This window comes from Streptomyces sp. YKOK-I1 (assembly GCF_054660435.1).
Window position 1 is genome coordinate 1,489,886 of sequence record NZ_BAAGDR010000001.1, and the last position, 56,168, is coordinate 1,546,053.

General features: G+C 73.0%; 49 protein-coding genes (2 of these 49 running past the window's edge). 27 read left to right on the top strand and 22 right to left on the bottom strand.

Annotated features, from left to right (window positions below; translation table 11 throughout):
* Nucleotides 1-317: the 3' portion of a ferritin-like domain-containing protein gene (locus tag ACYQ8Q_RS06100; protein WP_460062610.1), read on the top strand. 802 nt of this gene lie to the left of the window's left edge; only the last 317 of its 1,119 coding nucleotides appear in the window; its start codon lies off the left edge, out of view; the stop codon is at nt 315-317.
* Between the two features lie 241 nt (nt 318-558).
* Here the strand turns inward: ACYQ8Q_RS06100 and gap are convergent, their stop codons facing one another.
* The 5 genes from gap to pflB all read right to left on the bottom strand — a co-directional run bounded on the left by gap (nt 559) and on the right by pflB (nt 7,814).
* Entirely contained in the window at nt 559-1,572 is a 1,014-nt protein-coding gene (gene gap / locus ACYQ8Q_RS06105) for a type I glyceraldehyde-3-phosphate dehydrogenase (RefSeq protein WP_460062611.1), read from the bottom strand.
* Nucleotides 1,573-1,598: 26 nt separating this feature from the next.
* The gene (locus ACYQ8Q_RS06110; protein WP_460062613.1) at nt 1,599-3,983 is read right to left on the bottom strand and encodes a phosphoketolase family protein; all 2,385 of its coding nucleotides are present in this window, start codon (nt 3,981-3,983) and stop codon (nt 1,599-1,601) included.
* A 47-nt stretch (nt 3,984-4,030) separates the two neighbouring features.
* Entirely contained in the window at nt 4,031-4,654 is a 624-nt protein-coding gene (locus ACYQ8Q_RS06115) for a hypothetical protein (RefSeq protein WP_460062615.1), read from the bottom strand.
* Between the two features lie 149 nt (nt 4,655-4,803).
* On the bottom strand, nt 4,804-5,556 hold the full coding sequence (pflA, locus tag ACYQ8Q_RS06120; RefSeq protein ID WP_460062617.1) for a pyruvate formate-lyase-activating protein: 753 nt from the start codon (nt 5,554-5,556) through the stop codon (nt 4,804-4,806).
* Nucleotides 5,553-7,814: a formate C-acetyltransferase gene (pflB, locus tag ACYQ8Q_RS06125; protein WP_460062618.1), complete on the bottom strand. Its 2,262-nt coding sequence runs from the start codon at nt 7,812-7,814 to the stop codon at nt 5,553-5,555. The genes pflA and pflB overlap by 4 nt, the downstream gene beginning before the upstream one ends.
* Before the next feature lie 319 nt (nt 7,815-8,133).
* Here pflB and ACYQ8Q_RS06130 point away from each other — a divergent pair, with 319 nt between their 5' ends.
* From ACYQ8Q_RS06130 to ACYQ8Q_RS06145, 4 genes are all read left to right on the top strand, one after another.
* On the top strand, nt 8,134-8,796 hold the full coding sequence (locus ACYQ8Q_RS06130; RefSeq protein WP_460062619.1) for a CBS domain-containing protein: 663 nt from the start codon (nt 8,134-8,136) through the stop codon (nt 8,794-8,796).
* A 113-nt stretch (nt 8,797-8,909) separates the two neighbouring features.
* A complete protein-coding gene (locus tag ACYQ8Q_RS06135) occupies nt 8,910-9,620 on the top strand; it encodes a VanZ family protein (protein ID WP_460062620.1) in 711 nt (236 codons plus the stop codon).
* A gap of 37 nt (nt 9,621-9,657) precedes the next feature.
* Nucleotides 9,658-10,353 (top strand): response regulator transcription factor, encoded by a 696-nt coding sequence (locus tag ACYQ8Q_RS06140; protein ID WP_460062621.1) that lies wholly within the window; start codon nt 9,658-9,660, stop codon nt 10,351-10,353.
* Nucleotides 10,346-11,476 (top strand): sensor histidine kinase, encoded by a 1,131-nt coding sequence (locus ACYQ8Q_RS06145; protein WP_460062623.1) that lies wholly within the window; start codon nt 10,346-10,348, stop codon nt 11,474-11,476. The genes ACYQ8Q_RS06140 and ACYQ8Q_RS06145 overlap by 8 nt, the downstream gene beginning before the upstream one ends.
* Nucleotides 11,477-11,498: 22 nt before the next feature.
* Here ACYQ8Q_RS06145 and ACYQ8Q_RS06150 read toward each other — a convergent pair whose 3' ends face one another.
* The 3 genes from ACYQ8Q_RS06150 to ACYQ8Q_RS06160 are packed head-to-tail and all read right to left on the bottom strand — an operon-like array spanning nt 11,499 to nt 14,769.
* Nucleotides 11,499-12,323, bottom strand: a complete 825-nt coding sequence (locus ACYQ8Q_RS06150) for an ABC transporter permease (RefSeq protein ID WP_460062624.1) — start codon at nt 12,321-12,323, stop codon at nt 11,499-11,501.
* Nucleotides 12,320-13,834, bottom strand: coding sequence for a DUF1349 domain-containing protein (locus ACYQ8Q_RS06155; protein ID WP_460062626.1), 1,515 nt, complete (start codon nt 13,832-13,834; stop codon nt 12,320-12,322). Before ACYQ8Q_RS06155 ends, ACYQ8Q_RS06150 begins: the two co-directional genes overlap by 4 nt.
* Nucleotides 13,831-14,769, bottom strand: coding sequence for an ABC transporter ATP-binding protein (locus ACYQ8Q_RS06160; protein ID WP_460062627.1), 939 nt, complete (start codon nt 14,767-14,769; stop codon nt 13,831-13,833). The genes ACYQ8Q_RS06155 and ACYQ8Q_RS06160 overlap by 4 nt, the downstream gene beginning before the upstream one ends.
* Nucleotides 14,770-14,927: 158 nt before the next feature.
* Here ACYQ8Q_RS06160 and ACYQ8Q_RS06165 point away from each other — a divergent pair, with 158 nt between their 5' ends.
* Together ACYQ8Q_RS06165 and ACYQ8Q_RS06170 are read left to right on the top strand one after the other, a co-directional pair.
* Nucleotides 14,928-16,130: a sensor histidine kinase gene (locus tag ACYQ8Q_RS06165; RefSeq protein ID WP_460062629.1), complete on the top strand. Its 1,203-nt coding sequence runs from the start codon at nt 14,928-14,930 to the stop codon at nt 16,128-16,130.
* The gene (locus tag ACYQ8Q_RS06170) at nt 16,127-16,795 is read left to right on the top strand and encodes a response regulator transcription factor (protein ID WP_460062631.1); all 669 of its coding nucleotides are present in this window, start codon (nt 16,127-16,129) and stop codon (nt 16,793-16,795) included. The genes ACYQ8Q_RS06165 and ACYQ8Q_RS06170 overlap by 4 nt, the downstream gene beginning before the upstream one ends.
* Nucleotides 16,796-16,877: 82 nt before the next feature.
* On the opposite strand, the gene ACYQ8Q_RS06175 is transcribed toward ACYQ8Q_RS06170, so the two are convergent.
* Nucleotides 16,878-17,186, bottom strand: coding sequence for a hypothetical protein (locus ACYQ8Q_RS06175; protein WP_460062632.1), 309 nt, complete (start codon nt 17,184-17,186; stop codon nt 16,878-16,880).
* 163 nt (nt 17,187-17,349) lie between these two features.
* Between ACYQ8Q_RS06175 and ACYQ8Q_RS06180 the strand changes: the two genes are divergently transcribed.
* Nucleotides 17,350-18,540 carry a 4-hydroxybenzoate 3-monooxygenase gene (locus tag ACYQ8Q_RS06180; RefSeq protein WP_460062633.1) on the top strand — a complete coding sequence of 397 codons (1,191 nt, stop codon included), beginning with the start codon at nt 17,350-17,352 and terminating at the stop codon, nt 18,538-18,540.
* A gap of 134 nt (nt 18,541-18,674) precedes the next feature.
* On the opposite strand, the gene ACYQ8Q_RS06185 is transcribed toward ACYQ8Q_RS06180, so the two are convergent.
* Complete coding sequence (locus tag ACYQ8Q_RS06185) at nt 18,675-19,370, bottom strand: TetR/AcrR family transcriptional regulator (RefSeq protein ID WP_460062634.1); 696 nt, start codon at nt 19,368-19,370, stop codon at nt 18,675-18,677.
* A gap of 176 nt (nt 19,371-19,546) precedes the next feature.
* Here ACYQ8Q_RS06185 and ACYQ8Q_RS06190 point away from each other — a divergent pair, with 176 nt between their 5' ends.
* Together ACYQ8Q_RS06190 and ACYQ8Q_RS06195 are read left to right on the top strand one after the other, a co-directional pair.
* Nucleotides 19,547-21,025, top strand: a complete 1,479-nt coding sequence (locus ACYQ8Q_RS06190; RefSeq protein WP_460062635.1) for an APC family permease — start codon at nt 19,547-19,549, stop codon at nt 21,023-21,025.
* A gap of 50 nt (nt 21,026-21,075) precedes the next feature.
* On the top strand, nt 21,076-22,743 hold the full coding sequence (locus ACYQ8Q_RS06195) for an amidohydrolase (protein ID WP_460062636.1): 1,668 nt from the start codon (nt 21,076-21,078) through the stop codon (nt 22,741-22,743).
* A 6-nt stretch (nt 22,744-22,749) separates the two neighbouring features.
* Here the strand turns inward: ACYQ8Q_RS06195 and ACYQ8Q_RS06200 are convergent, their stop codons facing one another.
* The 4 genes from ACYQ8Q_RS06200 to ACYQ8Q_RS06215 are packed head-to-tail and all read right to left on the bottom strand — an operon-like array spanning nt 22,750 to nt 28,227.
* Entirely contained in the window at nt 22,750-25,131 is a 2,382-nt protein-coding gene (locus tag ACYQ8Q_RS06200; protein ID WP_460062637.1) for a bifunctional salicylyl-CoA 5-hydroxylase/oxidoreductase, read from the bottom strand.
* Between the two features lie 11 nt (nt 25,132-25,142).
* The gene (locus ACYQ8Q_RS06205; protein WP_460062639.1) at nt 25,143-26,801 is read right to left on the bottom strand and encodes an AMP-binding protein; all 1,659 of its coding nucleotides are present in this window, start codon (nt 26,799-26,801) and stop codon (nt 25,143-25,145) included.
* A 38-nt stretch (nt 26,802-26,839) separates the two neighbouring features.
* Nucleotides 26,840-27,748 (bottom strand): acyl-CoA thioesterase, encoded by a 909-nt coding sequence (locus ACYQ8Q_RS06210; protein WP_460062640.1) that lies wholly within the window; start codon nt 27,746-27,748, stop codon nt 26,840-26,842.
* Nucleotides 27,745-28,227: a cupin domain-containing protein gene (locus ACYQ8Q_RS06215; protein WP_055635202.1), complete on the bottom strand. Its 483-nt coding sequence runs from the start codon at nt 28,225-28,227 to the stop codon at nt 27,745-27,747. The genes ACYQ8Q_RS06210 and ACYQ8Q_RS06215 overlap by 4 nt, the downstream gene beginning before the upstream one ends.
* Nucleotides 28,228-28,387: 160 nt before the next feature.
* On the opposite strand from ACYQ8Q_RS06215, the gene ACYQ8Q_RS06220 reads away from it, so the two are divergent.
* The 8 genes from ACYQ8Q_RS06220 (at nt 28,388) to ACYQ8Q_RS06255 (ending at nt 35,236) form a co-directional block, all read left to right on the top strand.
* On the top strand, nt 28,388-28,807 hold the full coding sequence (locus tag ACYQ8Q_RS06220) for a RidA family protein (protein WP_460062641.1): 420 nt from the start codon (nt 28,388-28,390) through the stop codon (nt 28,805-28,807).
* 9 nt (nt 28,808-28,816) lie between these two features.
* Nucleotides 28,817-29,698, top strand: a complete 882-nt coding sequence (locus ACYQ8Q_RS06225) for a fumarylacetoacetate hydrolase family protein (RefSeq protein WP_460062642.1) — start codon at nt 28,817-28,819, stop codon at nt 29,696-29,698.
* Between the two features lie 10 nt (nt 29,699-29,708).
* Complete coding sequence (locus tag ACYQ8Q_RS06230; RefSeq protein ID WP_460062644.1) at nt 29,709-30,419, top strand: PaaX family transcriptional regulator; 711 nt, start codon at nt 29,709-29,711, stop codon at nt 30,417-30,419.
* A gap of 139 nt (nt 30,420-30,558) precedes the next feature.
* Nucleotides 30,559-31,587 carry a tyrosine-type recombinase/integrase gene (locus ACYQ8Q_RS06235; RefSeq protein WP_460073193.1) on the top strand — a complete coding sequence of 343 codons (1,029 nt, stop codon included), beginning with the start codon at nt 30,559-30,561 and terminating at the stop codon, nt 31,585-31,587.
* Complete coding sequence (locus tag ACYQ8Q_RS06240; protein ID WP_460062645.1) at nt 31,584-31,907, top strand: helix-turn-helix domain-containing protein; 324 nt, start codon at nt 31,584-31,586, stop codon at nt 31,905-31,907. Before ACYQ8Q_RS06235 ends, ACYQ8Q_RS06240 begins: the two co-directional genes overlap by 4 nt.
* A gap of 1,236 nt (nt 31,908-33,143) precedes the next feature.
* Nucleotides 33,144-34,106 (top strand): hypothetical protein, encoded by a 963-nt coding sequence (locus ACYQ8Q_RS06245; protein WP_460062646.1) that lies wholly within the window; start codon nt 33,144-33,146, stop codon nt 34,104-34,106.
* Between the two features lie 70 nt (nt 34,107-34,176).
* A complete protein-coding gene (locus tag ACYQ8Q_RS06250) occupies nt 34,177-34,923 on the top strand; it encodes a hypothetical protein (RefSeq protein ID WP_460062648.1) in 747 nt (248 codons plus the stop codon).
* A gap of 31 nt (nt 34,924-34,954) precedes the next feature.
* Nucleotides 34,955-35,236 (top strand): PaaX family transcriptional regulator C-terminal domain-containing protein, encoded by a 282-nt coding sequence (locus ACYQ8Q_RS06255; protein ID WP_460062650.1) that lies wholly within the window; start codon nt 34,955-34,957, stop codon nt 35,234-35,236.
* On the opposite strand, the gene ACYQ8Q_RS06260 is transcribed toward ACYQ8Q_RS06255, so the two are convergent.
* The 5 genes from ACYQ8Q_RS06260 to ACYQ8Q_RS06280 form a co-directional block, all read right to left on the bottom strand.
* On the bottom strand, nt 35,226-35,915 hold the full coding sequence (locus ACYQ8Q_RS06260) for a M24 family metallopeptidase (protein WP_460062651.1): 690 nt from the start codon (nt 35,913-35,915) through the stop codon (nt 35,226-35,228). The two genes, ACYQ8Q_RS06255 and ACYQ8Q_RS06260, sit on opposite strands and share 11 nt — an antisense overlap.
* Nucleotides 35,916-36,026: 111 nt before the next feature.
* Nucleotides 36,027-36,707, bottom strand: coding sequence for a response regulator transcription factor (locus tag ACYQ8Q_RS06265; RefSeq protein WP_460062652.1), 681 nt, complete (start codon nt 36,705-36,707; stop codon nt 36,027-36,029).
* Nucleotides 36,704-37,942 (bottom strand): sensor histidine kinase, encoded by a 1,239-nt coding sequence (locus tag ACYQ8Q_RS06270; RefSeq protein WP_460062653.1) that lies wholly within the window; start codon nt 37,940-37,942, stop codon nt 36,704-36,706. Before ACYQ8Q_RS06270 ends, ACYQ8Q_RS06265 begins: the two co-directional genes overlap by 4 nt.
* A 114-nt stretch (nt 37,943-38,056) precedes the next feature.
* Nucleotides 38,057-40,315: an MMPL family transporter gene (locus ACYQ8Q_RS06275; RefSeq protein ID WP_460062654.1), complete on the bottom strand. Its 2,259-nt coding sequence runs from the start codon at nt 40,313-40,315 to the stop codon at nt 38,057-38,059.
* Between the two features lie 178 nt (nt 40,316-40,493).
* A complete protein-coding gene (locus tag ACYQ8Q_RS06280) occupies nt 40,494-43,370 on the bottom strand; it encodes a helix-turn-helix transcriptional regulator (RefSeq protein WP_460062656.1) in 2,877 nt (958 codons plus the stop codon).
* A 155-nt stretch (nt 43,371-43,525) separates the two neighbouring features.
* Here ACYQ8Q_RS06280 and ACYQ8Q_RS06285 point away from each other — a divergent pair, with 155 nt between their 5' ends.
* From ACYQ8Q_RS06285 to ACYQ8Q_RS06295, 3 genes are all read left to right on the top strand, one after another.
* Nucleotides 43,526-44,434 carry an endonuclease/exonuclease/phosphatase family protein gene (locus tag ACYQ8Q_RS06285; RefSeq protein ID WP_460062657.1) on the top strand — a complete coding sequence of 303 codons (909 nt, stop codon included), beginning with the start codon at nt 43,526-43,528 and terminating at the stop codon, nt 44,432-44,434.
* 212 nt (nt 44,435-44,646) lie between these two features.
* The gene (locus ACYQ8Q_RS06290) at nt 44,647-45,693 is read left to right on the top strand and encodes a histidinol-phosphate transaminase (RefSeq protein ID WP_460062659.1); all 1,047 of its coding nucleotides are present in this window, start codon (nt 44,647-44,649) and stop codon (nt 45,691-45,693) included.
* Nucleotides 45,681-47,384 carry an aldehyde dehydrogenase family protein gene (locus ACYQ8Q_RS06295; protein ID WP_460073194.1) on the top strand — a complete coding sequence of 568 codons (1,704 nt, stop codon included), beginning with the start codon at nt 45,681-45,683 and terminating at the stop codon, nt 47,382-47,384. The genes ACYQ8Q_RS06290 and ACYQ8Q_RS06295 overlap by 13 nt, the downstream gene beginning before the upstream one ends.
* 12 nt (nt 47,385-47,396) lie before the next feature.
* On the opposite strand, the gene ACYQ8Q_RS06300 is transcribed toward ACYQ8Q_RS06295, so the two are convergent.
* On the bottom strand, nt 47,397-47,897 hold the full coding sequence (locus tag ACYQ8Q_RS06300; protein ID WP_460062661.1) for an Lrp/AsnC family transcriptional regulator: 501 nt from the start codon (nt 47,895-47,897) through the stop codon (nt 47,397-47,399).
* 135 nt (nt 47,898-48,032) lie between these two features.
* Here ACYQ8Q_RS06300 and pdhA point away from each other — a divergent pair, with 135 nt between their 5' ends.
* From pdhA to ACYQ8Q_RS06330, 6 genes are read left to right on the top strand one after another with little or no spacing between them, the layout of a single operon-like run.
* A complete protein-coding gene (gene pdhA / locus ACYQ8Q_RS06305; RefSeq protein WP_460062663.1) occupies nt 48,033-49,154 on the top strand; it encodes a pyruvate dehydrogenase (acetyl-transferring) E1 component subunit alpha in 1,122 nt (373 codons plus the stop codon).
* Nucleotides 49,155-49,159: 5 nt separating this feature from the next.
* The gene (locus ACYQ8Q_RS06310; RefSeq protein ID WP_460062664.1) at nt 49,160-50,179 is read left to right on the top strand and encodes an alpha-ketoacid dehydrogenase subunit beta; all 1,020 of its coding nucleotides are present in this window, start codon (nt 49,160-49,162) and stop codon (nt 50,177-50,179) included.
* Complete coding sequence (locus ACYQ8Q_RS06315; protein WP_460062666.1) at nt 50,176-51,705, top strand: dihydrolipoamide acetyltransferase family protein; 1,530 nt, start codon at nt 50,176-50,178, stop codon at nt 51,703-51,705. Before ACYQ8Q_RS06310 ends, ACYQ8Q_RS06315 begins: the two co-directional genes overlap by 4 nt.
* 56 nt (nt 51,706-51,761) lie before the next feature.
* A complete protein-coding gene (locus ACYQ8Q_RS06320) occupies nt 51,762-52,943 on the top strand; it encodes a thiolase family protein (RefSeq protein WP_460062667.1) in 1,182 nt (393 codons plus the stop codon).
* Nucleotides 52,940-53,701 (top strand): enoyl-CoA hydratase/isomerase family protein, encoded by a 762-nt coding sequence (locus tag ACYQ8Q_RS06325; protein WP_460062668.1) that lies wholly within the window; start codon nt 52,940-52,942, stop codon nt 53,699-53,701. The genes ACYQ8Q_RS06320 and ACYQ8Q_RS06325 overlap by 4 nt, the downstream gene beginning before the upstream one ends.
* Nucleotides 53,698-54,561 carry a 3-hydroxyacyl-CoA dehydrogenase family protein gene (locus tag ACYQ8Q_RS06330; protein WP_460062669.1) on the top strand — a complete coding sequence of 288 codons (864 nt, stop codon included), beginning with the start codon at nt 53,698-53,700 and terminating at the stop codon, nt 54,559-54,561. Before ACYQ8Q_RS06325 ends, ACYQ8Q_RS06330 begins: the two co-directional genes overlap by 4 nt.
* Nucleotides 54,562-54,582: 21 nt before the next feature.
* On the opposite strand, the gene ACYQ8Q_RS06335 is transcribed toward ACYQ8Q_RS06330, so the two are convergent.
* Nucleotides 54,583-55,464, bottom strand: coding sequence for a hypothetical protein (locus ACYQ8Q_RS06335; RefSeq protein WP_460062670.1), 882 nt, complete (start codon nt 55,462-55,464; stop codon nt 54,583-54,585).
* A 22-nt stretch (nt 55,465-55,486) separates the two neighbouring features.
* On the bottom strand, nt 55,487-56,168 hold the 3' portion of the coding sequence (locus tag ACYQ8Q_RS06340; protein ID WP_460062671.1) for a protein kinase domain-containing protein. The gene runs 1,829 nt beyond the window's last position; only the last 682 of its 2,511 coding nucleotides appear in the window; the start codon falls outside the window, past its right edge; the stop codon is at nt 55,487-55,489.

Here is a 56,168-nt window from a genome sequence, read left to right on the forward strand (position 1 = left end):
AGCTTGGCCTGCCACTCGACGCGTGTATGGACTTCGTAGAGAACTCCGAGATGTACCAGCTGTACCAGTCGTTGCTGTTCAGCCGAGTCGTGCCGTGCGTGAAGGACATCGGCCTCTGGGGCGAAAAGGTTCAAACCGCCTATGCCGGGATGGGCATCCTCGACAACGCCAAGGGCGACCTCGAAGCTCTCATGAAGCAAGACGAGGACATCGCGGAGGCGCTGGACCGGCAGCGCTACGAAAGCGAACTGGCCGACCGCAAACAAGAGGTGGACGAAGCAATCACCCTTGGCAGGGATGAGCCCGAGTCCGAATGAGCGACGGTGCCCCACCCGGGGCGGACGAGGTGTGGGGTGCGCTGACTCCGGAGCGCCGGGTGGCGGTGTTCGAACCAGGACAGCTGGCTGACGCCGCCGTCTGGCACGAGTTGGCTGCGTGGGGGCAGTCACCCGCTGGGAGGTTCCAGCTGGGCTTCGAGGTCGGCGACACGTCGGTCCTGGAACCGCGGGTCCGGCCGGCGGCGGCCGGACCCGCTTCCGTCGGGGGACGCGAGGGGCGTCAGTCGTGCGTCACCAGGGCCGTCAGGTCCAGGAGTCGGTTGGTGTAGCCCCATTCGTTGTCGTACCAGCCGAAGACCTTGGCCAGGGTGCCGTTGGCCTGGGTCAGGGCCGGGTCGAAGACACAGGAGGAGGGGTCGCCGATGACGTCGCGGGAGACGATCGGGGCCCGGGAGACGCGCAGGATGCCGTTCAGGGGTCCGTTCGCCGCCGCTTCGAACGCGGCGTTGATCTCCTCCGCACTCGCCTCCCGGCCGAGGACGACGGCGAGGTCGGTCAGCGAGCCGTCCTCCACGGGCACCCGGACCGCGATCCCGTCGAGCGCCCCGGCCAGCTCCGGCACCACCAGGCCGACCGCGCGGGCGGCTCCGGTGCTGGTGGGGATGATGCTGAGGGCGGCCGAGCGGGCCCGGCGCAGGTCCTTGTGGGGGCCGTCGAGGAGCGACTGGTCGTTGGTGTAGCCGTGGATGGTCGTCATGACGCCGCGCTCGATGCCGAACGCGTCGTCGAGCACCTTGACCATCGGGGCGACGCAGTTGGTGGTGCAGGAGGCGGCGGAGACGATGCGGTCGCGGTGCCGGTCGTAGCTCCGGTCGTTGACGCCCATCACGATGGTGGCGTCCACCCCCTTGCCGGGCGCGGAGAGCAGTACGGTGCGGGCGCCGCCCTTGAGGTGCAGGGCGGCGGAGTCGCGGTCGCGGAAGCGGCCGGTGGACTCGACGACGACGTCGACGCCGTACGCGGACCAGCGCAGGGCCGCCGGGTCGCGCTCGGCGGTGACGGCGATCCGCCGCCCGTCCACGGTGATCGAGTCGTCGTCGTGCTCGACGTCCCGTCCCATGCGGCCGAACGTCGAGTCGTACTCCAGCAGGTGGGCCAGGGTGGCGGGTGAGGTGAGGTCGTTGACGGCGACGACCTCGAGGTCCTGGGTGCCTTGCTCGACGCGGTCGAGCGCGGCTCGCAGATACGTGCGGCCGATGCGGCCGAAGCCGTTGATTCCGACGCGGACGGTCATGGCGGGGGTTCCCTTCCGAAGGGGGTTCAGATGGTCCAGGTCCAGTCGGCGACCTCGGGCAGGTCGGTGCCGTGTTCGCGGATCCAGTCGTGGTGACGGGCTCGGGCGTCGGCCATCTCCTGCCGTACGGCCGCCGCGCGCACCGCGAGCCCGGGGACCCGGTCGATGACGTCCATGACCAGCCGGTAGCGGTCGAGGTCGTTGCGGACGACCATGTCGAACGGTGTGGTCGTCGTCCCCGACTCCTTGTAGCCCCGGACATGGAGAGCGCGGTGCCCGGTGCGGCGGTAGGCGAGGCGGTGGATCAGCCACGGGTAGCCGTGGTAGGCGAAGATCACCGGTTTGTCGGTGGTGAACAGTCCGTCGTACTCGAAGTCGCTCATGCCGTGCGGGTGTTCCTCGCGCGGCATGAGCCGGGTCATGTCGACGACGTTCACGACGCGCACGGCGAGCTGCGGGAGGTGGCGGCGCAGCAGCTGGGCGGCGGCCAGGACCTCCTGGGTGGGCACGTCGCCGGCGCAGGCGAGGACGACGTCCGGCTCCCGACCGGCGTTCTCGGTGCCGGCCCAGTCCCAGATCCCGGCGCCGCGTGCGCAGTGGGCGCGGGCCTGGTCCAGGGTGAGCCAGTCGAAGCAGGGCTGTTTCCCGGCCACGACGACGTTGACGTGGTCACGGCTGCGCAGGACGTGGTCCGCGACCGACAGCAGGGTGTTGGCGTCCGGCGGGAGGTAGACGCGTACGACTTCGGGGCTCTTGTTGAGGACGTGGTCGACGAAACCGGGGTCCTGGTGGGAGAAGCCGTTGTGGTCCTGGCGCCACACGTGCGAGGTGAGCAGGTAGGTGAGGGAGGCGACGGGCGCGCGCCACGGCAGTTCCCGGGAGGTCTTCAACCACTTGATGTGCTGGTTGACCATGGAGTCGACGATGTGCACGAACGCCTCGTAGCAGGAGAACAGGCCGTGACGGCCCGTCAGGAGGTAGCCCTCCAGCCAGCCCTGGCAGGTGTGTTCGGAGAGGATCTCCAGCACCCGGCCGTGGTGCTCCAGGTGTTCGTCCACCGGGAGGTGCAGGGCCTGCCAGGCCTTGCCGCTGACGTCGAGGACGGCCTGGAGCCGGTTGGAGGCGGTCTCGTCGGGACCCACGAGCCGGAAGTCCCGGCGTCCGCCGGTGTCGTGCATCAGCCGGGCGAGGAGGCCGCCGAGGACGCGGGTGGGTTCGTGCAGGGTGGTGCCCGGCTTGTCGACCGGCACCGCGAACTCCTCCAGTGGTGCGACGGGCAGGTCGCGGACGAGCAGGCCGCCGTTGGCGTACGGGGTGGCGCCGAGCCTGCGCCGGCCGTCGGGAATCGGAGCGAGGACGTCGTCGGCGGGCCGGCCGTCGGGGCCGAAGAGTTCCCGCGGCCGGTACGAACGCAGCCAGGCCTCCAGCTGACGCAGGTGCGCGGGGTTCTCGCGGACGCCGGCCAGCGGCACCTGATGAGCGCGCCAGGTGCCCTCGACCGGCTCGCCGTCCACCTCGGCGGGGCCGGTCCAGCCCTTCGGGGTACGCAGCACGATCACCGGCCAGTGCACGCGTCCGGTGACGCCGTCCTCGCGGGCGGTCCGCTGCATGACGGCGATGCGGTCGAGCGCGTCGTCCATCGCCGCGGCCATGGCCCGGTGGACCTGGAGAGGGTCGTCGCCGGTCACATGGATCGGGTCGTGACCGTAACCGCGCAGCAGAGCGTCGAGTTCGGGCTCGGGGAGCCGGGCGAGCACGGCCGGGTTGGCGATCTTGTAGCCGTTGAGGTGGAGGATCGGCAGGACGGCGCCGTCGTGGACGGGGTCGAGGAACTTGTTGGAGTGCCAGGACGCGGCCAGCGGCCCGGTCTCGGCCTCGCCGTCACCGATGACGCAGGCGACGAGCAGGTCCGGGTGGTCGAAGGCGGCGCCGTAGGCGTGCGCGAGCGAGTAGCCGAGTTCGCCGCCCTCGTGGATCGAGCCCGGGGTCTCGGGGGCCACATGGCTGGGGACCCCGCCGGGGAAGGAGAACTGCCGGAACAGCCGCGCCATGCCCGCGCCGTCCCGCGGCACGTCGGGGTACTTCTCGCTGTAGCTGCCCTCCAGCCAGGAGTTGGCGAGCACGGACGGGCCGCCGTGCCCCGGACCCCACACGCACAGCGCGTCGATCCCGCGGGCCTTGATGACCCGGTTGAGGTGGGTGTACACGAGGTTGAGGCCGGGCGAGGTGCCCCAGTGGCCGAGCAGCCGGGGCTTGATGTGCTCGGGTTTCAGAGGCTCGGTGAGCAGCGGGTTGGCCATCAGGTAGATCTGCCCGGCCGCGAGGTAGTTGGCGGCGCGCCAGTGGGCGTCGAGCGTGCGCAGTTCGTCGTCGGAGAGGGCGGGGGCGTGCGGCTGTTCGGCCAGGGACATGGGAGGCGCTCCGGGAGTCGTCTGCGGGGAGGTCGGTGGACCGTTGCTCAGCGCAGCCAGCTGTGGTCGCGGACGAAGGGCAGCTTGGCCCAGAGCCGGCCCGCGCCCAGGGTGTCGCCCGCGGCGGTGGCGGCCAGGACGATCAGGGCGAGGGCGTAGACCAGGTGGTAGTCGGCGAACGGGTTGGTCGACATGCTCGCCGAGCCGTCGGAGAGGTGCTTGGCGGGCGGCCATTCGGCGATCCACATCAGCGCCATCATCGCGGCGCCGGCGACGGCGGCGAGCCGCAGCGCGACCCCGGCGACGAGGGCGAGGCCGATGCCGAGCAGACCGAGCATGAACAGCCAGTTCGCCCAGGGGTCGCCGGCCCAGGAGTGGAAGGTGGACTCCATCGGTCCGGCGGCGACGGAGCCGAGGAAGCCCTTCGTCGGCGAGCCGCCGTCGATCCAGCCCTTGCCGGAGGGGGTGGCGTAGCCGAGGCCGAAGGTCTTGTCGAGGAAGGCCCACAGGAAGACGAACCCAGTGAGCAGGCGCAGGGCGGCGAGTGCGTAGGCCGGGGCGGTGGCCGCCGCCACGGCGGACCCGGCCCCGGACGCGGACGCGGTCCGGTGCCTGCGGAACGAGGGCAGGTGGAGGCCGGGGCTGCGGTGGGGGTGCTCGTGCACGGCCATGGTGGTGGTTCCCTTCGGGACGGTCGGGTCGGCGTTCCCTGACGCCTCCCACTCTCGTGCCGTTCGCCGTCCGGCACCCGATGCCGAAGGTCTGCCTCCATGGGGCCGAACGTCCTTGTGTGCAAGGCCCGTTGGGAGCGAGGTGCGGCTCACACGGCGCGCAGACCGTGCTGCCTGAACCGGTCACGGACCCGCTCGACGAGGTCCCGGTCCGGTGTCGGGGTGTCCGCCAGCGGGAAGGGGATGCCGAGGGCGTCGTACTTGTGGGCGCCGAGCTTGTGGAAGGGCAGGACGTCGACCCGCTGCACGGTGTTCAGTCCCGCGAGGAAGGCGCCCAGGCCGTCCACGGCCGCGTCGTCGTCGGTCCAGCCGGGCACGAGGACGTAGCGGACCCACATGGGCAGGCCGAGCCGGTCCAGGCGGGTGGCGAAGTTCAGGGTGGGGGCGAGGGCGCCGCCGGTCAGTTTCCGGTAGGCGCGGATGTCGAAGGACTTGACGTCCAGCAGGACCAGGTCCGTGTCGGCGAGGAGCGCGTCGTCGGCGCGGGCGCCGAGGAAGCCGGAGGTGTCGAGGGCGGTGTGCAGTCCGGCCGCCTTGCAGCGGCGCAGGATCTCGCCGGTGAAGGCGGACTGGAGCAGGGGTTCGCCGCCGGTGACGGTCACCCCTCCCCCGGCCGCGCCGATGAAGGGCCGGTACTTCTCGATCTCCGCCATCACCTCGTCGACCGTGGTCTCCCGGCCGTCGCGCATGTGCCAGGTGTCGGGGTTGGCGCAGTACAGACAGCGCAGCGGACAGCCGGAGACGAAGAGCACGAACCGGGTCCCGGGACCGTCCACGCCGGTGGACAGGTCCCAGGAGTGGATCCGGCCGGTCGTCGGCACCGTCCCCGTCACCGTGCTCACAGCGATCCGTGGAAGGTGCGGCTGATGACGTCGAGCTGCTGCTCACGGGTCAGCCGGACGAAGTTGACGGCGTATCCGGAGACCCGGATCGTGAGCTCCGGGTACTTCTCCGGGTGCTCCATGGCGTCCTCCAGCACGGCCCGGTCCAGGACGTTGACGTTCATGTGGAAGCCGCCGACCGCCATGTAGGCGTCGAGGATGCCGACCAGGTGGCCGGCCCGCTCGGCCGGGTCGTGCCCCAACCCCTCGGGGGTGATCGTCGTGGTGAGCGAGATGCCGTCCCGTGCCTGCTCGTACGGCAGCTTGGCGACCGACAGCGCGGAGGCGGCCACCCCGTGCCGGTCCCGGCCGTTCATCGGGTTGGCACCGGGGGCGAAGGGAGCGCCCGCGCGCCGGCCGTCCGGGGTGTTGCCGGTGTGCTTGCCGTAGACGACGTTCGAGGTGATCGTCAGCACCGACTGGGTGTGCTCGGCGTCACGGTACGTCGGATGGCGGCGCACCTTGGCCATGAAGGACTCCACGAGCCCGACGGCGAGGGTGTCGGCCCGGTCGTCGTTGTTGCCGTAGGCCGGGAAGTCACCCTCGGTGCGGAAGTCGACGGCGAGCCCGGTCGCGTCCCGGAACACCTTCACCCGTGCGTGCTTCACGGCCGACAGGCTGTCCGCCGCGACCGACAGCCCCGCGATGCCGCAGGCCATGAAACGGTGCACGGGGTGGTCGTGCAGCGCCATCTCCAGGCGCTCGTAGGCGTACTTGTCGTGCATGTAGTGGATGACGTTGAGGGTGTCGACGTACGTCCCGGCCAGCCAGTCCAGTACGCGGTCGTACGCCGCCGACAGTTCGTCGTAGTCCAGGTACTCGCCCGTCAGCGGGGGCATCGCGGGGGTGACCTGCTCGCCGGTCATCTCGTCCCGGCCGCCGTTGACGGCGTACAGCAGCGCCTTCGCCAGGTTGACCCGGGCGCCGAAGAACTGCATCTCCTTGCCGACCGTCATGGCGGAGACACAGCACGCGATCGCGGTGTCGTCGCCGCCCCGGGGCCGCAGCAGTTCGTCGGACTCGTACTGGACGGCGCTGGTGTCGATGGAGACCTGCGCGCAGAACTCCTTGAAGCCGGCGGGCAGTCGGGGCGACCAGAGCACGGTGAGGTTGGGTTCGGGGGCGGGGCCGAGGTTGTTCAGGGTCTGCAGGAAGCGGAAGGAGGTGCGGGTGACCAGCGGGCGGCCGTCCGTGCCGATGCCGCCGATCGACTCGGTGACCCAGGTGGGGTCGCCGGAGAACAGGGCGTCGTACTCCGGGGTGCGCAGGAAGCGCACGATCCGCAGCTTGATCACGAAGTCGTCGATCAGCTCCTGGGCGCGCCGCTCGTCGATGGTCCCCTCGTCCAGGTCGCGCTGGAGGTAGACGTCGAGGAACGTCGAGGTGCGGCCCAGCGACATCGCGGCGCCGTTCTGTTCCTTCACGGCGGCGAGGTAGCCGAGGTAGAGCCACTGCACGGCCTCGTGCGCGCCGGTCGCGGGGCGGGAGACGTCACAGCCGTAGGACGCCGCCATACGGGTCAGTTCGCCCAACGCCTTGATCTGTTCGGCGAGTTCCTCGCGGTCGCGGATCACCTCCGCGGTCGACGGCCCGGCGTCCAGCCGGGCGCGCTCGGCCCGCTTGGCCTCGATCAGCCGGTCGGTGCCGTACAGGGCCACCCGCCGGTAGTCACCGATGATCCGGCCGCGGCCGTAGGCGTCCGGCAGCCCGGTGATGATGCCGACCTTGCGGGCGGTGCGCATCTCGGGCGTGTAGGCGTCGAAGACACCGTCGTTGTGGGTCTTGCGGTAGGTGCCGAAGACCTTCGTCACGAACGGGTCGGGTGCGTAGCCGTACGCCCTGAGGCTGTTCTCCACCATGCGCAGGCCGCCGTTGGGCATGATCGCGCGCTTGAGCGGGGCGTCCGTCTGGAGGCCGACGATGAGTTCGCGGTCCCGGTCGATCCAGCCGGGCGCGTGCGAGGTGATGGTCGAGGGGGTCGTCGCGTCGACGTCGAGGACGCCCCGCGCCCGCTCCTCGGGGAACAGCGCGGCGACCTTCTCCCAGACGGCGCGCGTGCGGTCCGTCGGGCCGGTCAGGAACGACGCGTCGCCCTCGTACGGCGTGTAGTTGGCCTGGATGAAGTCCCGCACGTCGATCAGCTCGCGCCAGCGTGCCCCGGCGAAGCCACGCCAGGCGGCCGGAGTGACCCGTTCGGCGGCTGTCACGGTCGCGGTCATCGCGGTTCCTCTCCTCGGTCCGTGTTCTGGGGTCTCGCGCTTCGATGCTCGTCGGCCGTGATCGCCACGGGGAGTGCCGGACAGCGCCCTCGGCCGGGCCGTTGGACCCCTTCCGGCCGGGCCGGACGGCCCGCGGCTCCCCCCTCCCGGCCGTCCGGGCCGGCCGGAAGGGGTCCAACGGCCCGGCCGGCCCCGGCTCGGGACCGGACGGCCCATGGCCGTCGCGGGGCCGCGGGCACAGGCTGGACCCGGCCGTTTCCCGCACCGTCCTACGACCCCCTCGGCCGGCCACCGGACGACGAACCCCGAAGGAGTGTCCATGCACGGCACCCCGCACATCGTCAGCGATGTCATGACCCACACGGTCGCCGCGGTCGGCCGCGAGGCGGCGTTCAAGGACATCGTGCGGATGATGCAGGACTGGAAGGTCAGCGCCCTGCCCGTGATCGAGGGCGAGGGCCGCGTCGTCGGCGTCGTCTCGGAGGCGGATCTGCTGCCCAAGGAGGAGTTCCGCGACAGCGACCCGGACCGGCACACGCAGCTGCGGCGCCTGAAGGACCTGGCCAAGGCGGGCGCCGTGACGGCGGGCGAGCTCATGACCTCCCCCGCGCTCACCGTCCACGCGGACGCCACCCTGGCCCAGGCCGCCCGGACCATGGCCCGGGAGAAGGTCAAGCGGCTCCCGGTGGTCGATGCCGTGGGCCTGCTCCAGGGGGTCGTCAGCCGCGCCGACCTGCTCAAGGTCTTCCTCCGCCCCGACGAGGAGATCGCCGAGGAGGTACGGCGCGAGGTCGTGTCCTACCTGTTCCCGCTGCCCGGCTCCCGCGTGCGGGTGACCGTGCGGGACGGCGTGGTCAGGCTCGGCGGCCGGGTCCGGGACACCTCACTGGTACCGGTGGCGGCGCGGCTGATCCGCGCCGTCGAGGGCGTCGTGGACGTGGACTTCGACCTCTCCCGCGACACGGAGCCGGACGGGACCTAGTCGGAGGACCGGCTCGTGGAACAGGGCCCCCGTCCCAGGTCATCGACGCCATATCGCGGGCGTATCGAGAAGCGCATACGCCGCCGCAACCGATGCCCGTGTCCCATGAGGGCATGAACCCCGACGCGTCCCCAACGGCACCGGCCCGCCGCATCCGCGGGATCGTGCTCCCCGGCCTCGCGGTCCTCGGCCTGGCGGGCGCCGTGTTCGCCGTGCGGCGGCCGCTCATGATGTCCGCTCCGAGGTGTGCGGCCGGGCGGTGGCACGGGTGCTTCGACACGTTCAACGGTGTGGTGCTCATGACGTTGGTGACGCTGCCGTTGGCCGCGCTGGTGGTGTGGGCGCTGGCGCGCGGCCGGCGGGCCGCCGGTGTCACGGCGGCGGGGGCCTGGCGCAGGTCCCTGGCGGAGGTGGGCATGGTGCACGGGACGGTGCCGTTCCTGTGGCTGACCATGATGCCGGGCGGCGGGCCCGGCGTCGCTCCGCGTCGGGTGAGCCTGGTGCCGCTGCGGGACCTGGTCGCCATGGGGCCGCTCGGCATCGCCGGCAACCTGCTGGTCTTCGCGACGCTGGGGTTCTTCGCCCCGGTGCGGTGGGCGGCACTGGCGTCCGTACCGCGGATCCTGGCGCTCGGCGCGGGCTGCTCGGTCCTGGTCGAGACCGCGCAGTACGTCCTGTGGCTGGACCGGGTGTCCTCCGTGGACGACGTCCTGGTCAATGCCACCGGGGCCGTGCTGGCCGGGCTGGCGTCGCGCCGCTGGTGGCGTACCGGGGCGGAGGTGCCGTGTGCGGTGGGCGCACGTCGGCGCGATGCGTCGGCATGATACGTCGGCGATACGGTGTGCTGCCTACGCTTCGGACATGCGTGTACTGATCGTGGAGGACGAGCCCTACCTCGCCGAAGCCGTCCGTGACGGTCTGCGGCTGGAGGCGATAGCCGCCGACATCGCCGCCGACGGCGACACCGCCCTGGAACTGCTCGGCGTCAACTCCTACGACCTCGCCGTCCTCGACCGCGACATCCCCGGGCCCTCCGGCGACGAGGTCGCCCGGCACATCGTCGCCTCCGGCAGCGGCATCCCGATCCTCCTGCTCACCGCCGCCGACCGGATCGACGACAAGGCCTCCGGGTTCGCGCTGGGCGCCGACGACTACCTCACCAAACCGTTCGAGCTGCGGGAGCTGGTCCTGCGACTGAGGGCGCTCGACCGCAGACGCGCGTACGCCCGGCCCCCGGTCCATGAGATCGCGGGCCTCAGGCTCGACCCGTTCCGCCGGGAGGTGTTCCGCGACGGGCGCCATGTCGCGCTCACCCGCAAGCAGTTCGCCGTACTGGAGGTCCTCGTCGCCGCCGGGGGAGGTGTCGTCAGCGCCGAGGAGCTGCTGGAGCGGGCCTGGGACAACAACGCCGACCCCTTCACCAACGCCGTCCGGATCACCGTCTCCGCCCTGCGCAAGCGGCTCGGGGAACCCTGGCTCATCACCACGGTGCCCGGTGTCGGCTACCGGATCGGCACCGGCGGCGACACCCCGTACCCCGGCGGCCCTCGTGCCTAGACGCACGGGGCTCAGCGCCCGGCTGAGACTCACCCTCAGTTACGCCGGTTTCCTCCTCCTCGCCGGTGTCCTCCTGCTGGCCGTGGTGTGGGTGTTCGTGCTGCGCTGGCTGCCGGAGGACGACGCGCCCACCCTCCGCAAGACGTTCCACGGCGTGATCATCGTCGGGCCCAACCGCTCCGAGCTCCTGCGCGGCTTCGCCCCGGCCGCGGCCCTGGCACTGGCCTTCCTCCTCGTGTTCGGCCTCCTGGGAGGCTGGATCCTCGCCGGACGGATGCTCGCGCCCCTCACCCGGATCGCCGCCGCGGCCCGGACGGCCGCGAGCGGATCGCTGTCGCACCGGATCCGTCTGACGGGACCCGAGGACGAGTTCCGCGAACTCGCCGACGCCTTCGACGCCATGCTCGAACAGCTGGAATCCCGGGTCGCCGAACAGCAGAGGTTCGCCGCGAACGCCTCCCACGAACTGCGCACCCCGCTGGCGATCTCCCGGACCCTCCTCGAAGCCGCCCGCAGCGACCCCGCGCGGGAGCGGGACGAACTCCTCGAACGCCTCCACACCGTCAACACGCGGGCGATCGACCTCACCGAAGCCCTCCTGCTGCTCAGCCGCGCCGACCGCGGCACCTTCACCCGTGAGCGCGTCGACCTCTCCCTCCTCGCCGAGGAAGCCGCCGAAACCCTGCTTCCCCTCGCGGAGAAGCACCGGATCACCCTCGACGTCACCGGCGGGACGACCTGGACCGTCGGCTCGGCGGCGCTCCTGCTGCGGATGGTGACGAACCTCGTCCAGAACGCCGTCGTCCACAACCTCCCCACCGGCGGCACCGTGACGGTCCGCACCGAACAGCGGCACGGCACGAGCGTGCTGCGGGTCGAGAACACGGGTCCTGCGCTCCCGGCGGAGCTGGTACCGACCCTGACCGAACCCTTCCGCCGCGGCACCGAGCGCATCCGCACCGCCGAGCACGCGGGCGTCGGCCTAGGGCTGGCCCTCGTGCACAGCATCGTCCGCGCCCACGACGGCGCCCTCGGCCTCACCCCCCGCCCCACCGGCGGCCTCCTCGTCACGGTTCGCCTCCCCGCCCCGCCGCGGACTCCGCTGCCGAGCGGGGCCCCGTAGGCCGCCGACCGCGAGCGGGGCCTCAGGCGTCGCGGCGGCGCAGCACCGTCGCGCCGAGGAGGAGCGCGCCCGCTGCCCACAGGGCGAGTACGCCGAGGCCCGCCCAGGGCCCGATGGGGAGCCGGCCCAGGTCCGTCGTGGCCTGGACGGCCAGCCCCGCGGGCATCGGGCCGATCCGCGCGAGGTGCCGGCGCAGGTCCGGGTCGGTGACCAGGTGGCCGAGGAGGGGGAAGAGATACAGCAGTGCGAGGACGACGCCCGTCGCGACCGCAGCGTCCCGGACCGCCGTGGCGACGCCGAGGGCGAGCAGGGCGACCAGGACCAGATAGAGCGCGGAGCCCGCGACGGCCCGCAGGGTGGGGCCGTCGGTGAGGGAGAGGGTGGCGTGGCCGTGGGCGGGCGTGAAGCCGTTGCCCGGCAGCAGGAGGCGTCCGGTGAGGGCGGAGGCGAGGACGGCGGGCGTCGACGCGGCACCCACCGCCCCGCTCACGACCACGGCCTTGGCGGCCAGGACGGTGGTGCGGCGCGGTACCGCCGCGAGGGTGGTGTGGATCAGGCCGGTGCCGTACTCCTGTCCGACCGCCAGCACGGCCACGATCACGGCGAGCGTCTGGCCGAGCGTCACCCCCGTCAGGCTGAGGGCGACCTGGTCCTGGCCGCAGTCGGCCGCCGGACAGCGGGCCGTCGCGGCCACCGCCGCGCTCACGGACACGGTCACGGCGACGAGGCTCAGCAGCGCCCACGCGTGGCCCGGGTCGGTGCGCAGTTTGGTCCACTCGGACCGGACCGCCCGGCGCAGCGTGGTGGTGTCCCACCGGACCGCCCGGCGCGGCGCGGTGGCGTTCATACGTCCCTCCGGCGCAGGAGCAGGGCGGCGGACGCGAGCGCGAGTGCGGTCCAGCCCGCGAGGACCGCGTACCCGGTCCACGGGCCGAGGGGGAAGTAGCCGAAGGGCGGGGTGTAGACGCTGAGGACGTGGGAGTGGTGCGGCACCGTCTGCTGGACGGCGAAACCCGCCGCCGGGGTGACGCGGAGCAGCCAGCGTGCGGGCGAGGGGGGCAGCGCGCCGCTGATCGCGAGGAGGTAGGGCAGCACCGTCGTGACGACGACGGCGGTGATCGCCGGGGCGCTGCGCCGCAGCAGTGTGCCGAGCGCCAGCGCGAGCACGGCGGCGGTGGCCAGCAGGAGCCCGGTGCCGAGGATCGCGCGCAGTTCCACGGTGTGCGGCACGGTGAACACCACGAAGTGGGTGGCGTGGGCGCGTCGCCGGCCGAGCGGGACGCTGATCGCGGCGGCCAGGAGGCCGACGACGAGGGCGACGGCGGCCACCACGGCGGTCTTGGCGGCCAGCAGCCGGCCGCGCCGTGGTGTCGCGGCGAGTGTGGTGCCGATCAGCCCCCGGCGGTACTCGCCGGTGACGAACTGGACGGCCACGACCGTCAGGACGATCAGCGCGGCGAACGTACCGACGAGGAAGTTCTCGACGGTGTAGGCCGGGCCGAGCGAGGGCCCGCCGACCACCGGGGCGATGTCGCCGGCCCCCGTGACGGTGAAGCCGCCGCCGGTCCGGGTGAAGCCGCCCGAGATGCCCTCCGGGTAGCTGCCGGAGGTGCCCGCGTCGCCGCCCAGCTGCGCGCCCCGCCAGCCCTGCCGCGGGTCGCCGCCGCTCCAGGCACCGCCGAGTGTCACCCGGCCGAACACCGCGGTGGCGACGGCGGGGCGCGAACCCCCCAGGGAGCCGCTCGGCTCCACGGCCGCCGGGCAGGCGGTGAACAGGCCCACCTGCACGGTGCCGCCCGCTCGGGCCAGGTGCGCGCGGCCGACCTCGTGCCAGTGGACGCCGTCCGTCGAGTCGTAGCCGGTGACCGTCGCCCCGGTGCGGACCAGCCGCAGCCAGCGCGGCGCGGCCGCGGAGGGGCGGCCCGGCAGACCGGCCCGGTCGTGGGTGAAGTCGTACTGCATCCGGACGCCGTGCGCGCCGGTGACCATCATCGCGGCGTACGACGAGCCCGGTGCGAGGCTCTGCTTGACGAGGATCCCCGCCTTGGCCCACGGGGTGAGCCCGGGCACGGTCCGTCCCGGGCTGCGGGCCAGTTCGCCCGTCAGTGCGGTCACCGGCACGGTGATGCTGCCGTCGCCGGTCAGGGCCCGGCGCAGGAGGTAGGCGTTGTCGTTGACGGCCTCGCCCGTGGAGTCGGTCGGCAGGGTGGGGACGTCCTGGGCGTGCCCGTTCGAGGCGGTCGTGCCGGCCAGCAGGAGCAGGACGAAGACCAGGGCCGAGGCGGCCGTGGCGAGGACCCAGCCGCGTACGGTGCGGAACTTGGTCCACTCCGCGCGCAGGACCCGGAGCCGGCTCATCGCGCGGCCTCCTCGGCGTCCGTGCCGCGGTACTGCACGTCGTCGCGGGTGAGTTCCAGGTACGCCTCCTCCAGGGTGACGCGCTGCGCGGCCAGTTCCGCGAACGGGACCCCGCCCGTGGTCAGCGCGGTCACGATGTCCTCGCCCGTCAGCCCGCGCACGCCGAGCGTGTCCGTCCCCGCGGCCCGCACGTCCGCGCCGGCCCGGACGAGCGCCGCCTCCGCCGCGGCGGGGGCGGAGGTGCGCAGCGTGACCCGGCCCCGGGACAGCCGCGCGAGCAGTTCCCCCACGTCCGTGTCGGCGATCACCCGGCCGCGGCCGACGACGAGGAGATGGTCCGCGACGTCCTGCAGCTCGCCCATCAGATGGCTGGACACCAGCACGGTGCGGCCCTGTGCCGCCAGCGAGGTCAGCAGGGAGCGGATCCACCGGATCCCCTCGGGGTCCAGCCCGTTGAACGGCTCGTCCAGCATCAGCGCGGGCGGATCCCCGAGGAGCGCCGCGGCGATGCCGAGCCGCTGCCGCATCCCCAGCGAGAAGCCGCCCGTCCGGCGCCGCGCCGCCTCGACGAGCCCCACCCGGTCGAGGACCCGGTCCACCCGGTGGGCCGGGAGCCCCTGTGTGCGGGCCAGCCACAGCAGGTGGTTGCGGGCGGTCCGGCCGGGCTGGAGCGCCCCGGCGTCCAGCAGGGAGCCGAGCCGGCACAGCGGGCGGTCCAGGGTGCGGTACGGCCGTCCGCCGACCAGCGCCGTCCCCGCGTCGGGCCGGTCCAGGCCGAGGACCACGCGCAGGGTGGTGGACTTGCCCGCGCCGTTGGGCCCCACGAAGCCGGTCACCCGGCCCGGCCGGACGGTGAAGGTCATGCCGTCGAGGGCCTGGGTCGCGCCGAAGCGTTTGCGCAGGCCCTCCACCTCGATCCGGTGAGCGTCCGTCATGTTCGCCGTTCCGCCTCTCGCTCGCATCCGCTGGGGAGGCGCCCAGGCTGCGCCGGGGGCCGTAACGCGGGCGGAACGGCCGCTGTCATGCCGTTGTTAGGCCGGCTCGCCTAGCCTGGGGCCGGCAGCGCGGCACACCAGCAGAAGGGGGAGGGCCGATGGCGGCGGAACTGGGGCTTCCGGGACGGTCGGCGCACCGCCGTGGCATCCGCTGGCGTTTCACCACCTTGTACGCCGGGCTGTTCCTGGCCTCGGCCGTGGTGCTGCTGACGGTGGTCGGTCTGGTGGCCGGCGGTGACCACCGGGCGGCCCCGGCGCCGGGCAGCGGGCTCGGCGCGGTCCCCTCCGCGGCGCAGGAGCGGATCGCGAGTCTGGAGCACCAGCTCGCCGAGGCGCACGGCCGGCAGATGGACCAGCTGCTGCTCGGTTCGGCGGTGGGCCTGGCGGTGATGGGGCTGCTGTCGGTCGGGCTGGGCTGGTTCGCCGCCGGGCGGGTGCTGCGTCCGCTGCGCGCGATGACGGCGGCGACACGCCGGATCTCCGCCGACAGCCTCCACGAACGCCTCGCCGTCCCCGGCCCGCACGACGAACTCAGAAGGCTCGGCGACACCATCGACGACCTGCTGGAACGTCTGGAGCAGGCGTTCGCCGCGCAGCGGCGCTTCGTCGCCGACGCCTCGCACGAGCTGCGCACCCCGCTGGCGACCATGCGGGCCTCGGTCGACGTGGCGCTCGCCAAGCCGGGCCCGGTGCCCGAGCAGACCCGCACCGTGGCGCACCGGGTCAGGGCCGAACTGGATCAGGTGGACCGGCTGCTCGACGGGCTTCTGGCGCTGGCCCGCGCCCAGCACGGAGTGCCGCTGCCCGACGCCGAGCCGGTCCGTCTGGACGCGCTCGCCGGGGCCGCGCTCGCCGAGCGGGCCGCCGCGGCCTCCGGGAGACAGCTCGCGGTGGAGGCCGAGGGCTCCGCCGACGGGGCGGGCGCGTGGGTGTGCGGCGACCGGACGCTGTTGCGCAGGATGGTGGACAACCTCGTGGACAACGCGATCGGGCACAACCGGCCCGGCGGCTGGATCCGCATCGCCACCCGTGCCGAGGACACCGATGTGTGCCTGATCGTGGAGAACGGGGGACCGTCCCTGACGCAGGATCAAGTCGCCGACCTGGCACGCCCGTTCCGTCGGCTCGGGGCCGAGCGGACAGGCGGGGGCGGCGGCGCGGGGGCGGGGCTCGGACTCTCGATCGTCGCGGCGGTCGCCGAGGCGCACGGCGGCAGGCTCGACCTGAGGGCGCGCGCGGAGGGCGGACTGCGGGCCACGGTCACCCTGTCCCGGGCCGCCCGGAGCGAGGCCGCGCGATGAGGGTGCTCGTGGTGGAGGACGCCCGGTCGCTCGCCGATGTGCTGATGGAGGGGCTGCGCGACCAGGGGATGGCGGTCGACGTGGCGTACGACGGACTGGAGGCCGCGGCCAAGCTGGACGCCACCGCGTACGACACGGTCGTCCTGGACCGGGACCTGCCGGGAATCCACGGGGACACGCTGTGCCGGATGGTCACCGACCGGGACGACCGCCCCATGGTGCTGATGCTGACCGCCGCGGACGCTCCGGCCGATCGGGTCGGCGGGCTGAGTCTGGGCGCCGACGACTACCTGGTCAAGCCCTTCCACTTCCCCGAACTCGTGCTCCGGCTGCGGTCCTTGGTCCGTCGGCGCCCCTATGCCCGGGCCCGCACCCTGCGCGCCGCGGGCATCGCACTCGACCCCGTGCACCGCACGGCGCTGCGGGACGGGCGCCGGCTCGACCTCTCGGTCAAGGAGTTCGAGGTCCTGGCCGCGCTGCTGCGGGCCAGTCCCGCCGCCCTCAGCGCGGAGGCGCTGCTGGAACAGGTGTGGGACGAGAACGCCGACCCGTTCACGAACACCGTCGCCGTGACCGTCGGCAGACTCCGGCGCAAGCTCGGCGGCCCGCCCGTGATCACCACGACCCCGACGATCGGCTACCGGATCGCCGATCCGGAGAAGTGACCGCGGCGGGCGATGCCCCGCTTCTTCCGCACGACGTCGTCCCGGCCGGGAGCCGGTTCGCCGCCGGGCCATCCCCTCCTCGCTACCGGTCCTCGTGGCCGGGGCCGCCGGGCGGTCCGGTGAGTCTGCCGAGCAGGGGGCGGAGCCGGAGCGCGGCGCACCTGGTGCGGCGGCCGTCCCCACCCGGTGCGCGTTCGGTGCGGGCGACGGCGGTCGCGCAGCGCTCGACGGTGCGGCGGGTGCGGTGGGCGGCCCGATCGACGACGTGGACGAGTGCCAGGCCGACGACGACGAGGAGGGCGAGGCAGAGAAGGCCGGCGGCGGCGAGCGTCGAGAGCCCCACCGCGTCAGGATGATCGGGGCAGAAGTGGCGGGGTTCGCAGCTGGTCATCGGTCCTCGTCTTTCAGGGCGGGCGGGCAGAACGTGGTTGCCGTACACCGGTGTTGAGGGCTCGTGCGGCCGGATGCTTACGCCGACTCCCCTGTTACCTCCGTCACTTCTCGCTACGCTGTGCACGGAGCTGCCAAGTGGGGTCGGATCAGCAGGAGTTGAGTTGAGCGAGCCGCCGGAGTCGACGACCGTCGTGGTGATCGGTGCGGGTCCGGCCGGGCTGACCGTGGCCACGCTGCTGCGCAGATGCGGCATCGACTGCGTCGTCCTGGAGCGCCGCAGCCGCGCGTACGTGGCGCAGCGGCAGCGGGCCGGGATCGTGGAGAGCCGTGCCGTACGGATGTTCGCGTCCTGGGGGCTGGCCGATCTGGTGCTGGGCGGCCCGCCGCACGACGGCATCCTGGAGTTCAGGGTGGACGGCGAGAGCCATCTCGTCGACGACCGCGACGGTTCCGAGGGCCCCGGGGCGCGGCTGTGTCCTCAGCAGGTCCTGGTCCAGAAGCTCACCGCCGCCTGTCTCGCCGACGGCGGTGACCTGCGCTACGAGGCGGCCGAGGTCTCCGTGCACGACCCGGCCGGCGACCGCCCCACCGTCCGCTACCGCTCCGCCGACGGCACCCCGCACACGATCACCTGCGACTTCGTCGCGGGCTGCGACGGTGATCACGGCGTCACCCGCACCGCGGTCCCCGACGGCGTCCTCACCGCCCACGCCCATGACCACGGCATCGGCTGGCTCACCGTCCTCGCGGACGCCCCGCCCCCCGCCCACCCGCTGCTCGCCGTCAGCCCGCAGGGCTTCGCCGCGCACTTTCCCCGCGGTCCGCACAGCAGCCGTTACTACCTCCAGTGCCCGCCCGACGACCGCCCCGACGCCTGGCCCGACGACCGCGTCTGGGACGCGCTGCGCACCAGGCTCGGCGACCCCGCCCTCGTCGCGGGCCCGATCACCGACCGCGAGACCTTCCGGCTGCGCAGCCTCGTCCACGACCCGATGCAGTACGGCCGGCTGTTCCTCGTCGGGGACGCCGCCCACATCGTGTCGCCGATGGGCGGCAAGGGCATGAACCTCGCCCTGTACGACGCCGATCTCTTCGCCCGCGCGGTGCGGGACCACGTCCTCGAACACGACGACAGCGGGCTGCGCAGCTACTCCCGGCGCTGCCTGCGGCGCGTCTGGAACGACCAGGAGTTCTCCCACTGGCTGACCCGGACGGTCCATGACGCCGGGGACGACACCCGCTCCGGCCCGTTCCTGCGCGAACTGGCCCGCGCCCGCCTCGACCGGCTGTTCACCTCCCCGACGGCCGCGCGGGCCTTCGCGGAACTGATGACCGGTCTGGACCCGGCCTGACGCCCCGGCGGTCCGGGACGACGACGGGTGGCGGGTGCCGCTGACGCCGTCTCCTTCGCCTTCAGGACGGCGATGCCCGCCTCCACCTGGTCCGTCGTGAGATCCAGCCGGGCCGGATCGCCTCGCCGCGCGGATCAGCGGCCCCGGGGCGCACGGGCCGTCAGGGCCTCCAGGAGGAGGTCGACGGCCTGTTCGAAGGAGCTGTCCCCCATGGCGGGCAGTTCGTCGCGGACGGTCGTCAGGGCGGGATGGGTGGCCGGGTCCAGGCCCTGGTAGACCTCGCTCCAGGCCCGGTGGTCGGCCTCGCGCTGGCCGCGCGGGAGGGCCAGGAACGCGGCGTCCATGGCCGCGTGGCCGAGCACGGTGTCGATGAAGGTCAGATAGAGGCGGGTCGCGTCGGCGGGGCCGAAGCCCGCGGCGAGGAGCAGGCCGATACCGGTCTCCACGGCGCGGATCTCGTTCGCGCGCCGGGTCACCCGGTAGGAGGCGAAGGCGGCCGCGCGGGGATGGGCGAGGTATCCGGCGCGCACCCTGCGGGCCATCTCGCGCAGGGCGGCCACCCAGTCCTCGCCGGGGACGAACCCCTCCATGGCGTCGCCGATGATCCGGTCCGCGATGGCGAGCACCAGGTCGTCGGTGTCGTGGAAGTAGCGGTAGAGGGCGGTCGGGTCACAGCCGAGGGCCGTGCCCAGCCGCCGTACGCTCAGCGCCTCGGGGCCGTGCTCGCCGATCAGCCGCAGCGCGGTCGCCACGATCAGCTCCTCCGACAGCAGGACCCCCGAGCGGGTGGGACGGCGGCGTCTGCGTTCCTGCGGGACTCGGGTGGTCATGGCGGCGCTCCTCGGGACTCGTGACGCGTAACGGCAGTGAAAGGGGCCGTACGCCTTATGTCAACAGCATTGACGCAATGCGGAGGCCCGGTGTTCCATCACAGTCCCGCGCGGCTCGTCCCGCGTCTCCTTCATCTCCCTCGTCTCCCTCGTCCCCTCCCCACGAGGAGTCCTGCATGTCCTCCACACCCTTGCGTCGCTCGCTCGGTGTCGTCGACGGTGTCGCCATCGCCGCCTCCAGCACCGCCGCCACGACCAGCATCGGGATCGGCATGGGCACGATCGCCACGATCGTGGGGCTCCGGGCCCCGGCACTGCTGCTGCTCGCCTTCCTGCCGGTGCTCGGGATCGCCACCGCCTACGCCCGTCTCAACCGCTCCGAACCCAACTGCGGCAACGGATACACCTGGGTCGGCAAGACCCTCGGCCCGTGGCCCGGCTTCCTGACCGGCTGGGTCACCCTGGTCGGCTCGGTCGTGTTCTGCGCCTACACCAGCGCGGTCATGGGCTCGGTGGTGCTGATCTTCGCCAACCGGGCCGGCCTGCACTCCCTCGCGGGCATCGCCCTGGATCCGACGTCCACCGGCGTCAGCACGGCCGTGGGGCTGCTGCTCCTGGTCGCCTTCACCGCGCTCGCCGTCACCGGGACGCGCAGCACCACGCGCTTCCAGTTCGCCCTGCTGGTCTTCGAGTACGCGGTGCTGCTGGGCTTCTGCGGCTGGGCCCTGGTCACCGGCGACCAGTCCTTCTCCCTGTCCTGGTTCAACCCCTTCGCCATCTCCTCCGGCACCGCCTTCGCCCAGGGCCTGGTGCTCGCGGTGTTCTTCTTCTGGGGCTGGGACGCGGCGTTCAGCGTCACCGAGGAGACGAGGGACCCCGACGACGCCGCCCGCGGCGGTCTGATCGCGCTGTTCGCGATGCTCGGCCTGTTCCTCTTCGCCTCGGTCGCCTTCCAGCGCGAGATGAGCCTGACCGAGCTGGTCCGCAACGGACCGCAGGCCCTGCCGTACCTCGGGCAGAAGCTGGCCGGGGAGCCCTGGGCCACCCTGCCGCTGGTCGCCCTGATGTTCTCGGCCGCCGCCTCCGTGCAGTCCACGCTGATCCCCACCGCGCGCGGGCTGCTCGCGATGGGCCGGGACCGGACCATGGGGCCGGTGTGGACCCGGGTGCACCCGCGGTACGGCACCCCCGCCGCAGGGACGGTCGTGGTGCTGGCGCTCGCCACCGTGATCGCCCTGCTGGCGGTCGCCATCCCCCGGCTGAGCGACATGCTGCTGGCCGCCGTCAACGCCATCGGACTGCTCGTCGCCCTCTACTACGGTCTCACCGCGCTCGCCTGTGCCGTCCGCTTCCGCTCCGCCCTCCGTGAGGGGCTGCGGTCCGCGCTGTTCGCCGTGTGGGTGCCCGCCGTGTCCAGTCTGGTACTGCTGGGGCTCGGCTGTTATCTCGGATACTCGTATCTGACCATGAGCGACCACTTCGAACTGAGCCCGGACAACGGCTGGTTCATGTTCTCCCTGCCCGCCGTCATCGTCCTCGCCGGCCTCGGCATGGCCGCGGTTGCCAAGTACGTCCGCCGGTCCCCGTACTTCGCCACCGGGCGCGGCACCGACGCCGACGCGGTCACGCTGCCCATGGACGGCGCGGCGGTCTGAGACCCCCGCCCGTTCCCGTCCCCCTACCGTCTCCAGGGAGTTCGTCCCCCATGTCGCAGTTCCAGGCCGAGGGCCCCGCCGATCTCGTCCTCACCGGCGGGCCCGTCCACACCGTCGATCCCGCGCGCAGCCGGGCCACCGCCGTGGCCGTGCACGACGGACGGATCACCGCCGTGGGCCATGACGAGGTGCACGCGCTGATCGGTCCCGGTACCGAGGTCGTCGACCTCGCCGGAAAGCTGCTGCTGCCCGGCTTCCAGGACGCCCATGTGCATCCGCAGGGCGCGGGCCTGGAACTCGGCCAGTGCCATCTGGCCGACACCGTCGATCCCGCCGAGTACCTGCGGCGGATCCGAGAGTACGCCGACCGCACCCCGGACGCCGAGTGGATCACCGGCGGCGGCTGGTCCCTGGAGGCGTTCCCCGGCGGCGCCCCGACCGCTGCGGCGCTCGACGCGATCGTCCCCGACCGGCCGGTCTTCCTGCCGAACCGGGACCACCACGGGGCCTGGGTGAACAGCGTGGCCCTGGCGCGCGCCGGCATCGACGCCCGTACCCCCGACCCCGCCGACGGCCGGATCGAGCGGGACGCCGACGGCAATCCGACGGGGATGCTCCAGGAGGGCGCCGTCCATCTCGTGGGCCGGCTGGTGCCCGACCCCACCGCCGAGGAGCAACTGGCCGCGCTGCTGCGGGCCCAGGCGGTGCTGCACGCGCACGGGGTCACCGCCTGGCAGGACGCGATCGTCGGCGCGTACGCCAACCTGACCGATCCGGCGCCCTCCTACCGCACGGCGCGGGAACGCGGTCTGCTCACCGCCCGGGTGGTGGGCGCGCTGTGGTGGGACCGGGAGCGCGGCGCCGAGCAGATCCCGGAACTCGTCGCCCGGCGGGAGGAGTTGAGCGGGGGACGGTTCCGGGCCGGCGCGGTGAAGATCATGCAGGACGGCATCGCCGAGAACCACACCGCCGCGATGCTCGACCCCTATCTCACCGGCTGCGGCTGTGCGTCCGGCACCAGCGGCATCAGCTTCGTGGAACCCGGCGATCTGAAGAAGTACGTCACGGAGCTCGACGCGCTCGGTTTCCAGGTGCATTTCCACGCCCTCGGAGACCGTGCGGTGCGTGAGGCGCTGGACGCGGTGGAGGCCGCCCGCACCGCCAACGGCTTCCGTGACACCCGCCACCACCTGGCCCATCTCCAGGTCGTCCACCCGGACGACGTTCGCCGGTTCCGGCCGCTCGGCGCGACCGCGAACCTGCAGATGCTGTGGGCCGCCCACGAGCCGCAGATGGACGAGCTGACCCTGCCGTTCCTGGGCCCCGAACGCGGCGCCCGGCAGTATCCGTTCGGCGATCTGCTGCGGGCGGGGGCGACGCTCGCCGCGGGCAGCGACTGGCCGGTGAGCAGCCCCGACCCGCTCCAGGCCGTCCATGTCGCGGTCAACCGGGTCTCCCCCGACGCCCCCGAGGGCACCCCCGAGTTCCTGCCCGGACAGCGTCTCGACCTCGGCGCCGCCCTCGCCGCGTACACGGCGGGCAGCGCCCATGTGAACGGCCTCGACGGCCTCACCGGCAGCATCGCCGTCGGCAAGGCGGCCGACCTCGTCGTCCTGGACCGGGACCCGTTCACGGGCCCGCCCGGGGAGATCGCGAGCACCCGGGTCCTTCAGACCTTCGTGGACGGGCGGCGGGTCCACGCGGCGCCCGACGCCTGATCCGGCTCAGGAGACCGGGGCCGGTTCGCGCGAGGGGGTCCAGCGCAGATGGACGCCCTGGTCGGCGGGGTCGGAGCGGAGCAGCGACAGCCGGGGGCGCACGGCGTCGGTGCGTGAGGACGGCGGCTTGCGGCGGCCCGCCGCGAACGGCTGCGGCCAGTCGGCACCCGGCCCCCGGTACTCCTGCTCGGCCGCCGCGTGCAGCGTCCAGTGCGGGTCGTACAGATGGGTGCGTCCTACGGCGCACAGGTCGGCGCGGCCCGCGAGCAGGATCGAGTTGACGTCGTCGTAGGAGGCGATGGCGCCGACCGCGATGACGGCCGTACCGGTGGCGGCGGCGACCTCGTGCCGGATGCGGTCGGCGAACGGGGTCTGGTAGGAGCGGCCGAAGGCGGGCCGCTCGTCCCGGGTGACCTGGCCGGAGGAGACGTCGATGGCGTCGGCGCCGTGCGCGATGAAGGCGCGGGCGATCTCCACGGCGTCGTGCTCGGTGTTCCCGTCGGGCACCCAGTCACTGGCGGAGATGCGCACGATCACCGGGCGTCCGGCCGGCCATGCGGCGCGCACGGCGTCGAAGACCTCCAGCGGGAAGCGCAGCCGGTTCGCGAGCGGGCCGCCGTACTCGTCGGTGCGGCGGTTGGCGACCGGGGAGAGGAAGGAGGACAGCAAGTAGCCGTGGGCGCAGTGGAGTTCGAGCAGGTCGAAGTCCGCCTCGGCGCCCCGGCGGGCGGCCGCGGTGAAGTCCGCGACGATCCGGTCCAGGTCGGCGCGGGTGAGTTCGCGCGGCACCGGGGAGTCCTCGCCGTACGGCAGCGGGGACGGACCGACCGTCTCCCAGTTGCCCTCGGGCAGCGGGGCGTCCATGCCCTCCCACATCAGCCGGGTGGAGCCCTTGCGGCCGGAGTGGCCGAGCTGGAGACCGATCCGGGCGGTGCTGCGCTCGTGGACGTACGCCACGATCCGCGCCCAGGACGCGCGCTGTTCGTCGTTCCACAGGCCGGTGCAGCCGGGGGTGATGCGGGCCTCGGGCGAGACGCAGACCATCTCCGTCATCACCAGTCCGGCGCCGCCCATCGCCTTGGATCCGAGGTGGACGAGATGGAAGTCGCCGGGCACCCCGTCCACGGCGGAGTACATGTCCATCGGGGACACGATCACCCGGTTCTTCAGCTCCAACTGCCCTATCCGGTACGGCTGGAACATCGCGGGGGCGGTGCCGTCGAGGCCCTGGGCCCGGGCGAAGGCGGTGTCCACCCGGTCGGCGAACTCCTCGTCCCGGGTGCGCAGATTGTCGTAGGTGATGCGGCGGGAGCGGGTGAGGAGGTTGAAGCAGAACTGGGTGGACTCCTGGTGGACGTACATACCGATGTTCTCGAACCATTCCAGGGACGCCTGCGCGGCCCGCTGGGTGGACTCCACGACGGGGCGCCGCTCGGTCTCGTACGCCGTCAACGCGGCCTCGGTGTCGGGGTGTTCGTGCAGACAGGCGGCGAGGGCGAGGGCGTCCTCCATGGCCAGTTTGGTGCCCGAGCCGATGGAGAAGTGCGCGGTGTGGGCGGCGTCGCCGATCAGGACCAGATTGCCGTGGTGCCAGCGTTCGTTGCGCACGGTGGTGAAGTTCAGCCACTTGGAGTTGTTGGCGAACACCTGGTGGCCGTCGAGGGCGTCGGCGAACAGCTCCCGGACACGGGCCACCGCCGCGTCGTCGGAGACGCCCGGCGGGAAGGCGACGTCCTCGGTGGCGTCGAAGCCGGCCCGCCGCCAGACGTCCTCGTGCATCTCGACGATGAAGGTGGAGCCGGTGGCGGAGTAGGGGTAGCCGTGGACCTGCATGACGCCCCACGGCGTCTGCTCGACGAAGAACTGGAAGGCCTCGAAGACCCGGTCCGTGCCGAGCCACATGTATTTGTTGGGGCGGCGGTCCAGGGAGGGCCGGAAGACGTCGGCATGGGCGGCCCGGACGGCGGAGTTGACGCCGTCGGCGCCCACCACCAGGTCGTGGGCGGCGCGCAGTTGGGCGGTGTCGGGGGCGGGGGTCGAGAAGTGCAGGGTGACGCCGAGGGCCCGGCAGCGCTCCTGGAGGAGGCGCAGGAGTTCCTTGCGGCTCATGGCGGCGAAGCCCTGGCCGCCCACGGTGTGGCTCTCGCCCCGGTGGTGGATGTCGATGTCGGTCCAGCGGGCGAAGCGGCGGGACATGGCCTCGGCGATGTCGGTGTCGGCGTTCCCGATGCCGCCGAGGGTCTCGTCGGAGAAGACGACGCCGAAGCCGAAGGTGTCGTCGGGGGCGTTGCGTTCCCAGACGGTGATGTCGTGGGCGGGGTCGAGCTGTTTCATCAGGGCCGCGAGGTAGAGACCTCCCGGGCCACCGCCGATGATCGCGATTTTCAAGGGAGTTCCTCTCACCTCTCGCCGGCCTGTTCGGCCTCGACGATCCTGCGGAGTGCGAACCGCTGGAGTTTTCCGCTGGTGTTGCGCGGCAGCGCGCCGTGGAAGCGCACGTCACGCGGGTACTTGTAGGGCGCGAGGACCTGCTTGACGTGGTCCTGGATCTCCTTGGCCTTCGCCTCGTCGCCCTGGACGCCGTCCCGCAGCACGACGAACGCGCAGACGACCGAGCCGCGTTCGGGATCGGGCCGGGGCACGACCGCCGATTCGACGACGTCCGGGTGGGTGTCGATGGCGGCCTCCACCTCGGGGCCGCCGATGTTGTAGCCGGAGGAGACGATCATGCTGTCGCTGCGGGCGTGGTAGTGGAAGTAGCCGTCCTCGTCCCGGTGGAAGACGTCCCCGGTGATGTTCCAGCCGTCGAGGACGTAGTCCTCCTGGCGGGGGTCGTCGAGGTAGCGGCAGCCGACCGGGCCGATCACCCCGAGCCGGCCCGGCTCGCCCGGGCCGAGTTCCGTGCCGTCCACGTCCAGGACGGCGGCCCGGTAGCCGGGGACCGCACGGCCGGTGGCGCCGGGGCGGATGTCGTCGCCGGCGGCGGAGATGAAGATGTGCAGCAGTTCGGTGGCGCCGATGCCGTCGACGACCTTCAGACCGATCCGCCGGTGCAGGTCGTCCCAGGTGGAGCGGGGGATGTGCTCGCCCGCCGAGACGCCGACGCGCAGTCCGGTCAGGTCGCTCTCCGCTCCCTCGCGCAGGATGGCCCGGTAGGCGGTGGGCGCGGTCGCGAGGACGGTGACGCCGTGCTCGCGCACGAGACGGGCGAGCTGGAGCGGGGTGGCGGACTCGGTGAGCAGGGCGCAGGCGCCGGCCCGCAGCGGGAAGACGACCAGCATGCCGAGGCCGAAGGTGAAGGCGAGGGGGGCGGTGCAGGCGACCAGGTCGCCCGGGACCAGGCCGAGGGTGTGGCGGCCGAAGGTGTTGTCGATGGACAGGATGTCCCGGTGGAAGTGCATGGTGATCTTGGGGACGCCGGTGGAACCGGACGTGGGGCCGAGCAGCGCCACGTCGTCGGCGGCCGTGTCCACGGCGGTGAACACGCCGGACTTGGCGGCGGCCCGGGCGAGGAGGTCCCCGGGGCCGGTGCCGCCGTACTCCACGACGGTCAGCGAGGGGAGCACGGTGTCGCGCAGGGTGTGGACGTCCTCGGCGAAGCGGTGGTCGACCAGGGCGAGGGAGGGGCGGGTGCGTTCGGCGACCGGGGCGAGTTCACGGACGCCCAGGGCGGCCATGGTGGTGACGACGACTCCGCCGGCCTTGAGGACGCCGAGCCAGCAGGCCACCGTCCAGGGGGTGTTGGGCGAGCGGAGCAGGACGCGTCCGCCCGGTGTCAGGCCGAGGTCCTCGGTGAGGACCTGGGCGACCTGGTTGGCGCGGGTGCGCAGCTCGCCGTACGTCCAGAGGTCTCCGGCCGGGGTGCGCAGGGCGGGGCGGTCGGGGCCGTACCGGGAGACGGGGATGTCGATGAGTTCGGTCGCCGCGTTGAGGCGGTCCGGGTAGCGCAGTTCCGGGGTGGTGAACTCGACCGTCGGCCACAGGTGTGCGGGCGGCAGATGGTCGCGGGTGAAGGTGTCGACGTGGGCCGACGGCGAGAGGGGGCGTGGGAGGGTCAACGGAAGTGTCCTTCCGGGATCCCGCCGCGGGGGGCGGGTCAGGCGGGGCGGATCATGCCCTCCTGGACGACGGTGGCCAGGTGGCGGTGGTCGCGGGTGAAGAAGCGGCCCGTGCCGAGACCGCGGCCCGCGTCGGCGGCCGCCGCCTCCTGGACGTAGAGGAGCCAGTCGCCCATGGGGGCCGGGCGGTGGAACCACATGGCGTGGTCGAGGCTCGCGGTGACCAGTCCGGGGCGCGACCAGGGCAGGTCGAGGACCCGCAGGACGGGTTCGAGGATGGTGTAGTCGCAGACGTACGCCAGGGCGGCCAGGTCCCGCCCGGCGTCGGTGAGTCCGTCGACGGGGCGGAGCGGGTCGTACGGCTTGACCCAGACGGCCTGGTGCGGGAGGCGGTCCCCTTCGACGGTGAGGTAGACCGGGCCGGGGACGTGCCGCATGTCGAAGCCGCGGCCACCGGACCAGTAGCTCCTGACCTCCTCGGACAGGGGCGCGTCGGCGTGCCGGGCGAGGTACTCGGCCGAGGTGGGCAGGCCTTCGGGGCCGGGTACCTCCTCGTCCTCGGGGAGGGTGGCCTGGAAGGTCGAACCCGCCTCGCCCGCGGCGAAGTTGGCGAGGCAGACGTAGAGCGGCCTGCCGTTCTGGTAGCCGCGCACCTGGCGGGTGCTGTATCCGCGGCCGTCGCGGAGCACCTCCACCTCGTAGCGGACCTCGGCGCCGATGTCGGCCGGGCGCAGGAAGTAACTGTGCATCGAGTGCAGGGACTTGCCGTCGGTGACCGACCGCATGGCGGCGGCGGCCGCCTGGGCGACCAGGTCGCCGCCGTAGGCCTTGGGCCAGGGGCAGGGCTGGGTGACGGCGGTGAAGGCGAGGTCGAAGTGCTCGGGCTCGGCGGGCTTCAGGGTGACGGCGGCGGTGAAGACGGCCGAGGTCGGCGCCGGGCCGGTCATCGGTCCAGCCAGTCGCGCAGCTCGGCGTCGGCGATGTCGGGCAGGTTGACGACGATGTTCTCCGGGGTGCGGGTCGTCATCCAGGTCAGGGGCTTGGTGCGGGAGAGGTTGCACTCGACGTGCGGCATGAAGGGCGGCACGAAGACCCAGTCGCCCTCCTCCATGTCCACGTAGTCCTCGAACTTCTCGCCGAAGTAGATCCGCGCCCGGCCGGAGAGGACGTAGCCACCGGTCTCGGCCTCGCCGTGGTGGTGGGAGACGGAGCGGTAGCCGGGCTCGTTGCTGACCTTGCCGAACCACAGGCGGGTGGCGGGGGTGTGCTGGATGCTCACACCGGAGACCCGGACCGCGCCGCCCGAGTCGGCGGTGTCCGCGTTCTCCAGTCCGCCGCGGGTGACGACGGGGGCGACGATGCCGCTGGGCAGGCGGTACATCGCGTTGTCGCCCTCCAGCCGGTACTTGCTCAGGTCGGGCTCCATGGCACGGGCTCCGTTCGGTCGGGGCGGTCGGGTCCGGGATCCGATGTCTCGTATTTTTCACTGTCGTCAATTAAAGTCAATACATGCGGTCCGGTCGCGGGCCCGGTCAGCTCCTGTCAGCCCTGCCAGCCCTGTCAGCACCCGACGCTCCGGAGGCCGTATGTCCCCCGTCCCCGTGAACCCCGACTCGCTCCCCCGACCCAGCGGCTACTCGCACGGCACGCTGGCGGGGAACACGCTGTACCTGGGCGGACAGACCGCGCTGGACGCCGAGATGAAGATCGTTCCGGGCGGTGTCGTGGAGCAGTTCCGGCAGGCGTTCGGCAATCTGCTCACCACGCTGCGGGCGGCGGGCGGCGAACCCGGGGACCTGGTCAGCGTGACGCTGTACCTCACCGACATCCCCGACTACCAGGCGCACGGCAAGGAGATCGGCAAGGTGTGGCGCGAGCTCGCCGGGCCGGTCTACCCGGCGATGGCCGGCATCGGCTGCACCGCGCTGTGGCAGCCCGAGGCCGTGATCGAGATCCTTGGGGTCGCCGTGATCCCGGACGGCCGGCTCGTCGCCCCGCGGCCGTAGGGGCCCGGCATGAGACTCGCCTCCTTCACCCTGGACGGCGTACGGCGGGCGGGCGCCGTGCACCTGCCCGAGCGGACGGTCACCCTGCTGCCGGCGGAGATCGGCACGGTGGACGACATCGTGCGCGGCGGCCCCGAGGCCCTCGACGCGGCCCGCGCCGCACGCGGAGCGTCCCTGCCGCTCGCGGACGTCCCCCTGGAGTCCCCGCTGCAGCGCTTCCGCCGCGACATCCTGTGCACCGGCTGGAACTACCTCGACCACTTCGAGGAGTCACGCGGCAAGCGCGAGGGCCAGGACCCGGTGAGCCTGCCCGAGCACCCGGCCTTCTTCACCAAGGGCCCCGACACCGTCATCGGCCCGTACGACCCCGTCGCCTACGACCCCGGCCTCTCCGCGCAATGGGACTACGAGGCCGAGATCGCCCTCGTCATCGGCCGCGACGGACGCTCCGTCCCCGAGGAGAAGGCACTGGACCACGTCTTCGGCTACCTCGTCGCCAACGACGTCTCCCAGCGCGACCTCCAGCGGGCCCACGGCGGCCAGTGGCTCAAGGGCAAGAGCATCGACGCCACCATGCCTCTCGGCCCCTGGCTCACCACCGCCGACGAGATCGACGACCTCACCGCCCTGCGGGTCCAGTGCGAGGTCAACGGCCGCCTCCTGCAGAACGCGACCAGCGGCCAGATGGCCTTCTCCATCCCCCGGATCATCGCCGAACTCAGCCACGGCATGACCCTGCGCGCCGGGGACGTCGTCCTCACCGGCACCCCCAGTGGCATCGGCGGCGCGCGCGAACCGCAGATCTTCCTGCGGGACGGCGATGTCGTCGTCACCCGGGTCGGCGGTCTCGGCGAGCTGCGCAACACGGTGACGCGCACCCGGCTGACCTAGGCTGCCGGGAATGACCGCGCGGACGACCTCGGCGAGCGCCCCGGCAGGTGAGCGCGAGTCCCGCCACGCCCCGCTCATCCTCACGCTGTTCGGGCTCTACGCCCGGGACGGGCGCTCCTGGCTGTCGGTCGCGTCGCTGATCGCCCTGATGGCGGACCTCGGGGTGGAGAGCCGGGCCGTACGGTCCTCCGTGTCGCGGATGAAGCGCCGCGAGGTGCTGCGCGCCGAGCGGCTGGACGGGGTCGCCGGGTACGCGCCGGCCGACGCGACCCTCCAGACGCTCGCCGAGGGAGACGTGCGCATCTTCCGGCGGACCCGGGCCTGCCGCGAGGACGGCTGGGTGCTGGTGGTGTTCTCGGTGCCCGAGTCCGAGCGCGAGAAGCGGCACGAGCTGCGCACGGTCCTGACCCGGCTCGGCTTCGGCACGGCGGCCTCGGGGGTGTGGGTCGCCCCCGGGAACCTGGCGGCGGAGACACGGCGCACCCTGGAACGCCGCGAACTGTCCACGTACGTCGACCTGTTCACGGGTGATCACCTCGCGTTCGGGGACCCGCGGGAGAAGATCCGCTCCTGGTGGGACCTCGACGAACTCACCGGGCCGTACGCGGACAAACGGGATGAATTGCATCAGATGCAACACTCTGTGAGGCGGAAACAAGGCCGTTTCCGCTGGTCGGCGAGGCGGGCCCCGAAGGGGGCCGCCGAGCGGATCAAGCCCTGACCTGCACGTTAGCACATAGATTCATCATTGTTGCGTTTGATACAACAGGCTTGTGAGCACGCAAGCACCCGGTTCAGCGCACCTTGTCCTGGCCCGCAACGTCATCCATCTCGACCCCGCGCCGGCGGTGTTCGACGCGATGAAGGAGGGCTGGGCGAGGCAGCAGTCGGCCCGGTTCCTGAAGTCCTCGACGATCGACCCGCGGGTGCGTCTGATCGAGAGGCTGGAGGAGTTCACCGGTCAGTACCCCTGGCAATGGACCCCGGCGGACGGCGAGGCGTTCATCGCCCACCTGCGAAGCGGCAGCAAGCCGATCCAGATGTCGACGGCTCGCAGCTACGAGGTGACGATCGGCCTGTTCCTGGAGTACCTCCTCGACTCCCGATACGGCTGGATGCACGCGTGCTCGGAGCGGTTCGGCGAGGTTCCGCAGCAGGTCTTCCACGAGGGCAACTCGGTCCTGCACACCGTCGAGTACGAGGGCGACCCGCGCCGTCGGCCACTGGACTACGACGAGATCCAGGCTCTCTTCGACGCCGCCGATGCCCGGCCCGGCAAGATCCGTGGCCAGGGCCGTAAGGGCGCCCTGTCTGCTCTGCGGGACGCCGCCGTGCTCAAGACGATCTACGCCTACGGGACGCGCCGCACCGAGTCCTCCAGGCTTGACCTGGTCGACCTGCGGCGCAACCGGAAGGCCCCGCAGTTCCGCGGTTACGGCAGCGCGATGGTCCGCTTCGGCAAGTCCCAGAAGGGCTCGCCGCCCAAGCGGCGGACGGTGCTCACCGTCCCGGAGATGGACTGGTGCGTCGACGTGCTGGACCAGTGGGTGACCGAGATACGCCCGCAGTTCTCGCCCGGACGCCACCCCGCGCTCTGGGTGACGGAACGGTGCGGGCGCCTGTCGCCCCGATCGATCAACGAGGCTTTCGTCGCCGCCCGCGAGGCCGCCGGCCTCGACGAGGACCTAGACCTCCACTGCCTGCGCCACAGCTACATCACACACCTGACCGAGTTCGGCTATCCGGCCCGGTTCGTTCAGGAACAGGTCGGACACTCGCACGCGTCCACCACGGCGATCTACATGGGGGTCTCGAACGAGTACCGCAACAAGCTGTTGGAGGCTTCTCTCAAGGACCGGCTGGGCGACGACTGGGACGTGACGACATGATCAAGAAGATGGGCTACCAGTGGCGGCTGCGGCAGTTGATGGCCGAGAAGGAAATGTTCCAGACCTCTGACCTGGTGCCACTGCTGGCCGAACGAGGCGTCACCCTCTCGCGCGAACAGGTTTACCGGCTGGTGACTCAGCCGCCTCAGCGGATGAGCATGGACACCCTCGTCGCACTCTGCGACATCCTGCAGTGCACTCCGAACGACCTGATCAAGCCGGAGGTCGTCAACACCCAGTTCCGCAAGGTCGTCGGCGACGCCGACCCGACCCCGATCACACCGCGTCGAGCCGTCGTTCGCCGGCCCGGGAAGCCGTGAACCAGAAGCAGAGAAATCAGCGGGACCTCGCGGAGGCCAGGGCCAGCAACATCGGCCACGTCCGGCGCAGGATTCCGGAGCTGACCGAGCAGGGGGCCCAGGCCGTCCTCGAGCGAGCGAAGGCATGGGGCCCGATACCCGCACGCGAGCTGGCCCGGCACTTCGCCGAACGCGGTGACGCGCTCACCGCCCCGTCGCCCCACTGCCCGGTCGCACTGGTCCGGCTCTTGCGTCAGCTGGAAGCCGACGGCTTTGGGGAGGCAGTCACCCAGTTGTCCTGCGCCATGTGCGGCCGCAGCGACCGGGAGCTTCCCCGCCCGACTCCCCAGGGCCGCTGCTGCATGTGGTGTGTGTACCGAACCGAGCTGCGGAAGTGCGCCCGCTGCGGACAGGACGGCCTCATCGCCCGCCGACTCGAGGAGGGGCCGATCTGCAGACTCTGCTACAGCAGGGACTCCTCCCTCTCCTGGGAGGAGTGCGCGGGCTGCGGGCAGCGCAAGCTGCCAAAGAGCCGGCGTGAGGACGGCAAAGCACTGTGCCAGTCCTGTACTCCGAGGCCGGAGCGGAAGTGCAGCCGATGCGGAAAACTTCGACCAGCCCACGCCAACACCGACGACGGACCCGTCTGCAACAGCTGCTACGAGCCCCCGCCCCGACTCTGCGGAGGCTGCGGCAACCTCCGACGGATCAGAGTCCGTGCCGCCGACGGACAGCCCGAGCTCTGCCAGAACTGCAACACGGGGCCGCTTGGGGTGTGCAGCGTCTGCGACCGGCAGACGCGTGTCTACCGCGTGAGGGAGCGAGGAGGCGCCCTCCACTGTGACCGCTGCCGGCCTCGCACACTTGCGCAGTGCGCCGACTGCGGCCGTGAGCGTGACGTGCGGGCCAACTGGCCCATCGGCCCGGTCTGCGACACCTGCTTCAATCGGCGCCGGCGGAACCCCGCGTCTTGCTCGCGATGCCAGACTACCCAGGTCCTGATCGGCCGCGCTGACGACGGAGGCGATCTCTGCGGGCCCTGCTGCGGCACGGACATCACCTACAGCTGCAGCCGCTGCGGCTTTCCCGGCGACATCTATGACGCCGGACTCTGCACCCGATGCGCGGTCGGTGACCGCGTGCGCCAACTCCTCACGCAAGGGGACGGCCCCGTCCCGCCGGCACTCCGTCCGCTGGGCGTCTCTGGACGCCCTGTCCCAGGACTACAACTCGACCCATCACTTCCGGAAGCTCTTGGTGGCGACCGGCGTCCTGCCGGAGCGAAACGAGAACCTCGCCCGTCTGGAACTGTGGTCTGCCGATGTCCTGGCACGACTTCCGCAGCATCAGATGAAGATCATCCGTCCCTTTGCCGAGTGGCACATCATCCGCGACGCACGACGCCGGTCGTCCCGCGGCCGGTACACCACCAACGCCGCCACCAGCGATCGCAGGGACATCCGCGCCGCGATCGACTTCCTGAACTGGCTCGATGAGAAGCAGCTCGACCTGGCCGCAGCCGGCCAGGAGGACCTGGACCTCTGGCTCACCACTCATGCCACACGCCGAAGGTCGATCGGAGCCTTCATCCGATGGGCCAAGGCCCGACGACTCAACAGCACGATGGCCCTCACGGCAGAGCGAACCGGTCTCCCAACCCAGTTCATCACCGAAACTGCGTTGAACGAACAACTAAAACGCTGCCTGAACGACGACCAACTCCCCCTCGACGTTCGCATCGCGGGCGCTTTGATCGGGCTCTACGCCCTGCCCGTCGTCCGCCTGGTCGAACTGACCACTGACAGGTTCGAACGCACTGGGGACAACGCCTACCTCACCATCGAACGCAACCCCGTCCTCCTGCCGCCCAAACTGGCACTGCTCATCGAGCAACAGATCGCACGACCGACGGTCCGCTCCATGCTCCGGCCGCCACAGGACGGCCGCCCTACCTACTTGCTTCCCGGCGTGCCAGCTCACCGCCCGATCACGGCGCAGAGGATCGTGAACAAGCTCCGAAAGCACGGCCTGGAAGTCATCAGCGCCCGCAACACCGCCATGCTCGAAGCCGTTGCCGACCTGCCTCCCATCGTGATCAGTGACCTCTTCGGCGTCAGCGCAGGCAGCGCCCACAGGTGGGCTAGGTTCGCCCAGGACAGCTGGACCGACTACGTCGCTGCCTGCAAGAACGACGACGCGCAGCCGCCTGAGAGATCTTGAAGGACCAGTGACGGGACCATCCGCGAGAAATGCTGCGACACCTCGATGTGGCAGGCCCGACAATCGTTCGATGACTGCCAAGAAGCGTTGCCTCACCCTCCATGTTGTCGTTCCTGATCTTCCGCAGAGGGGCGCAAGCGTGGAGGTCCGACCGCTGGTCGACAGTGAGGACATCTTGGCTGAGGTGTTCACAGAAGGGCCGGGCGAAGATCCCAAGTACCTCTTGCTGCCGGACGGCCCTCTCACGGCTGGTCCTGAGCCGCACGAGGTGCGGCTGGCCGAGGCAACGTGTACCGAAGGGTGCTGCGGCGCTCTCTACGTGACCATCCGGCGCGACGGCGACCACGTGATCTGGAGCGAGTGGCGCAACCCCGACGAGGACAACGTTGACCTGCCTGAGTTCTGGTTCGATGCTCAGGAGTACCAGACAGAGGTAGAGCGAGCCGTTGCGGACCACAGTTGGGAGTGGCCAGCACGCACCGTTGCCCGGCTGCTGGAGCTGGACCTCAGAGAGCGCGCCGGCTGGCTTGCACGGTGGGAATGTGAACTCGGCGGCGTGTCCGCCTGGCTTTGGGAGCCCGACCAGATCAACCTCTTCCTCTTCCATCCGGGCCGCTCGGCCATCGGGGAAGACCGCCCATGGCTGCAGTTCCGGATGGTGCTTGACGTCTCCAATGACGACCCTGAAAGTCAGGCCGAGAGACTTGCTGAGCAACTCGTGGCGGGTGACCCACGTCAGACAGCCGAGGTCTGCGGCGGATCTCCGGAGTACGCCAGACAGCTTGGTTACCCGTGGCCGCAGCGGCGGAGGACCTGAACGCGAGGAACACCGCGCTCCGACAGGAACAGTGCAGGGTTGGAACACTGCCTCTTCACCAGTCTTCCTGCGCCGGTACGGCCCCGTCCTGGACGTGGCGCTGGAGCGCGCGCCGGAGCCCCTGGAGGCGTTCCGGACCTATGTGCCGATGCTGACCCAGTGGCGTCGGCTGCCCTACCGGGACCCTGGCCTCCCCCTCGACCTGCTGCCGCCGGACTGGAAGGGGGTGGCCGCCGCCGGCCTGTTCGAGCGGCTCGACGCCCTGCTGAGACCCGCCGCCGCGAGCCACGCGGCCGCGGTGGTCAGAGCGTGAGCAGCTCCTCGTAGAACCCGCCGAAGCCGTGCACGCGGTCGACGAGGTGGATCTCGAGGATCCAGTGGCAGCGGCGGCCCGCCTTGTCGGTGCGGCGCAGCGGGGTGTCGTTGGCGGGGGTGATGTACGACTCGACGTCCGCGCCGTCGATCCACTCGTGCGGGAACTCGCCGACCAGATGCCCGGCGTGCCAGCCGCCCAGCTCCCAGCCCGCCTCGGCGGCCAGCCGCTCGACCTCGGCGTACAGCCGCTTGCCCGTGATGTCGGGGTCGCTCTCGAAGAAGCGGCGGCCGGCGGCGAAGACCTTCGGCAGGTCGTCGCGCAGCCGGTGCTTGACCGGGTCGTCGCCGAGGACGAAGGTCCGGCCGAAGTCGGCCTCGTACTCCTCGAAGATCGGCCCGAAGTCGGCGAACACGATGTCGTCCGCGCCGATCGGCCGGTCCGGCGGGTTCTCCTTGTACGGCATCAGCGTGTTCGGGCCCGAGCGCACGATCCGCTTGTGCCAGTGCCGGGTCGTGCCGAACAGCTCGTTCGCCAGGTCACGGATCCGGTCGCTGACCGCCCGCTCCCCCTCCCCCGGCGCGACGAGCCCGCGCTCCTCGATCTCCGCGAAGAGCCGCACAGCCTTCGCCTGGGCGTCCGACAGCCGTGCGGCGCGGGTGGCTTCGTCATCCGTCATACCCGGGAGGGTACAAGTCCGAAGATCACGCCGCGTACGCTCCTCGAGCCCGGACGAGGTGAACGCGGACCTGGTGGAGTTCCTCACCTCGCTGGGCTGAGCCCGGCGCGGTCAGGGCCCCGGGGGCGCGGGGCGGACGAGGCCGGTCTGGTAGGCGATGACGACGAGCTGGGCGCGGTCGCGGGCGCCGAGTTTGGTCAGGGAACGCTGGATGTGGCTGCGTACGGTCAGGACGCTCAGGACCAGTTCCTCGGCGATCTCGTCGTTGGACCTGCCCCGGGCGGCGAGTGTGGTGACCTCGCGTTCCCGCGGGGTGAGGGCGGCCAGGCGCTCCGGTGACGCCAGGAGTGCGCCGGGGGCCGGGGCGGCGAGGAAGCGGGTGATGAGGGCGCGGGTGGCGCCGGGCGACAGGAGCGCCTCGCCTGCGGCGACGGTGCGGATGCCGGCGAGGAGGGTGTCGGTGGTGACGTACTTGCCGAGGAAGCCGCTCGCGCCGACCCGCAGCGCCCTGGCGACGTACTCGTCCGTCTCGAACATGGTGAGGACGAGCACCCGGGTGCCGGTCAGGTCGGGGTCCTCGCAGATGGCGGCGGTGGCGGCGAGGCCGTCCGTGCCGGGCATCCGGATGTCCATCAGGACGAGGTCGGGGCGCAGGGCGCGGGCGCGGTCGACGGCCTCGGCGCCGTTCGCGGCCTCGCCGACCACCTCCAGGTCCTCGCAGGAGTCGATGAGCAGCCGGAACGTGCCCCTCAGCAGGGCCTGGTCGTCGGCCAGCAGGACGCGCACGGTCATCGGACCGCCCCGCTCTCCGGCGCGGTGTGTTCCGGCGCCCCCTGTTCTTCTTCCGGGGCGAGGGAGTGCAGCGGCAGGGCGGTGGCGACCTCGAAGCCGCCTCCGGGGCGCGGACCGGCCCGCAGGTCTCCGCCCACCGCGTGGGCGCGTTCGCGCATGCCCATCAGGCCGAAGCCGCCGCCCGGCACGGCCGAGGGCGTGGCGTCCTCGTTGGTGACCGAGATGAGCAGCCGGGACCCGGAGTACGTGAGGCACACCCGGGCGCCCCGGTCCGAGCCGTGCTTGGTCGCATTGGTGAGCGCCTCCTGGACGATCCGGTACGCCGTCAGGTCCACGCCCGGGGACAGCGGGCGGGGTTCGCCCTCCGTGACGACGGTGACGTCGAGGCCGGCGGCCTCGCAGGCGGCGATCAGCTCGGGGAGACGGGACAGTCCCGGCGAGGGTTCCAGGGATTCGGCGTCGGGGTCGCCGCTCTGCCGCAGCACCCCCACCGTGGCGCGCAGTTCGAGCAGCGCGGAGGACGTGGTGGTGGTCAGCTCGTCGAGCAGCCGCCGGGCCTGCTCGGGGCGGGTGGCCGCGAGATGGCGGGCGGTGCCGGCCTGGGCGTTGGCGACGGCCATGTGATGGGCGACGACGTCGTGGAGGTCGCGGGCGATCCGCATGCGCTCCTCGGCGACCCGCAACCGGGCCTCCTCCTCCCGGGTGCGCTCGGCGTGCGCCGCGCGGGCCTGCACCGATTCCACGTAGGCGGTGCGCAGACGGGCGTTGCCGCCGCCGACGATCGGCAGCAGCAGCCACAGGACGGGGCCGACGGTGCGCAGCGTCAGCATGTCGGTGTCGGGGCGGTCCAGTACGGCGGTGAGCACCACCATCGCCATGATGACCAGCCCGTATCCCCGGGTGGTCCGGCGGTCGGTGCCGGCCGCCAGCCAGTAGAGGGCCAGCATGAGGGGGGCCAGCAGCAGGGGGGTGAGCAGATAGCCCAGGGAGCCGGTGGCCACGGTGCAGGCGGTGACGACGGCGACGGCGGTGCGCGGGTGGCTGCGGGCCTTGAGCAGGGCGAGGCAGGAGACGGCCGCGAGGAGCATGCCGGGCCAGGTCTGGTCCGGCCGGCTGATCCCGGGGACGCGGATCGAGGCGCCGAAGGCCGCGCAGCCGAGCAGGGCCATGGCGGTGACCACGTCCATGGCACGGCGGTGGCGCCCCCTGGGGCGTTCCGGACTGCTGGTGGTCATGGGTTTCTCCGGGTGCAGAGCGTGCCTCCATGGTGGACGACCCGCGGGACGCGCTGTCCCGCGGGTCGTCCGCCGAGCGCCGGGGCGGGCCCGGCGGTCCCTCGGGCCGCAGGGTCAGGCGCGGGCCTCGGCCGGCCGGTCCGGGGTGGCGTCGGAGGCGGGGGCGGGGGTGGCGGCCGTGGGGGCGGTGCGATGGCGGGTGAGGGTCTCGCCCTCCACGTCGACCCGGGGCAGCAGCCGGTCCAGTGGGCGCGGCAGCCACCAGGCCCGGTCGCCGAGCAGCGCGAGGACGGCGGGCACGAGCGCCATCCGGACCACGAAGGCGTCGAGGAGCACGGCGGTGGCCATGCCGAAGCCGATCATCTTGATCATGGACTCGCCCTCGCCGATGAACCCGGCGAACACCGCGATCATGATGAGCGCCGCCGCCACGACGACCCGGGCGCTGTGCCGGAACCCGGAGACGACCGCCTCTCCGGCCGGCTCGCCGTGGACGTACGCCTCCCGCATCCGGGAGACGAGGAAGACCTCGTAGTCCATGGCCAGTCCGAAGACGATGCCCACCAGGAAGATCGGCATCAGGCTCATGATCGGGCCGGTCTGCTCCACCCCGAACAGGGTGGCGGCGTGACCCTGCTGGAAGACCAGGACGACCGCGCCGAGCGCCGCGAGCACCGACAGGAGGAAGCCGAGCGCCGCCTTGAGGGGGACGAGCAGGGAGCGGAAGACCACCAGCAGGAGCAGTGCGGCGAGGCCGACGACGGTGACGAGGTACGGGACCAGCGCGGCCTGGACCTTGGCCGCCACGTCGATGTTGAGGGCGGTGGTCCCGGTGACCTCGTAGGACGCGCCGGCCGCCGACTCGATGGCGGGACGCTCCTCGCGGACGGTCTTGACGAGGGTCTTCGTCCGCTCGTCCGTCGGGCTGGTGGACGGTGTGGCGGTGAACACCGCGGTGTCCCCGGCGGCGTTGAAGCGGGGCCGGGTGACGGAGACGATTCCGTCGGTGGCGGCGATCCGTTCGCCGATGGCCGTCACGGCGGTCTCGGCGTCGGTGGTGCCCCGGGCGTCGACGACGATGGTCAGCGGTCCGTTGAAGCCGGGTCCGAAGCCCTGGGCGAGGGCGTCGTAGGCGCGGCGCTCGGTGGTGGAGGTGGACTTGGCCTCGTCGCCGGGCATGCCCAGCTGCAACTGCGTCATGGGGATCGCGAGGGCGCCGAGGCCCAGGACGCCGAGCACCAGCACCGGCACCGGGCGGCGCAGCACGAGACGGGCCCACCGGGTCCCGCGGTTGTCACCGCCCTGTGGTGCGTCGTCCCGCGTCGTCCGGCGCCCGAACCGCGGCAGGCGACCGCGCCCGGCTCCCGCCCGCACCGCCTCCGGCCAGAATCCGAGCAGGGCCGGGACCACGGTCAGCGCGACGACTACGGCGACCACGACCGCGCCCGCCGCCGCCAGCCCCATCCTGGTCAGCATCGGGATGCCCACCACCGCCAGGCCGGCCAGCGCGATCACCACGGTCAGGCCCGCGAAGACGACCGCCGAGCCCGCCGTGCCGACGGCCAGACCGGCCGCCTCCTCGGCGCTGTGGCCCCGGTCGCGCTCCTCCCGGTAGCGGGAGACCACGAACAGGGCGTAGTCGATGCCGACGGCCAGGCCCAGCATCATCGCCAGGGTGCCGGTACTGGTGGACAGGCCCAGGGGGTCGGCCAGCAGGGTGAGCGTGAACATGCTCAGGCCGACGCCGAGGACCGCGGTCAGCAGCGGCAGCCCGGCGGCGGCCATCGAGCCGAAGGTGACCAGCAGGACGAGGGCCGCCACCGTGATGCCGACGATCTCGGCGACGCCGCCCGGTCCCCCGCCGGAGTCCATCGCGGACCCGCCGGCCTCGACGGTGAGCCCGGCCTCCCGCGCCCGGTCGGCCGCCTTCTCCAGCGCCGTCCGGCTGGCGTCGGTGACCTCGGCGGACGGCACCTTGTAGGTGACGGTCGCGTAGGCCGTGGAGCCGTCGGCGCCGACCGCCTTCGTCGCGAAGGGGTCCGCGACGGCGGCGACCTGGGCACCGCCGGCCAGGGCGTGCACGGTGTCCTCGATGGCGGCCCGCTCCTGCGAGGCGGTCACCTTGCGCCCGTCCGGGGCGACGAACACGACGCGGGCGGTGGCCCCGTCGGCGGCGGAGCCGGGGAAGCGCTCGCCCAGCAGGTCGAACGCCTTCTGGGACTCGATGCCCGGCGCCGAGAACTCCTCGTCGGAGGCTCCCGGCGCCTGTGCCGCCCCCAGTCCCACGGCGGCCAGGACGACCGCCCACAGCAGGGCGACGTACCAGCGCCGCCGGAAGGCCAGCCGGCCCAGTCGATAGAGAAAAACAGCCACGTCAGCGAACTCCCGGTCCGATCTCACTCGTCCGCCCACACTCCCCCGGCGGGGGGCGCCGCGTCGTCGTGCGGCTAGGGGCACTGCGGGCTGCTGAAATCGGAGGACGTCCTACAGAAACCGCAGTACGTCCCGGGTCGCGCTCTCCTCCTCCGGTACGACGCCCGGCGCCGGCCGGCTATGGACGGCGGTCGAGGGCCGCGCGGGTCATCAGGCCGGCCAGGGCCGAGCGGGACGGCACCGAGGTCTTGCGGTAGATGGCCGACAGGTGGGTCTCGACGGTGCGGCGGCTGAGGAACAGCTTGGTGGCGATGGCCTGGTTGCCGAGGCCTTCGGCGACGAGTTCGGCGATCTGCCGTTCGCGTGCGGTGAGGTGGTCGAGTTCGGTGGGGGCGGGCGGGGGTTCCTCGGTGCGGGGGCGGATCAGTGCGGCGAGGTCGGTGAGGAGGCGGGCGCCGCCTGTGTCGGCGAGGCGGGCGGCCCGTTCCCACAGCGCGGTGGCGTGCGGGTGGTCGCCCGTCGCCTGTGCCTGGACGGAGGCCAGCAGCAGGGAGTAGGCCTCCCAGAGGGTGGCGCCGGAGGGGGCGTAGGCGTGGGCGGCTTCCTCGAGGAGGCGGGCGGCGGTGGCGGGGTCGCCGTGGTGCTGGGCGAGGGCCGCCCGGGCCCGCAGGGCCGCTCCGCGCTGGCCGTTCAGCCCGATGCGGTCGGCCTCCTCGGCGGCCCGGGCTGCCCAGCGCGCGGCCTGTTCGGGGTCGCCGGTGGCGAGGGCGGTGGCGACGAGGGTGTCGAGCTGGCCGGGGCGGGTGGAGGGTTGCAGGCCGTGCAGGTCGGGGCCGCCGGCGCGCAGGATGGCCTCCTGGGCGCGGTGCGGGTCGCCGCCGACCAGGGCGATGTGGCCGAGGACGCAGCCGGCCAGGGAGGCCCACCAGTGGCGGCTGGCGCCGGCGGCGGCCACGGCCTCCTCGGCCGTGGCGAGCGCCTGGGGGTCGCCGAGCGGGCGGCGCAGCAGGAGGATCAGCGACTTGAAGCTCAGGGTGAAGGCGAGCAGGTCGCCGCTGGCGACGGCGCGGGCGACGGATTCCGCCTCCTCGGCCGCGGCGAGGGCGCTGGGCAGCCGGCAGGTGGTCAGATGGAGGAAGGCGCGGGCGGTGAGCAGATGGGGCAGGACGTGGACCTGGCCGCTGCGGCGGGCGATGTCCAGCCCTCGGTCGGTGTGGCGTTCGGCGTCGGCGTGGCGTTCGAGCAGGGCCTCGGCCCAGGCCAGCCAGACCAGCGCCTCGGAGAGTTCGGTGAGGTCGGGGTCGGTCGTCGCGTCGGCGAGGGCGGCCGCGGCCCGGACCGACCGGGTCGCCGCCGCCGTGTCGCCCTCGTAGGCCTCGCCCAGCGCGGCCAGCGCCAGCGCGCCCAGTTCTCCCATCGGGTCGTCGTGGGAACGGGCCACCGCGAGCGTGCGGGCGAGGTCCTCGCGGACGGCCGGGTAGCTGACGGTGTTCAGCGCGGCCATGCCGAGCGCGAGACCCAGGGAGACCGCCTGGCGCGGGCCGGGGCCGGGTTCGCGGGTCAGCTCCCGCTGGAGCAGGGCGGTCGCCTCCGGGGAGTGCCCCAGGTGCCGTTCCATCATGGCGCACAGCGCCGTCGCGTCCCCGCGCAGCACGGCGTCCTCGGGCCCGCAGCGGCTGATCAGCGCGTGGAGCAGGTCCCGGCTCTCGCGCAGGCTGCCACCGACCGCGAGCGCCCGGGCGCGGGCCAGTGTCAGCTCGTCCCGGCGGGCCGTGTGGGCGGGGGTGTCCGGCATCAGCCGCAGGACGACGTCCAGCAGATGGGCGGCGGTCGCGGGTGCGGTGTGGGCGTACCCGGCGGCCGCCTCGGTGAGCACGGCCGCCGACACCGGGTTCCAGCCCGTCAGCGACCGTTCGACATGGTGGGCGCGCTCGGCGGCGCGGGCGCCGGTGCGGGCCAGTTCCTCCGCGACGGCGCGGTGGAGCTCGGTGCGGCGCGGCGCGGGGGTGTGCTCGTAGACCAGGGCGCGCAGCAGCGGATGACGCAGCACCCAGCGGCCGTCGGACGCCGTGCGCAGCAGATCCCGCCGCACCGCCGCGCCGGTACGGGTCTCCAGCTCCTGCGCCGTGGGGTTGCCGGTGACCAGCCGCAGCAGGGCGGGCGTGGCCTGCTCGCCGAGGACCGCCACCGCCTCGACCGTACGGCGTTCCTCCTCGCTCAGGGCCGTGAGTTCCTCCAGGAGCAGCGCCGCCAGTCCGTCCGGCACCCCGGCGGCGGTGATCCCGCGGGCCGGGGGCAGGGGCCCTCCCCTGCGGTGGGCGTGCAGCAGGCACCGCAGGTAGAGGGGGTTGCCCTCGCCTGACGTGTAGACCCGTCGCGCGTCCCGCGGCGGCAGATCGGGGGCGTACGCCTCGATCCACTCCCGCTCGGGCAGCGGCCCCAGCGGCACCCGGAGCACGGTCCCCCGGTCCACGCCCCGGGTGAGCGCGGCGGCGAGCGGGCGCGGGGTCTGCCGTTCCCGCCGGGCGACGACCAGCGCCACCCGCCCGCGCACCGGATGCCGGACGAGCTGGTCGAGGAGTTCCAGGGACGCCGGGTCCGCCCAGTGCAGATCGTCCAGCGCCAGCACCACTCCGCCCTGTTCGGCGAGACCGCTCAGCACCTCCGCCACCGCGCGGTAGAGCCCGAACCGGTCACGGCCCTCGCCCCGCGCCGGCGCCTCACGCACCCCGTACAGCACCGCGGCCGCCGCCTCGGGTACGGCGCCGGAGGCGAGGAAGGCGGGATCGGCATCGGCGAAGGCGTCGGTGAACGGCTGGAACGGGGTGTGCCGTTCGAACTCGGTGGCCGTCCCCCGCAGCACGGTCAGCCCGTGTCGCCGGGCCCGCGTGCCGAGTTCGCCCAGCAGCCGGCTCTTGCCCATGCCGGCGTCCGCGGAGAGGTCGACCACGGCGGGAACGCCGTCCCGCCCGAGACCGCCGATCACCTCGTCGAGGCGCGCGAGTTCCTCGGTCCTGCCGACCAGCCGTATCGCCGTCTCGTCCCACTCCGGCACCGGTTCATCTCCGTCCGTCCGTGTCGTACCGCTTGCGGCCATCATGCCCGGAACGGCATCCGGCCTGGTCCGGCAACCGTTGGGGCCGCCGTCGTCGTCCCTGCCCCCGAGCTCCGGTGATCGCCGCCGGGCGCCCCGGAAGTGGAGGACGGTGGATGTTCGCCCTGCTCGTGGTGCGACTGACGGGACTGGACGCGGGATCCGTGTTCGCGGTTCCCGCGGTGCTCTTCCCGTACGGCGCCGCGCTGAGCGTTCTGCTGCTGGTGGCGGTGCTCGCCGTGCCCGCCCTGCGCTCCCGCCGGACGGTGGCCGTGGTCGCGCTGCTGGCGGTCGCACAGGTCGCCGTGCTGGTGCCCCGCTTCCTGCCCGATGAGCGGCATGTCCCGGCCGGGGCGGCCGAGTTGCGGGTGGCCACGCTCAACGCGCATGTCGGCGGGGCCGATCCGCGGGCGGTGCTGCGACTGGTGCGGGCCGAGCGGATCGACGTACTGGCCGTGCAGGAGCTGACCCGGGACGGGGTCGCGGCGTTCGCCGAGGCGGGACTGGGCCGGCTGCTGCCCCACCAGGAACTCCACCCCGAGAACGACTCCTCGCTCTACTCACGGCTGCCGCTGACCCATGCCGGCCCGCTGGACGCCGGCACCACCTGGCCGCAGACCACCGCGGAGGTGACCGTGGGCGGCCGGACCGTCCGTCTGGTGGCCGTCCACACGTACTACCCGCTCGGCGACGCCGGCCGCTGGACACGGGACTTCACCGCCCTCACCTCCGTCGCCCGGGACAGCGGCCCGGACACCGTCCTCCTGGGCGACTTCAACGCCTCCCTCGACCAATCGCCGATGCGCTCCCTGCTCGCGGCGGGACTCACGGACACGCACGCCGAACCGGGCCACGGCTGGGCCCGCACCTGGCCCGCCGACAGGGCGCCGCTCCCGCCCCTGGTCCAGCTCGACCACGTGCTGCACGGCCCGGGCCTGACGGGGGTCGCGGTCGGCGAACGGACGCTCCCGGGCACGGACCACCGGGCGGTGGTCGCGGTGCTGGCGGTACGGCCCGCCGGATGAGGGGTCCGCCCGGCAGGCGCTCGCAGTCCGTCTCGTACCAAAGGTCCCGACAGGCTCCCCGGGAGACGGTTTGCCGTTCTCCCGACCTGTTTTCGGCGATTCGTAGCCGAATTCGCCAAACAGTTGAGCGATTGTCGTCCGCTCTTCACTCTTTCCCTGTCAAGTGCCCGGCGGCCAGGCCTCGGGCCCCCCGCTGCGGAAGCGAGTCGAGCATGGTGCGTGTCCGTGCGTCCCTGTCCCGGTTGCCCGCCTACGTCCCGGGCCGCAAGCTGCCCGGGGCCGTGGTGCTGGCCAGCAACGAATCCCCGCACGGGCTGCTGCCGGGGGTGGCGGCGACCCTCGTGGAGTCCGCCGCCGGTGTGTCGCGGTACCCGGATCTGCACGCCTCCTCGCTGATCGGGGCGCTGGCCGCGCACCACGGGGTCGAGCCGGACCGGATCGCGGTGGGCGCGGGATCCTCCGAGGTGTGCGGGCAGTTGCTGCACACGGTCGTCGGTCCGGGCGACGAGGTGGTCTTCGGCTGGCGGTCCTTCGAGGCGTACCCGATCCTCACCGCGGTCGCGGGCGGTACCGCGGTGCGGGTGCCGCTGCGGGACGAGGCACTGGACCTCGACGCGATGGCGGCGGCGGTCACCGCCCGGACCCGGCTGGTGTTCGTGTGCAACCCGAACAACCCGACCTCCACGGCGATCGGCGCGCGGGCGCTGACCGCGTTCGCCGACCGGGTGCCGCGGGACGTGCTGATCGTGGTCGACGAGGCCTACCGGGAGTACGCCGATCCGGCGCGGGTCCCCGACGGGCTGGCGCTGCTCGGCGACCGGCCGAACGTGGCCGTGCTGCGGACCTTCTCGAAGGCGTACGGCCTGGCGGGCCTGCGGGTCGGCTACTGCGTCGCGCCGCCCGGGATCGCCGGGCACGTACGGCGGGCGCAGGTGCCGTTCAGCGTCAGCGGGCTCGCCCAGCGGGCCGCCGTGGTGGCGCTCGGCGAGCGGGCGGAGGTCGCCCGGCGGGCCGCCCTCACGGTCGCCGAACGCGACCGGGTCGCCGGGCGGCTGCGGGAACTCGGCCACGACGTGCCGGACTCCGAGGCCAACTTCGTCTGGCTGCCGCTCGGCGCGGACAGCGGCGACTTCGCCCTGCACTGCGCGGACGGGAAGGTCATGGTCCGCCCGTTCCCCGGCGAGGGCGTGCGGGTCACGATCGGGCTGCCGGAGGAGAACGACGCCCTGCTCGCGCTCGCGGCGAGCTGGAGAGGCTGACGGCCGTGCGCCCCGGTCCCTACGAACGCCACCGCGAGCTGCTGCACGGCATGGTCCGCGCACTGGCGGCCGGTGAGTGCAGGCGCCCCTTCACGGAGGCGACCGGCCAGGACGCGGCCGACGCGGGCATGAGGTCGACCCGCACCGCGGGCAAGGTGTTCCACTCGCTGCTGGGGCGGCCCTTCGAGCTGGGGCAGCCCGGCGAGGCCGGACGGGTGCGCACGGAGTCCTCGCCGTACGGCGTCGGGCCGGCCGTCTCCTATCCGCGCTGCGAGCCCGCCGAGCTGGTCACGGCGGCCGGGCGGGCGGCGGCCGACTGGCGGGCCGCCGGGCCGGGCAGGCGCGCGGAGCTCGCCGTGGAGATCCTGCGCCTGCTCAACACCCGCAGCCACGAGCTGGCCCTGGCGGTGCACCACACGACCGGCCAGACCCTCCAGGCGGCGTTCCGCGCCGCCGGACCGCGCGCCCAGGACCGGGCCCTGGAGGCGGTGGCCCGGGCCTTCGCCGAGTGCGAGCGCGTCCCGGCGGATCTGCGCTGGGAGAGCGCCGTACGGGGCGGTCGGCCGCGTGCGCTGCGGGGCACCTGCACCCTGGTGCCCCGGGGGCTGTCGCTGCTGGTCGGCTGTCCCGACTTCCCGCTCTGGAACGGCTGGCCGGGCCTGTTCGCGAGCCTGGTGACCGGCAACCCGGTGATCGTGGCCCCGCATCCGCGCGCGGTGCTGCCGCTGGCGATCACGGTGCGGGTCGCCCGTCAGGTGCTGGCACAGGCCGGGCACTCCCCGGACCTGGTGAGCCTGGCGGTGGCGGAGCCGGAGCGGCGGGTGCACCGGCGGCTGGCCACGGACCCGGCGGTGCGCATCGTCGACTTCACCGGCTCGGGGCGCTTCGCGGACTGGCTGGAGCGGCACGCCCGGCAGGCGGTGGTGTTCGCCGACCGGACGGGGCTGAACACCGTGCTCGTGGACTCCACCGACGACTACCGGGGACTGGTGCGCGGGCTCGCCCTGGCCGCGTGTCTGTGTCCGGGCACGGTGCGCACCACCCCGCAGAACATCCTGGTCCCGGAGCGCGGCTTCGCCACCGACGAGGGGCACCGGACGCTGCGCGACCTCGGGGCCGACCTCGGTGACGCCGTGGACCGGCTGCTCGGGCATCCCGCCCGGGCGGCGCGGCTGCTGGGGGCGGCCTCCGGCGAGGAGGTCCGGGCCGCCCTGGCGGAGGCCGCCCGCTGCGGGCCGGTCCTGCACGCCTCCGCCCCCGTGGCCCACCCGGACCATCCGCGGGCCGAGCTGCGCGGCCCGCTGCTGGTGCGGCTGCGCGCCGCGGACGAGCGGGTCTACACCCGCGAGTGGCCCGGTCCCGTCACCTTCCTGGTGGGCACGGAGTCGGCCTCGCACGGTCTGGACCTGCTGCGCCGCACGGTGGGGCGGCACGGCGCGCGGTACGCCTCGGTGCACTCCACCGATCCGCTGGTGCTGGCGGCGGCCGAGACGGCGGCGCTGGACGCGGGGGTGCATCTGGTGGAGAACCTCGACGACCTGCCCGCCGACCCGTCCTCGGCCTTCGCCGACCTGCCGGGATCGGGCGCCGACTTCATCACCGGGCGGTTCCGGGTGGTGCGCTCGCGGCGGCACGCGCCGCCGACGGTGCCGGCCCGCCTCGGCGTCGCCGCCGAGCTGGTCGACGTATGACCGCCGTGGGGGTCAGTCGGTCCAGGTGGCGCCGCGCCCGCGCACCTCGTCGAAGACCAGCCAGGTGCGGGTGGAGCGCACCCCGGGCACCGCGTGGATGCTCTCCAGGACCACCTTGCGCAGGGTCAGGTTGTCGGGGGCGCGCACCAGCACCAGGGCGTCGAAGTCGCCCGTGACCAGGGCCACATGCTCGACGAAGGGGATCGCGCGCAGTGCGCGGGAGATGTCCCGCCAGGCGTTCTGCTCGATGCTCATCGTGACGTAGGCGCTGGTGCCGAGGCCGGCCCGCTGGGGGTTGAGCTGCGCGGTGAAGCCGGTGATGACGTCCTCGGCGACGAGCCGGCCGATCCGGGTGTAGGCGTTGGCCCGGGAGATGTGCACCTGTTCGGCGAGCGCGCGGACCGAGATACGGCCGTCCTCGAGGAGGCGGCTCAGGATCTGCCGGTCGATGTCGTCGAGCGGGACGGCAGTTCGTCCGGCCATCGACACCGGCGGCGAGGTTTCTTCGGACACATTGTCCTCCCAGGCGCTTCGATCCGGCAGTTCATCGCCGGTTCGACCGAGCTATTGAACACATATTCCGCGATGCCCACCATTCTCCTGTCAAGTGTCCAGAGCAAGAGTGTCCAGAGAAAGCGAGTGCCCTCCATGTCCGTGAAGAGCCTCCGCCAGACGGTGCAGGGCCTGCTGCCGTCGCCGGCACCGGTGCGGTTCGTGGCCGAGGACGGCACCCCCGTCGCCAGGCCGCCCGCCGACTACCCGGAGCCTGCGCTCGAGACCCTGCGCGAGGCCTGGCGGCGGATGGTCCTGGGCCGCCGCTTCGACACCCAGGCGACCGCGCTGACCAAGCAGGGCCGCCTCGCCGTGTATCCCTCCAGCCGGGGCCAGGAGGCCTGTCAGGTCGGCGCGGTGCTGGCGCTGCGCCCGGACGACTGGCTGTTCCCGACCTACCGCGACTCGGTCGCCCTGGTGACCCGCGGCATCGAGCCGGTCGAGGTGCTGACCCTGCTGCGCGGCGACTGGCACTGCGGCTACGACCCCGCCGCCACCCGGGTCGCCCCGCAGTGCACCCCGCTGGCCACCCAGGTGCTGCACGCGACCGGCATGGCCGAGTCCCTGCGCCGCAGGGGCGCGGACGGGGTCGCGATGGCGCTGATCGGCGACGGCGCCACCAGTGAGGGCGACTTCCACGAGGCGCTGAACTTCGCCGCCGTGTTCCGCGCGCCGGTCGTGTTCCTCGTGCAGAACAACCGGTACGCGATCTCGGTGCCGCTGGCCCGGCAGACCGCGGCGCCCGCGCTGGCGTACAAGGGCATCGGCCACGGGGTGCGCTCCGAGCAGGTCGACGGCAACGACGCGGTCGCGGTGCTGGCGGTACTGGGCGCGGCCGTCGCGCACGCCCGCGCCGGGCGGGGCCCCGTCCTCGTCGAGGCCCACACCTACCGCATGGACGCGCACACCAACGCCGACGACGCGACCCGCTACCGCGAGGACGAGGAGGTGGAGCGGTGGCGGGCCGCCGACCCGGTCGACCGCCTGGAGAGGTATCTGCGCTCACGCGGCGCGCTCACCGACGCCGAGGTGGCGGCGCTGCGGGAGGAGGCCGAGGAACTGGCGGCGCGCCTTCGGGACGGCATGAACGCGGACTCCGTGCTCGACCCGCTGGAGCTGTTCGACCACGTCTACGCCGAACCCACCCCGCAACTGCGCGAACAGCGCGACCGGCTGGCGGCCGAGCTCGCCGCAGCCGCCCAGGACCAGGAGGACTGACGACCATGGCCAAGGTCACGATGGCGCAGGCGCTCAACACCGCCCTGCGCGACGCGCTCGGCGAGGACGAACGGGTCCTCGTCTTCGGGGAGGACGTCGGCACGCTCGGCGGGGTCTTCCGGATCACCGACGGGCTGACCCGCGACTTCGGCGAGGAGCGCTGCTTCGACACCCCGCTCGCGGAGGCCGGCATCGTCGGGCTGGCAGTCGGCATGGCGATGGGCGGGTTCCGGCCCGTGGTCGAGATGCAGTTCGACGCCTTCGCCTACCCGGCCTTCGAGCAGATCGCCTCGCATGTCGCCAAGACCCGCAACCGCACCCGGGGCCGGATCGGTCTGCCGATGGTGATCCGCATCCCGTACGCGGGCGGGATCGGCGGGGTGGAGCACCACTGCGACTCCAGCGAGGCGTACTACGCGCACACCCCGGGCCTGAAGGTGGTCACCCCGGCCACCGCCGAGGACGCGTACTGGCTGCTGCGGGACGCGATCGCGGACCCCGATCCGGTGGTCTTCCTGGAGCCGAAGAAGCTGTACTGGTCGCGCGAGGAGGCCGGTCTGGAGACCCGCGGCGCGCCGCCGTTCGGGCGGGCGGCGGTCCGGCGGGCGGGCCGGGACGCCACGCTCGTCGCCTACGGCCCGTCGGTCCCGGTGGCGCTGGCCGCGGCGGAGGCCGCCGCCGAGGACGGCATCGAGCTGGAGGTCGTGGACCTGCGCACGCTGGTGCCCTTCGACGACGGGACCGTCGTGGAGTCGGTGCGCCGGACCGGGCGCTGTGTGGTCGTCCAGGAGGCCCAGGGCTTCGCCGGGGTCGGCGCGGAGATCGCCGCTCGCGTGCAGGAGCGCTGCTTCCACTCGCTCGCCGCGCCCGTGCTGCGGGTGACCGGCTTCGACATCCCGTATCCGCCGCCGAAGCTGGAGCACGCGCATCTGCCGGGCGTCGACCGCGTCCTCGACACGGTCGACCGCCTCCAGTTCACCGACGAGCCCGACACCCGGCATCTGCCGAAGGAGGTGGCCGCATGACCACCGCGACGCTGCAGGAACAGCAGTTCAGACTGCCCGACCTCGGGGAGGGGCTGACCGAGGCGGAGATCGTCGAATGGAAGGTCGCCGTCGGCGACACCGTCACGATCGACCAGGTCGTGGTCGAGGTGGAGACCGCGAAGGCCGCCGTCGAGGTACCGGTGCCGTACGCCGGGACGGTACTGCGTCTGCACGCCGAGGCGGGGACGGCCCTGGCGGTGGGGGCGGTGCTGATCACGGTGGGCCCCGCGGCACCCGCACCGGGCGGGGCCGCCGCCGAGCGCCGTCGCGAGGAGGAGCGGGCCGGATCCGGCAACGTCCTGATCGGGTACGGCACCGGGCACGACCCGGCACCACGCCGTCGCCGCCGCCGCGTCGGCGCTACGGCGATCAGCGCACCGTCGGCCGGGAGCGCACCGTCGGCCTGCTCGGCGCCCGTCGCCGGCACGGCGCCCGAGGCCGGCTCGGCGCAGGCGGTCGGCACGGCACCCGTCGCCGGCACGGCACCCGTCGCCGGCACGGCGCCCGAGGCCGGCTCGGCGCAGGCGGTCGGCACGGCACCCGTCGCCGGCACGGCGCCCGAGGCCGACTCGGCGCAGGTGGTCGGCACGGCGCAGGCGGTCGGCACGGCGCCGGTGGCCGGTCCCGCGTCCCCGAGCGAGCCGCACGCCCCCCGCGTCATCTCCCCGCTCGTGCGGAGGCTCGCCCGGGACCACGGCGTCGACCTCACCGCGCTGGTGCCGTCCGGCCCCGCCGGAGTCGTCCTGCGGCGGGACGTGGAACAGGCCCTGGCCGAGCGGGTGCCGGTGCCCGCGGTGGAGCAGCCCTCCGGAGGGCCCACCCGTATCCCGCTCCGGGGCGTGCGCAAGGCCGTCGCCGACAAGCTCTCCCGCAGCCGCGCCGAGATCCCCGACGCCACCACCTGGGTCGACGTGGACGCGACCGGGCTGCTCCAGGCCAAGAAGGCGCTGGAGAACGCCGAACCCGGCCGCCGGGTGAGTCTGTTGGCCCTGCTGGCCCGGATCTGTGTCGCCGGTCTGAGCCGCCACCCGGAACTCAACTCGGCGGTGGACACCGAGCGTCGGGAGATCCTGCGGTACGACGAGGTGCACCTGGGCTTCGCCGCCCAGACCGAACGCGGGCTCGTCGTCCCGGTCGTCCGTGACGCCCACCGGCTGACGACGGTCCAACTCTCCCAGGAGCTGGCCCGGTTGACCGAACTGGCGCGGGCCGGGACCCTGCCGCCCGACCGCCTGACCGGGGGCACCTTCACCCTGAACAACTACGGCGTGTTCGGGGTCGACGGCTCCACGCCGATCATCAACCATCCCGAGGCGGCGCTCCTCGGCGTGGGCCGGATCATCGACAAGCCCTGGGTGGTGGACGGCGAGCTGACCGTCCGCAAGGTCACCCAGCTCTCGCTCAGCTTCGACCACCGGGTCTGCGACGGCGGCACCGCCGGCGGCTTCCTTCGGTTCGTGGCCGACTGCGTGGAACGCCCGGCGATCCTGCTCGCCGACGTCTGACTCCTTCCCGCCTCCCGTCCCGATCCGCATCCCGACTTCACATGAGGAGAACGCCGATGTCCGCCGAGGTGTATCTGATCGACGGGGCCCGTACCCCACAGGGCCGCTACGGCGGTGCGCTGGCCTCCGTACGCCCCGACGACCTGGCCGCTCTCGTCGTCGGCGAGGCCGTACGGCGGGCCGGGATCCCCGGCGAGGCCGTGGACGAGGTGGTCCTCGGTGCCGCGAACCAGGCCGGTGAGGACAACCGGGACGTGGCGCGGATGGCCGCCCTGCTGGCCGGGCTGCCGCACACCGTGCCCGGGTACACCGTGAACCGGCTGTGCGCCTCCGGACTCACGGCGGTCGCGTCCGCCGCGCAGTCCGTCCGGGCCGGTGAGGCGGACCTGGTGGTGGCGGGCGGGGTCGAGTCGATGACCCGGGCGCCCTGGGTCATGGCCAAGCCGGGCACGCCCTGGGCGCGGCCGGGCGAGGTCCACGACACCTCGCTGGGCTGGCGGTTCACCAACCCCCGTTTCCCCGCCACGACGACGCTGTCGATGGGGGAGACCGCGGAGGAGGTCGCCGACCTGGAGGGCGTCACCCGGCTGGAGGCGGACTCCTTCGCGCTGCGCAGCCACCGGCGCGCGGTGGCCGCGCGGCAGGCGGGCCGGTTCACCGCGGAGATCGTCCCGGTGCCGGTGGCGGAGGGGGAGGTGACCGAGGACGAGGGGCCGCGCCCGGCGACCACGCTGGAGCGACTGGGCGCGCTGCGCCCGGTCTTCCGCGCGGGCGGGATCGTCACCGCGGGCAACTCCTCGCCCCTGTCCGACGGGGCCGCCGCCCTGGTGGTGGCGAGCGCGGCGGCGGTGGAGCGGTACGGGCTCACGCCCCGGGCCCGGGTGGTCACCGCCGCCTCTGCCGGGGTGGAGCCGCGGCTCATGGGGCTCGGTCCGGTTCCGGCGACCGCCCTGGCGCTGGAGCGGGCCAGCTGGACGACCGGCGACCTGGACGCGATCGAGCTGAACGAGGCGTTCGCCGCGCAGGCCCTCGCGGTCGTACGGCGGCTGAAGCTGGACCCGGAGCTGGTCAACGCCGACGGCGGCGCGATCGCCCTCGGCCATCCCCTGGGTTGCTCGGGCACCCGCATCCTGCTGACCCTGCTCGGCCGGCTGGAGCGGGAGGGCGGCCGGCGGGGCCTGGCGACGCTGTGCGTCGGGGTCGGGCAGGGTGTGGCGATGCTCGTGGAGCGCGTATGAGCACCGGGGAGGACACGGCGTACGGGACGCTGGTGGTCGAGGAGCGGGCGGACCGGGTGGTGGTCACCCTGAGCCGGCCGGACGCCCGGAACGCCATCAGCGGCCGGATGATCGCCGAACTGCACCGGGTGTGCGAGGAGGTGGAGCGCACGCCGAAGCTGCTGCTGCTCACCGGGCACGGCGGGGTGTTCGCGGGCGGCGCCGACATCGCGGAGCTGCGGCGACGCGGCCGGGACGAGGCGCTGCAGGGCATCAACAGCCGGCTGTTCGAGCGGGTGCGCCGACTGCCCCTGCCGACCGTGGCCGCCGTGCCGGGCTGGGCGCTGGGCGGCGGCGCCGAGCTGGCGTACGCCTGCGACCTCAGGATCGCCGGTCCGGACGCGGTGTTCGGCAACCCCGAGCCGGGCCTCGGCATCCTCGCCGCGGCCGGGGCGTGCTGGCGGCTGCGTGAGCTGGTGGGCGAGTCGGTGGCCAAGCAGGTGCTGCTCGCCGGCCGCACCCTCGACGCCCGGGCGGCGCTCGGCTGCGGGCTGGTGCTGGACGTCGTACCGGCGGACCGGCTGCTCGACGAGGCGCATGCGCTGCTGGACCGGATGGCGCGTTCCTCGGCGCTCGCGCTGCGGCTCACCAAGCTCGTGACCGATGCCTCGGGGGCGCATCCCGTGGCAGACGACCTGGCGCAGGCGGTGCTGTTCGAGAGCCCCGGCAAGCGGGAGCGCATGACGCGGTTCCTGGAGAAGAAGGGAGGCCGGGCATGACCTCGGCTCCGACTCCGCCCCCGGTGGTGGGGGTGATCGGCGGCGGCCGGATGGGCGCCGGTGTGGCACAGTCCTTCGCGGCCGCCGGTTCCCGCGTGGTCGTCGTGGAACGCGACGGCGGCGCGGCGGCGGCCGCGCTGGAGCGGATCGCGCGGGGCCTCGGGAAGGCGGCCGAGCGCGGGGCGCCCGCCGTCGCGCCGGATCTCGGTGTGCCGGACCGGGTCACGGTGGTGTCCGCGGTCTCCGGGCTGCCCCACGGCTGCGACCTGGTCGTCGAGGCGGTCCCCGAGGACGCCGCGCTCAAGGCGGAGGTGCTCGCCGCCGCCGAGCGGGTGGTGCACGACGGCTGTGTGCTGGCGAGCAACACCAGCTCGCTGTCGGTCACCGAGCTCGCGGCGGTGCTGAAGCACCCCGGGCGCTTCCTCGGGATGCACTTCTTCAATCCCGTGCCCGTGTCCGCCCTCGTCGAACTGGTCCTCGCGCCCGGCACCGGCGCCGGGACACTCGACGCGGCGATCGGCTGGACGCACGCCCTCGGCAAACAGGACGTCGTGGTGCGGGACTCCCCCGGTTTCGCCAGCAGCCGGCTCGGGCTCGCCCTCGGTCTGGAGGCGATCCGCATGGTCGAGGAGGGGGTCGCCGACCCGGAGGCCATCGACACGGCCATGCGGCTCGGCTACCGGCATCCGATGGGGCCGTTGCGCCTGACCGACGTGGTGGGCCTCGACGTACGGCTCGCCATCGCCGAGCATCTGCACGCCACGCTCGGCGAACGCTTCGCACCGCCGCGGCTGCTGCGCGAGAAGGTCGCCCGCGGCGAACTGGGCCGCAAGAGCGGCCGGGGCTTCCACCGCTGGTGAACACCGGACGCCTTCTGCCGGTCAGAGGCCGAGGTGCCGGAGGGCGCGGGCCGTGTGACCGCGCAGGGAGCGGGACCAGCCCGGGACGCTGCCGGGGACCTCGGCGGCGTCGGCGTGGACGAGGATCGTCAGGGCCTCGTCCGGCAACAGCGCCGTCGGGTGGCGGCGGGCCGTCGCGACGGCCGCGGTGAGGCGGACCGGTGTGTCCGGGGAGTCCAGGCACCCGGTCAGCGTGGCGCGTTCGGCGGGGGTGAGGGGGCCGGGGAGGTGGGCCAGGGCGAGGTTGGCGGACGCCCTGGCGGGGGTGTGGTCGTGGGGGACGGCGGTGAGCGCCTCGGGCAGGCCGGGCAGCTGCGGGTACCAGACCGCCAGGGCCGCCGCGTGGGCCGTCACGGCGGGGTCGGGGTCGCAGAGCAGGGCGAGAAGGGATCCCGCACGGCGTTCGACCGCCCGGTAGGCGTCGGCGGCCCAGCGCAGGGCCACGGCGTCGGCCACGTCGGCGACGGAGTCGGGGTCCGGGTCGTCCTCCTCGTACAGGACGCGGATCACCGCCCGTTCGTCCTCGGGCCCGATCCGGTCGGCCTCGGCGAAGGCCTGCGCGGGGTCGAAGGGGAGCCGGTCGTCGGGCAGATCGCCGACGGCGACGGCGTGCAGGAGCCGCAGGACGGTGACCCGGTCCGGTGTTCCGGGGGTGTCGAGGAGAGTGACCAGGGGGGCGACGACATGGGCGCTCGCGGGCCAACGGGTGCCCTGGTGGTACACGTTGCCGCCGAGGGCCGACACGGCCGCGTGGCGGACCGCGGGATCGGGGTCCGCCAGCGCGGCCAGTTGCCCGGGGACGTCCGTCGCGCGGCCGTGGGCGTGGTGGAGGCGGCTCCAGTCGGGCGGGGGCGGGATGCTCACGGGGCCGGAGCCTACGCGCCCCTCAGGTGACGGGCAGTCCGTAGGCCCGGTCGAAGTGCTGGGCCACGAGGTGTCCGGCCCCGTCGCAGGAGAGCTGCCAGTCGTTGACGCCGGTCTCGCGGCCGTCGGTGAAGTTCCACAGCAGCCGGCCGGAGGCGGTGTCGATGGCGTAGAAGCCGTCCTTGTTCTCGTACGCCGGGACGTAGACGGCGTGCGCGCCGACCGCGATCGGGTGGGAGACGTTGAGGCGGGGCGTCTCGCAGAACCAGCGCCGGGTGCCGTTCGCCGCGTTGAAGGCGTGGACGCCGTACGGGTCGGTGCCGGTGGCGTAGACCGTGTTGCCGCCCGCCCCGAGGGAGGCGAACATGCCGCGCTCCGCCTTGGCCTGCCAGCGGATCTTCCCGCTGGGCAGGTCCAGGGCGATGAACTCGGAGCCGATGGCGAACACGGTCCGGCCGAGCACCGCCAGCCCGGGCCTGAGGTCGTAGCCGACATGGTGCCGCCAGCGCAGGGTGCCGCCGTCGGTGTTGCGCACCGCGACGTTGCGCAGTCCGTCGGCGTAGACGAAGTATTCGGAGGTGATGACGGGCTGCAGGGGGATGCCGACGTCCTCGGGGTCGATGGGGATGACGAGGGCCTGGCGGGTCCTCAGGTCGACGCCGAAGACGGTGCTGGTGGAGGTCGCCACGCCCTGCTCGCCGGAC

Excerpts from the sequence above, each read along its gene's own strand:
- ACYQ8Q_RS06195 (WP_460062636.1), top strand. The coding sequence starts at position 21,076 with ATGTCGCAGTTCCAGGCCGAGGGCCCCGCCGATCTCGTCCTCACCGGC.
- pflB (WP_460062618.1), bottom strand. The coding sequence starts at position 7,814 with ATGACCGCGACCGTGACAGCCGCCGAACGGGTCACTCCGGCCGCCTGG.
- ACYQ8Q_RS06190 (WP_460062635.1), top strand. The coding sequence starts at position 19,547 with ATGTCCTCCACACCCTTGCGTCGCTCGCTCGGTGTCGTCGACGGTGTC.
- ACYQ8Q_RS06270 (WP_460062653.1), bottom strand. The coding sequence starts at position 37,942 with ATGACCACCAGCAGTCCGGAACGCCCCAGGGGGCGCCACCGCCGTGCC.
- ACYQ8Q_RS06110 (WP_460062613.1), bottom strand. The coding sequence starts at position 3,983 with ATGTCCCTGGCCGAACAGCCGCACGCCCCCGCCCTCTCCGACGACGAA.
- ACYQ8Q_RS06325 (WP_460062668.1), top strand. The coding sequence starts at position 52,940 with ATGAGCACCGGGGAGGACACGGCGTACGGGACGCTGGTGGTCGAGGAG.
- ACYQ8Q_RS06155 (WP_460062626.1), bottom strand. The coding sequence starts at position 13,834 with ATGAGCCGGCTCCGGGTCCTGCGCGCGGAGTGGACCAAGTTCCGCACC.
- ACYQ8Q_RS06170 (WP_460062631.1), top strand. The coding sequence starts at position 16,127 with ATGAGGGTGCTCGTGGTGGAGGACGCCCGGTCGCTCGCCGATGTGCTG.
- ACYQ8Q_RS06290 (WP_460062659.1), top strand. The coding sequence starts at position 44,647 with ATGGTGCGTGTCCGTGCGTCCCTGTCCCGGTTGCCCGCCTACGTCCCG.
- ACYQ8Q_RS06185 (WP_460062634.1), bottom strand. The coding sequence starts at position 19,370 with ATGACCACCCGAGTCCCGCAGGAACGCAGACGCCGCCGTCCCACCCGC.
- ACYQ8Q_RS06265 (WP_460062652.1), bottom strand. The coding sequence starts at position 36,707 with ATGACCGTGCGCGTCCTGCTGGCCGACGACCAGGCCCTGCTGAGGGGC.
- ACYQ8Q_RS06320 (WP_460062667.1), top strand. The coding sequence starts at position 51,762 with ATGTCCGCCGAGGTGTATCTGATCGACGGGGCCCGTACCCCACAGGGC.
- ACYQ8Q_RS06250 (WP_460062648.1), top strand. The coding sequence starts at position 34,177 with ATGACTGCCAAGAAGCGTTGCCTCACCCTCCATGTTGTCGTTCCTGAT.
- ACYQ8Q_RS06160 (WP_460062627.1), bottom strand. The coding sequence starts at position 14,769 with ATGACGGACGCTCACCGGATCGAGGTGGAGGGCCTGCGCAAACGCTTC.
- ACYQ8Q_RS06310 (WP_460062664.1), top strand. The coding sequence starts at position 49,160 with ATGGCCAAGGTCACGATGGCGCAGGCGCTCAACACCGCCCTGCGCGAC.
- ACYQ8Q_RS06210 (WP_460062640.1), bottom strand. The coding sequence starts at position 27,748 with ATGACCGGCCCGGCGCCGACCTCGGCCGTCTTCACCGCCGCCGTCACC.
- ACYQ8Q_RS06135 (WP_460062620.1), top strand. The coding sequence starts at position 8,910 with ATGAACCCCGACGCGTCCCCAACGGCACCGGCCCGCCGCATCCGCGGG.
- ACYQ8Q_RS06220 (WP_460062641.1), top strand. The coding sequence starts at position 28,388 with ATGTCCCCCGTCCCCGTGAACCCCGACTCGCTCCCCCGACCCAGCGGC.
- gap (WP_460062611.1), bottom strand. The coding sequence starts at position 1,572 with ATGACCGTCCGCGTCGGAATCAACGGCTTCGGCCGCATCGGCCGCACG.
- ACYQ8Q_RS06130 (WP_460062619.1), top strand. The coding sequence starts at position 8,134 with ATGCACGGCACCCCGCACATCGTCAGCGATGTCATGACCCACACGGTC.
- ACYQ8Q_RS06260 (WP_460062651.1), bottom strand. The coding sequence starts at position 35,915 with ATGACGGATGACGAAGCCACCCGCGCCGCACGGCTGTCGGACGCCCAG.
- ACYQ8Q_RS06150 (WP_460062624.1), bottom strand. The coding sequence starts at position 12,323 with ATGAACGCCACCGCGCCGCGCCGGGCGGTCCGGTGGGACACCACCACG.
- pdhA (WP_460062663.1), top strand. The coding sequence starts at position 48,033 with ATGTCCGTGAAGAGCCTCCGCCAGACGGTGCAGGGCCTGCTGCCGTCG.
- ACYQ8Q_RS06175 (WP_460062632.1), bottom strand. The coding sequence starts at position 17,186 with ATGACCAGCTGCGAACCCCGCCACTTCTGCCCCGATCATCCTGACGCG.
- ACYQ8Q_RS06215 (WP_055635202.1), bottom strand. The coding sequence starts at position 28,227 with ATGGAGCCCGACCTGAGCAAGTACCGGCTGGAGGGCGACAACGCGATG.
- ACYQ8Q_RS06235 (WP_460073193.1), top strand. The coding sequence starts at position 30,559 with ATGAAGGAGGGCTGGGCGAGGCAGCAGTCGGCCCGGTTCCTGAAGTCC.
- ACYQ8Q_RS06330 (WP_460062669.1), top strand. The coding sequence starts at position 53,698 with ATGACCTCGGCTCCGACTCCGCCCCCGGTGGTGGGGGTGATCGGCGGC.
- ACYQ8Q_RS06115 (WP_460062615.1), bottom strand. The coding sequence starts at position 4,654 with ATGGCCGTGCACGAGCACCCCCACCGCAGCCCCGGCCTCCACCTGCCC.
- ACYQ8Q_RS06315 (WP_460062666.1), top strand. The coding sequence starts at position 50,176 with ATGACCACCGCGACGCTGCAGGAACAGCAGTTCAGACTGCCCGACCTC.
- ACYQ8Q_RS06165 (WP_460062629.1), top strand. The coding sequence starts at position 14,928 with ATGGCGGCGGAACTGGGGCTTCCGGGACGGTCGGCGCACCGCCGTGGC.
- ACYQ8Q_RS06285 (WP_460062657.1), top strand. The coding sequence starts at position 43,526 with ATGTTCGCCCTGCTCGTGGTGCGACTGACGGGACTGGACGCGGGATCC.
- ACYQ8Q_RS06240 (WP_460062645.1), top strand. The coding sequence starts at position 31,584 with ATGATCAAGAAGATGGGCTACCAGTGGCGGCTGCGGCAGTTGATGGCC.
- ACYQ8Q_RS06225 (WP_460062642.1), top strand. The coding sequence starts at position 28,817 with ATGAGACTCGCCTCCTTCACCCTGGACGGCGTACGGCGGGCGGGCGCC.
- ACYQ8Q_RS06230 (WP_460062644.1), top strand. The coding sequence starts at position 29,709 with ATGACCGCGCGGACGACCTCGGCGAGCGCCCCGGCAGGTGAGCGCGAG.
- ACYQ8Q_RS06140 (WP_460062621.1), top strand. The coding sequence starts at position 9,658 with ATGCGTGTACTGATCGTGGAGGACGAGCCCTACCTCGCCGAAGCCGTC.